Consider the following 45,694-nt stretch of genomic DNA (forward strand, 5'->3'; position numbering starts at 1 on the left):
CGATGAAGCTTTGAATTGATGAACACCAAAGATTTTCTCCGTCTCGGCGTGCCGTTAGGACGGCGACACGCCTGGCGACGGATTTTGTTTCCAAATTCATCCTCGGCGGCGGCGCGACCGGGAGCGCGGAATTTATTCCGCTTCAACGCGCAAAGTTGTGAGGCGCTGGGAAACAATTGTACCGGCTGGTGTTCGTGAGTTGAAGCGGCGTGAACGCCGCGCGCCGTTTACCGCACTCGAGGAGGTTGTTGAACTTGGCGCGCCCGGCGTGAGTCGAACACGCGACCATCTGCTTAGAAGGTATCCCAAAGCGCTATTTTTATTAGCTTTTACGCGGTTTTTCTAAGAAAGTCAACGGGTGCGTTGCAGTGCAGGGGTCGTGCGGAGGCGAAGCGTTGGACTACTTTTGGACTACACTTCCCATTTGATTGCCTTCGAGTGCAGACACGTCTCCCAATGGCCTCGCACGACACTGCTTTTCCACTCTGCAACATCATTTCTGGATTGTTTAACTCGGCGTTCCGGTCAAGAGGTCAAGTCCGTCATGTGCCGCTGCACCGTTCAATTGAACAGCAAATTGGTTCCGCGGATTCGCGTTCTTCGCCACTCGGATCGTCCGCGTCGGCGTTATTCTCGGACACTTGCGCCGATTGCTGATCACGGTTTTGTGCTTGCCTCTGGTCAGGCGGGGAATGGAACCCACGCAGATCCGTCATAAGCAGATCTCGCGGCGACACGTGAAAAAATCGGGCCAGCTTCGCCACTTGGTGCGGGTTAGGGTCTGTGCCGCCTAATAGCGTGCGTTGAACTCTTAATTCTATCCCGCAAGCTTCACCCAGAGGCGTCGGTGCCATTCCGGATGAGTTGATGAGGTGTTCGAGATTCGTCTTGAAGAATGGGGTCACCGTGATTTCGGGCCGAGCCGGGTCGGCCAGTTCAGCAAGGCTGATCCCAAGTGCTCGTGCGACCTCCGTGAGTAGATTGCGGTCAATGCGGCGCGACCTTGCTTGAGCGTAAGCGACCGCGGACATTGGCGAGATGCCCGCCATTCGCGCAATTTCCGCCGGATACAAGCCTCGTTCCCAACCGATGCTTTGGAGATTCCTGCTGATGACGAGTGGATTGAGCACCGGCGCCGGCGGGTACATGGCAGTTATATCCTCCATCACTAACTGCCGGACTGAGAATCTTTCGCCCTCGGTCCGAACGATGCGATGCGCCTGCAACGCTGAAATGTCTCCCGTCGCGAGCACCTCGTGCATGATCTTGCTGTCCATCCGGCAAAACCGAACAAAGTACGTGCTGCTCGCGATTCCGTGGTGGGCGATGATGGAGTTGAGATTGGCTTTAACGAGAGATGGATTTGGAACAACGTTCTCTCGTCTCGGATCCAGTATTTGAACCTCGGTCACATCCAACGCTTTAGCCAGCTTCGAAAGGGTGTCCTGCTTCGGGACCGCCTCCTTCTTGAGAGTTTTGTAACACTGCGGAGAGGCAATACCTGCCTTGAGCGCAAGCCCGTTGGCCGTCAAATTCCGTTCGAACATCATGCCCGCCAAATTCTGAGCGATTGTTTCTGCAACGGCGGCTGGATCATGCTGCACAATCATGTCGTCAAAAGTTTTTTCGCACTTCACGGGAGATGGTTGGTTCTCGGCCTCCGGCTGGGAAGGCGCATCATGATGAGGACTGGTTTCCGAGGTGTCCGCCGGGCGGGTCAGGTCGCTTGTCAACAATTGTTGAGGGGCGATACCAAAATAGCCGCAAATGGCCGGCACAAAGCACGCCTGCAAATCGCCGAATTTGCAGACCCGCGCAATAGTGGATCGAGGAATGCCAGTAGCGACAGCAATGTCGCTGTGATAAACGCCCTTTTGCGTTATCAGATGCTTCAGGTTGTTCTTCACCATCATTGGAGTCGGCTTTTCGACTGCGTGCGACGGAGTCTGTGTGTATATCGCCGGCTGCTCCTGCCCCAAACGTGGCAATTGTGTTAACGCCTCATAGTCCCGACTATCCAACTTCGATTCGATCCAGAGAATTGCGTCCAGCGCCCTGGCCGCCGGCTCTGCGTCCGAAGTCAGAATCTTTGCAATCATTGCTTTTGCCTGCGCAGCGGCGGCCTCCAAACTTTTGCCGGGGATGGCTCCCGGATACAATTGCCGGCCGGATGCTGGAAATCCTCCGACAAGCCCAGCGCTTCAACCTGGTTCGATTTGAGCTGGCCGAACCATTTGAACAGTCGCAAATCGAGGTTCTCAAAACGCTGCCGCGCGTGATCCAGTTCAACGAAATCGCTGAGTGGACGAAGACGGCGGAGTTGCACAAAAGCCCGCAGACCGCGCAAGCCGAAGCCGAGGAAGTCGGCGGCGAAGGGGAGGAATCTGAATCATGACCCGCGCTATCAAGCTCACCCGCATCCACGCCATCAACTGGTATGGCTACAACGACACCCTGTCGGTCGAAGGCAATCTATTGCTGGCGGGCGTGACCGGATCAGGAAAGTCCGTTCTCATGGATCTGGTGATGGCGGTGCTCGTGGGCACGGATGCCGCCCACCGGCATTTTAACCGGTCCGCAACCGGTGGCCAGGGCGACCGCACACTCAAGGGCTATTGTCTGCTCGACACCAAGCGCGAAGAAAACGGCGTGCCGCAATACCTCCGTCCGGCTGCTATCACTTACGTGGCGCTCGAATTCACATGGCCACCTCGAAATTCGGAAGAGACGCGCATTGAAACGTGGGGACTGCGCATCGAGTTCCGCAACACGGCGGAGAATCAGGGCCACATCAAGCCGTTCGTATGTTACGGACCGTTGGCAAAGGCGGATTTTCTGGATGCGGACCGTCGCCCCTTGGAAATGGCCGCGTTCCGCCACCTCATCGAAAAGGGACGCGACGGCCGGCTGTTTGAAACGCAGGACCAATACTTGCGCGACATGGCCAACGAACAGCACCTGAATTTCAACCGGGCCGTGCTGACTTCCCTGCTTCCGCAGGCGATGTCCTTCACGAACCTCAAGAGCTTCGATGAGTTTTGCCGGCGGTTCATCCTGCCGGACGACAAGCTCAACGTCGCGGATGTGGTTGCCAGCTATCGAAATTTCAAGGCATACGAAGATGACCTTCGCGAGTTGTTCGACCAACAGACGCGCCTTGAAACGATTCGTGACCATCACCGCGGCCACGCCGACGCCACGCGCGACCGTGTTGTTGCGCGGTGGCTGGCTGCACAATTGGCTCACGAATACGCCGCGGATTGCGTGCGCGAGCAGGAAGAAAAGTTGGTGAAGGAGAAAGCGGCGTTTGCGAAGGAGGAGGCGCGCATCGGGGAACTCGACAATCTGATCCAGGAGCGTCGCAGTCAGATTACGCGGGAGTTGGCCGCATTGAAGGAAATGCCGGGCGGGGCGCTTTACTTGGAACTTCAAGAGCAGAAGAAGCGGTTGGTTGGAGAAATCACTCGCCTGCAGGGCATCGGTAGCACCGTGGATTCAGCACTGCGCAATCGCGTTCAGAAAGCTCGCCAGTGGTTGAAGGACGTGGTCGCAGCGCCGCTTGCCGAACCCGTGGCGACCGCAGAGATGGAAGCGGCCATCAAAAAACTCGAAGCCTGCGCGGCAGACCAAACCGAAGTTGCCCTTGCTGCTGTCGCCAGTGAAGCCGAGCAGTTGAAAGCTGCGCTGAGCCGGGCCGTGCGGCCTACAGTTCAACAGTTGAACGAGCTTCGCGATCGGAAGGGTCGTTTGCGGGAAGAAATCACGCTGTTGGAGAGCGGGCAACTTCCCTTCCCGACCACCGTGCTCAACGCTCTCAACGAAGATTTGCCACGGGAGGGACGAACGCCGGCGGCGCAGCCGCTGTGCAAATTGTGTGAAGTCACGGATGAAGAATGGCGACCCGCCATCGAAGTTGCGTTCACTCGCAAGTTCTCTGTCGTCGTCGGTGAAGTGAATTACGCTGCCGCGCTCAAGATCTACCAGGCATTGAAAGCCGACTCCCCTCAGGAATCGCTCGTGAATCCGGTGAAGGCACTGCGCCTGGAGCGCTCGGTGAAACCCGGCTCGCTCGCAGAGAAGGTGCACATGGAGCATCCCGTCGCGCGCGCCATTGTCAGCCATCTCTTCGGTGATTTGATGTGCGTGCAGCACAGTGAAGATCTGGCCAAGCATGACTTCGCGATTCTCAAGGACGGCTTCATGGCCCGCGGCGCGTTCGTCGAGCGACGGCGGCATTACGACGGAATGCCGTTCGTGGGATTGCGCGGATTGGAAAAGCAACTCGGTCTCAAGAAATCGCAATGGAAGGAGCTTGACGCAAAGGAGCGCCAACTCGCCCCGATTGTCGCGGCGGTGCAGAACATTTGCGAGCGCGCGGCAGAGTTCATCCCGAGCCACACTTCATTGATGGGCGACCTGCGCGAGGCGCAACGGCTACCGAAACTGGAGGATGAGTTGAAGCAAACACTCGCCAAACTGAACTCAATGGACCGTGGGAGTTTCGAGGAAAAGGAACGCCTACTGGAAACGTTTGGAAGGGAATTGGAAGGTTGGGAGAAAGAGTGGCGGGGATTGCTGCAGAGCCAGAAGAAGGGTGAAATTGATCGACTGACCACCAATCTCAAGGAAGCGGAGGAGAAAGAATCCGCCGCCGCTCGTGTATTTGAACGGGTCAGACAGGAGAGCGGCGACCTTTCTATTCATGCCGCCCGTCTCAGCGACTGGCGCAAAGAAGTAACGACTGCCATCCCGGCACTGGACGCAGCCGCCCGAGAGTTCGAGCGGTTGGAACGCGAAGCCGACAAGCAGGCCGAGGTCGGCTGGGAGAAATTGAAAGCTGCGCGGCACGAACTGGCTCTGGCCTATCGCAAGTTTCAGGATCTCTCTCCTGAAAACCCCTCGAACGAGCCGTGGGCCAAATTGCTCACACAAATTGCCGAGGCGAACATTCCCGACTACAAAGCCAAGGCCGAGGCGGAGCGCAAGCGGTGGGAACATCTTTTCCGCAGCAATGTTCTCCAGCGGATGGATCAGGCGTTGCGACAGGTCAACAATGCCATTGTGCTGCTCAACGACCACTTGAAGCAACCCATCGGCAATGACCGTTACCAGATTGAGCGCAAACAGAATCCCGATTTTCGTCTCTACCGGCAACTCATTGATCTCAACGCTCAATTCCAGGACGATGGCCTTTTCTATCAGGCCGTGCAGGGCCAGCTTGAAGATGCGCTGAAACATTTTCTGGATGTGCTCACCGATGCGCAGAAAAGCGCCGAAGCCGACCGGCTTCTGGATTATCGGCAATACTTTGACTACGACCTCCTCGTCTGGGACGCACGCGACCCGCAGGCCAAGCCGGTGAGCGTGGACAAGCAGAGCGGCAAGATGAGCGGAGGCGAGAACCAGTCGCCGTACTTCGTCGCGATCCTCGCCAGTTATCTGCGCTCCTACAAACGGCACGAACGACGATGGAACGATCCGTCGCTTGCCCTCGTGCCCATTGATGAAGCGTTCTCCAAGATGGATACCGGACGTATCAAGGACTGCATCGAGGCGATCAAGGACCTGGACCTTCAGGGCGTCTTCTCCATGAGCACGGGCAACGTCCCGACGGCGTTCAGCTTGTGCAACGAACTCATCGTGGTTTCGCGCCACGAAGAGCGCCGTGGCAATCGCACGCACATTCGCAACGTCCCTGTGACCATCCTTCGGGATTCCGAGGAAGGACGGGAGTGGATGCGTGAACACGCGTGACGGAAATGAAATCCGCCTCTCCAATCCTCCGCGCACTCGCCAGGCTCTACGCCGAGTCCAGGGCCGGACGCACTGGCGCGGGTCAGCGCGACTTCCTGGTGGATTTCAAGAAGCTGCTGGCTGCTGCCGGATGCGAAGATGGCGATGATCGGGAAACCGCCATCCGCCAACTTCGTGAATTGCATGGCAAGCTGCTGCGCCTTGAAGGTCCACGCCGGGACGCAGACATCATTCATCAGGTCCGACTCCCGCTCGCCAATGAAGCCAACCTATTTGCACTGCTGGGCGATCCTCCGCCCGCAGAACGCCGCCTCCGGCTGGCTCAACAGTTTGCCGAGGCAGTTCATGCCGACGTTCCCGACCGCTGGCGCGAGTCGTGGCGAAAATGCTGCGCGGAATTCCAGCAAGCGGCGATTCAAGGGGCAGCCATTACTCCATTCTCTCGCGACGATTTGGCCGTCAATTCTGAACTGCTGGCACTCGTTCCCAAGTTGCTAGCCTGGCACGCCAAGGGAGAGGAGTCGCTATTGCGGTTTGCCAGTTGTGTGCTGACAAGTAACTCCAAACGACTCGGCGAACTCGCGGCGGAAGATGACACCGGCAACCGTCGTGGCAAACTCGGCGCGATTCTCGAACGCGTGACCGATGGCGAGATTCGTTCTCTTGAAGACGTTGGCATCCTGCAAGCGCCGCGCTTTGCGCTCGTCCATGGACCGATTCGTCTGTTGCTGGACGGTGAATGGCTGAACTTGGGTTCGCTCCAAGGCCCATGCCGCCTGTCCGAAACCGACATCACCCGCGCGGAACGAGTTGAAACTCCCGCCCGCCGCTGCCTGACTGTGGAAAACGAAACCAGTTTTCACGAGTTGGCAAAGCTCCGTTCCGGCGAATTGCTCATTTGCACGAGCTATCCAGGTTCTGCGACGCTCGCATTGCTGAACAAGCTGCCGGATGCATTGGAGTTTTGGCATTTTGGTGACAGTGACCCGGAAGGTTTTGACATTCTCCGTGACCTTCGAGAACGCACCCGCCGACCGTTTCGATCTCTTCACATGAACTGGCGACCTGCGACGGACTCTCCCACTCTGGATGCCGCTGAAGAACGGCTCGTCAATAAATTGCTGAAGTCGGAAGCCATGCAATCCGAACGCGAGGTTCTGAAAACCATGTTGAACGCGCACAAACTAGGCAGCTTCGAACAGGAATCCCTCGGACGGCCGACTCAGCGGGAATGGCCATTCTATTCTTGAGTCGGGATGTTGAGCGCTCCGAGCCTGCAACCGCTGGATTGAAATGCTTCTTGAAATACTTCAACGCCTACCCGATATAGTATTCCATGAGCACAGCGGTCAGAGAACGGCCGACAAAGGTGGCGCGAGTGAAGCGCAGCCTGGAAAAAGAGCGCGACAAGCTCTTTGCCAGGCTTCAGGAAATCAACCAAGCCATTCAGGAGGCCGACACCGAAACCGCGAAGTCCGGGAAGTTGACCCTCGCCAAACTGAGGGCAGCGCTGGGCTGGAGTCGCAATCAACTCGCCCATGTGATGAACGCTTCTGACCGTGCCATCGTGAATTGGGAACAAGGCGACCCCATCAGCCCCGTTTACGCGGCCAAGCTGCGGGAGATTCAGAGTGTTTACAACGAACTCAAGCAATTGATGAAGCCCGAAGAAATCGGCCCGTGGCTGCTGACCGAGATGGAGGAATTTGAAGGCCGCACTCCAGCGGACCTGATCAGCAAAGGCGAGACCGGCCGCCTTTGGGCATCGCTGTTTTACCTCCGTTCTGGTTTGCCGGATTGAATCCATCGGCAAACGTCAATCTGCACGAATCAATTGCCCGGCACGGGAGCGATTCACGGACCAGATCGTCTTCGTTAGTTCAGTCGGAGTTGGCTTTCAAACCCGGCGATGCGTGAGAAGGCGCGCCTGCAAATGTAGTGGTAACTCTGCGGAGGGTGGAATCCGTTGCGTTCCTTTCTGAGCTTTGCTAGTCGAACCGGGGCGGGGAGCCGCCAATAACGGTTAATTAAGATCGCGAACGCTGTTTTCTTTCCTTTGTAGTAGACGTCAAATTCGCGTTTTGATAATCCACTTCCTCCATTGAATTTGCGCCATATCGAGCTTGGCGCGCCAGAAACGACTTCGCCGACCTCAAACGCCCCTTCAAGTGCCATCACTGGAGAAGACACATAGACGAAAACCAAGTCTCCCTTTCCAATGCGCGGTCGCAGCCGCCGGAGTTCGACGTTCTTCGTTCCGGCAAAAATCATCTCCGCGAATCGAGGACGAATGGAGATCAGGAGAGCGTGGTTTGGCATGGTTTTTGGCTACAGTTGTTTTCCCATCCGGTAGATTGCGGTGAATTGTTCAGGCGTGATTTTTCTCGGTGACATGATCGGCGGGGCGACACCGAGGCGCTCCAATTCCTCGAGCGACACTGGTCGAGCAAATCGCTCCGTCATTGCAAATCGAAACGCCAGAAGGTGTTCGTTGAGGTTACCCCCGGCGGCGTTCAAAACATCTCGCCACTGATAAACGCCAAGACGACTGAATTTCTTGAACACTTCTTTGGGCCTGCCGACAAAAACCTCCTCGATTCTAGAACAGGCCTTGACGGTCATCGAGCCGCGCCCTTCCGGTCCCTTGCTCACATACCACAGCACGCGACCGGGATGCTGAAGATGAGTATTCCGTCTTGAGCAGTAATAAGCGCCCTCAATACCAAGGTGTAATTCGTCCCTGAGTCCGAAGAGCAGTTCGCTTCCCAGATCCGCGTCGAAGAAATGCTGCGCCCATTGTGCCTGGATGGGCACCACAAACGAGTCCAGAGGTGCGTCTGCGACCTTTGCCGGCCAAAGCACCCTTTCGATATCCGCTGCTCCGAGTGCGGATTCTTCGCGCAGATAGCCGTCGATGCCTGCACGGATTGTCGCAAGCACGTCATCGGGTAACGTGAAATTGCCGACCGACTGCTTGAGCGCCTCCGCTGGCAGGGATTGCCCCACTCCAACCTTCCACCAACCTTGGGACGACGGGACGAAACCCATTTCCTCCAAGGCGAGCTTCACCTCAGTTGCCAAATCCGCGTCAACAATCCTTAACAATGGGACTGAGCGCGATGCGTTTTCGATTAATGACCGCAGCAAATGCCGCGCGACTGTTGGAGCCAATGAGTGATTAGTCAGGCGAAAAAGGGTGATATTGATGGCTGAGTCGGGCGTGCGGCTCTTGACCAAGAGTGCCACGGGCTCTTTCTCGCCCGTCATCGCAAGTTTGCACTCGTGTTCTTGCGGCTTGGCGAGAAAGTGTCGAATAGCTTTTGCGAAATCGCCTGCCTTCTCACCGTTTGGTCGGAGGAAGGCTTCGACCACGATTTCTACCTGTTCCGCGCGGAGGAGATTCGCGGTCAGTCTCGATCCTTCAAGCCGGGCAGGTCGGTACTCCGCCTCGCGGCGCAGACTGTCGAGTTCGTTGATCAAATCCGTGGGATGAAGGACACGGAGGCCGTAACTGTCAAAAAGTGAATCGCACCGCTCGACGAGCTTTGTGTCGCGGGTCACGAAAAAAGGAACATCCGCAGCAATACTGTGTGCGACCTGCCTGAGATCGGAATCATCCCGCAGGCATGCCGCGTCTGGAAAATCCGACTCAAGTTCCGCAATCAGGCCTTGCACTCGTGCATCTTCAGTTTTCAGAATTCGATGTCTCGACACCAGACTCCGACTCCTTTGCCTTTGTTCCTCGGATGGCGCGCGGCGAATCTCGTTGTAAATCTCTGGCGTGAGGCAGAGTTCGATGCTCTCCTGCAGCCAGTCCGCAAGCAATGCCTTGGAATCCTCGCTTTCCAGCGTATTCCGCTCGTGAAGATCGTAGAATACGTTCGCGTCAATCACCACTCGCAGTTTCGCCTCTGCGACACTGGAAGCCGCCCCAAAGGAAAACAAATCGGGATGATTGTGGTCCAGCCACCAGTATTCGAGTTCCGCTCCGTCACTGCCCCGCCCCCGTTTTGCTGCCACCGCGACGAAACCGAACTTTGGCCATGCAGCATTCGCTTCATAATCGCGGCGGCAATAGAGGCCAACGCCCCTCAACTGTTTGGTTTCGGATTTCAGCTTCTCAACCAACGCCCGAGCGGCGCCTTTGCCACGGAAATCCGCGCGTACGCAAAAATGGACTATGGCAGCACGTTCTCGTGCGATTCGATATAGGAGATAACCAACGCACTCGCCGCCGCCTGTGAGCGCGAGCAGAATTTGCCCCTCCGTGGCTCGCTCTTGGAAAGCTCCCTTGGGAAACATGCCAAGATTCTTGCCATCGGCCCGGTGTAGCGCCATCACCGATGCAAGGTGCGGCGAATCAGTGTTGATTGCTTCGATCTTAATCATTTCCGTCCGAGCCGTAACGGTCAGCATACTACCGAACTGCCCACCGAGGACAAGGGCCGATGGCCCAGCCTTCCGCAATCAGAGCGGCGCATGTCGCTCGACAGACGAGCGTCAGGTCCTTGAAGCCAACCACGAGAACGACAAAGGATTGTCCGTATGGGAACGTCCTGCTACCGTCACCCGCAGACTGCGGAAAAATGACGATGGAAACCCGACTTCCCATTGGCGTGCGAATTCAGCTTCCGGGGCACTTCGATGCTCCGGTGATTCTGGAGGACGCACGGCCATTGCCCAACGGCTACGAATGTCGCGTTCGACTGGCAGACGGGACGCTTGAGGAAGCTGTCATTTCCAAAGAGGAAGCCGCCGCGCTCAGTGCCGACGATCACGCGGGAACCGCAAAAGCGACGCTGGCCGACCCAGAGAAACTTCGCCTGTTGATTGAGTCCGCGCGCATCCGGCTCGCCTTCGCGCACGATCGGCAGTTCGCAGTCAGCCTGTCCGGGATCCGCACGCTGCCGCACCAGATCGAGGCGGTTTATCAGAAGATGTTGCCGCAACCGCGCCTTCGATTTCTGCTCGCGGACGATCCCGGCGCTGGTAAGACGATCATGGCCGGGCTGCTCATCAAGGAACTGAAGCTCCGCGAAGCCATCGAGCGCGTGCTCATTCTTTGTCCAGCGCCGCTAACGATTCAGTGGCAGGACGAAATGCTCCGCTGGTTCGGTGAGACGTTCGACATCATTTTCGCTGCGGTTGACCAGCAGCAACTCACGAATCCCTGGCAGCGATCCTCGCAAATCGTCGCCTCGCTGGACTACGCGAAACAGGATTCTGTTCGTGAGCGCATCTGGCAGCAACATTGGGATCTCGTCATTATTGACGAAGCTCACAAGTGCTCCGCGCGCACCAGGCCCGGCGGCGCGGGCCGCGAACCTTCGACTGACCCGACGAAACGCTACGAACTCGCCGCCAAGCTCACCTCGCAGGCTGACCACGTCTTGCTGCTCACAGCGACGCCTCATCATGGCGATGAAGACAAGTTCGCGCATTTTCTTCGCCTCATTGACCCCGACCTTTTCCCCGAACCGCACCGGCTTGGCAAGCAGGCGGAGCAAATCCGCAAGGAAGTATTCCGCCTTGGCAAAGATTGTCCGTGGGCGTTGCGCCGCCTGAAGGAAGACTTGCGTGACATGAACGGCCAGCGGCTCTTTCCTGACCGCCACGCCATCACCGTTAGTTTTAACCTCAACGAGGAGGAGTTCGCGCTTTACAAAGCCGTCACCGCCTACATCAACGAATTCATGTCGCAGCAAAGCGGCCAGCGTCGTTCGTCCGCCGCGCTTGCTCGCACCGTGCTGCAACGCCGTCTCGCCAGTTCTGCTTGCGCCATCCACGAATCAATGAAGCGCCGGTTGCTCAAACAGGAGAATCTTCTGAAAGAACTTGAAGGTCTTTCACCAAAGGACCGCGCCAAGCGACTCTCCGCCATTCAAGGTCGGCTACCCGACGCGGAGCAGGAAGAAGACGACCTCGACGACGAGGCGCGCGACCAATTGGTGGACGACTACACCGCCGCAGTCGAACTCGACCAACTCCGCCGGGAAATCATCGAGCTTAAGGAACTCGTCGAGCAAGCCCGCCGCGTCCGGGAAGGCGCGGGCGACTCCAAGCTCGCTGCACTCAAGAAATGTCTTGGCGAGGCGCAGTTCGCCGAACTCAAGGACGGTCGCGGCAAGCTTCTGATTTTCACTGAGCATCGTGATACGCTCAATTATTTGAAGGAGAATCTGGCAAAGTGGAACTACACCACCTGCGAAATCCACGGCGGCATGAACCCGCACGAACGCAAACACGCGCAGGAACTTTTCCGCACTTCCTCACAAATCTGCACCGCCACCGAAGCGGCAGGCGAAGGCATCAACCTTCAGTTCTGTCATCTGATGATCAACTATGACATGCCGTGGAATCCGACGCGCTTGGAGCAACGGCTCGGGCGCATCCACCGCATCGGTCAGGAACGCGACGTTTACGCTTACAACTTCGTCGCCACCGATTCCGTGGATGGCCAACCGATTATCGAGGGCCGAATTCTTCATCGGTTGCTGGAAAAACTCGACCAGATGCACGAAGCCCTCGAAGGCCGCGTGTTCGATGTCATCGGTGAAGTGCTTTCGCTCAACGACGTAAATCTGCCGGAAATGATGCGGGAGGCCGCCTACGACCCTCGCCGATTGGATGAATACATTGACCAGATTGACCGCATAGACCCCGGCAAACTGAAGTCTTACGAGGAAGCCACTGGCATCGCCCTCGCACGCGGCCATGTGGACTTCACCGGCTTTCAAAAACAAAACCTCGAAATCGAGGAACGCCGTCTCATGCCGCGTTACGTCGAGGCGCATTTCATTGCCGCTGCGAAAGAAATCGGGCTTCGCACTGAACCGCGTGCCGATGGCCTGTGGCGCATTGAACACGTTCTGGCAGACCTTCGCTCCGACCGGCTCGATGCTGTGCGCAAGCTCGGCAAACCGGACGTCTCCTATCGCAAAGTTGCGTTCGACAAGGCCCGCTTGGAAGAGGATGCGCACATTGACGCCGTCCTGCTCGGTCCCGGTCACGCACTGTACGCGACCGTTGACGAGAAACTTAACGAGCGCCTCACTGCGCTGGTCGGAAATGTTGCGTGCTACGAAGACCCGCTCTCGCCAACCGCCTACGTGCTGCATTTTTTTGAAATCGCCATCAGAGGCAAGGATACCAAGGGCAAAGACGTGCCACTTTATGGCGAACTCGTTGCCGTGCGCGAGGAAGCTGGAGCGTTCGAGGTCGTGCCCAGCGACATCTTGCTCAACCTCCCGCCGCATCCCAAGCCGCCCAGGGAAATCGAGCCGGTAAATTCCCAGCCCGCTGCCGATTTCCTCAAGACGACCTACCAACTCGAATGTCGCGCCCGTTGTCAGGAGGAACGTCAGCAATTCGCCCGCATCATCCGCGAGTACCTCGACAAGTCGTTCGACGCGCGCATCAAGAAAGCGCAGGAGCGCGCGATGCTGCTCGCCGCCGAAGTGGGTTCCAAACCGGAATACAAACTCCCTGCCGAAGAGGCCCGCAAACAGGTGGATGAATTGCAACGGACGCGCACGGAACGGCTCGATGGTTTGAATCGTCTGGAAATCGCCCGCACCGGACCCGTTCGCCACGTCGCGACCGCTCTCGTATTACCCCCGACCGCCGGAGACACGGCAGACCTCGGTTCGCTCTTTGGCGACCGCGATCCGAAGACCGAACTCGCCGCCGAGGAGTTCGTCATCAACCACCTGGTCACGAAGGAAGGCTTTCGCCGGGAGGATTGCCAGCGCGTCGGCAACGCCCGCTTCGCCGGCAACAAGCGCGAGGGCTTCGACATTCGTGCTGTGAAGTTGCTCGACGAGGCGACCGGCGCAATGGAAGTGCGCCGCATCGAAGTCAAAGGCCGCAAACGCGGCGGTAACATCGTGCTGACGACCAATGAGTGGTTCAAGGCGCAGCAACTCGGCGAGCACTACTGGCTTTGTGTCGTGTGGGACCCGCTCGGCCAATCGCCCGAACTGGTCGCCATCCAGAATCCTGTGCAGAAACTCGACCACGCGAAGCGGGAAATCATCGCGTCACGGTATTATGAGATTCCGGCGGACGCCTTGAGGCGCTAAAAAATCTTCAGCGATGAGCGACCCCATCATTTTCATCAGCAGCGTTCAGAAAGAACTGGCCGCCGAGCGGCGCGCCGTCAAAGACTACGTTGAGGGCGACGCTTTGTTGCGCCGTTTCTTTCAGGTCTTTCTGTTTGAAGACCTGCCGGCATCGGATCGTCGTGCCGATGACGTGTATCTGGACGCGGTGGATCGCTGCGTCGTTTATGTCGGACTGTTCGGGAGCGAGTATGGGAATGAAGACGCCGAGGGATTCTCTCCTACGGAACGCGAGTTCAATAAGGCCACCGCTCTGGGCAAAACCCGCTTCATCTTCGTGAAAGGAGCGAACGATCGCGACCGCCACCCCAAGATGCGCGCCCTCATCGGCAAGGCCGGCGCGCAATTGATCCGCCGCCGCTTCACCGGAATTCCCGACCTCACCGCCGCGCTCTACGCCAGTCTGGTGGAACAGCTCGAAAACAGTGGCGTCATCCAAGACCGGCCTTTTGAGGAACGGCCCTGCCCCGGCGCCACGCTCGACGACATTGACGCGGAAGCGGTCGCCGGCTTTGTACGCCGCGCGCGCCACGAGCGCCAGTTTCCGTTGCCGGAGGGCGTGCCTGTGGCCGATGTGCTCGCCCACCTGAATCTGCTTCACGTCCAACAGCCCACCAACGCTGCCCTGCTGATCTTCGGACGCGAGCCTCAACGCTTCGTTCCCGCCGCCGAAATCCGCTGCATGCACTTTCACGGCACGGAAATTCAGCGGCCCGTGCCCTCCTACCAGATCTTCAAAGGCCGCCTCTTCGACCAGGTGGATCGCGCTGCCGACTTCGTGCTCGGTGTGCTTAACCGCAGTGTCGGTACTCGGGCCTTGAGCACTCAGGCGCCCGTCGCCTACGAAATCCCGCCCGACGTCATCCGCGAAGCCATCGTCAACGCCGTGGCCCACCGCGACTACACATCGGCCGCAGCCGTGCAGGTGTCGGTCTTCGCCGATCGTGTCGAGGTCTGGAATCCCGGCGTGCTCCCGCCGCCGCTCACGCCCGAGCGCCTGCGGCGTCCCCACAGTTCCATCGCGCGCAACCCGCGGATCGCCGAGGCCCTCTTCCTCGCCCGTTACATTGAGAAATTCGGCACGGGCACGCTGATGATGATCCGCGAAACCGCCGCCCACGCGCTGCCCGAGCCTGATTTCGAGCAGCGCGGCGGCGAATTTGTGACAACCGTCTGGCGCGACTGGCTGACCGATGCGGTAATGGCGGGGCTAGAACTGAACCAACGGCAGCAGAACGCAGTGGGTTTTGTGAAGCAGCATGGCCGGATCACGAACGCCGAATACCAAAAGCTCGTGGGCGTATCCGATAGCACAGCGTTGAGGGACATTGGCATTCTCGAAGCAAAGGGCGTGTTTGAGCGAATAGGAACCACTGGCCGCAGGACCTATTACGCTTTGCGGAAGAAACCCGTCAAAAACCCTTCAAACCCGTCATGAACACTTCACCGCCAGAACCCTTCACAAACCCTTCAAACCCTTCATGGGCACGGGCAGGCAAGACATTTACTGCTCGGAAATGCGCCGCAAACACGCCCGATGTGCCACCCGGCGGAATGAGACATTTATGGGACATCGGTCTCCCTCGAATCCCCAGAGGCAAGTCAGCGCTGACATGCCTGTCGCCCCTGCTCGTGTTTCGCGCGGGCAGACTATGTAGTGCGGCGCATACAAGGGTGTCGCGGCAAAAGCTCGAGCAAGCTAAGCGCGAAATCATCGCGTCGCGTTACTACGAGATTCCGGCTGATGCCTTGTCTGCCCCTGGAGGAACAAAATAGGAGAAAATCACTGATGGCACAGAAGGGACTTTTCAAAACGGAGTTTGAAGATGGCGGCTGCCCAGCAAATCCGGAGCTTCTATTTCATGATCTCAAGGCGCGTGCGGAAGAGATTCGCCACTTGTGGTCTCACCAGGCCGATTTACTTCGCGCTTACACGAAGGAGCATCTTCACACCCCCGACATAGCGTTGGAACTGCCGACGGGTGCGGGCAAAACATTGGTCGCACTGCTCATCGCAGAATTTCGGAGGCGAAAATTTGATGACCGGGTCGCATACCTGTGCCCGACCCGTCAACTCGCCAACCAAGTTGGCGGGCAGGCGAAGCGATACGGCATAAAAGCACACGTTCTCGTCGGTAAACAAAGGGATTACAATGCTGAAGAGTTCGATGATTACCAAAGAGGCAGCGCCATCGCGGTAACGACCTACAGCGGATTGTTCAATACCAATCCACGCATCAAGGATCCCAGCACCATTGTCCTCGATGACGCGCATTCCTCTGAGAACTACATAAGCAGTATGTGGTCGGTTGAGCTGACACGGAAAGACCACGACGTGTTATTCAAGGCCATCGTTGACATCTTCGCCCCCCTCCTTCCGGCTTCATTCGCGACCAGATTGCGATCTGAAGAACCACCTGCGCTTTGGACGCGAGACATCGATATGGTTCCGGGGAAGCACCTTCGCGACCGGCTCCGCGCGTTGCGAGATCTGATCACTACACATTTGCCGGCGGACGACGATGCCTCTTATTCGTGGCAAATGATAGCAGACCATCTACCAGCCTGCAATTTGTTCATCAACTGGGGTGCGATATTGTTGCGTCCCATCATTCCGCCGGCTCAAACCCACGCTCCCTTCGCCAGCGCAAAGCAGCGTGTTTACATGTCAGCCACGCTTGGTGCCGGTGGAGAGCTTGAGAGGATAACCGGTGTCCGGCAGATTCAAAGACTTCCGATCCCCGCAGGTTGGGATAAGCGTGGGTCGGGCAGAAGACTCTTTTTGATGCCTGAATTATCGTGTGATGAAACCGAAGCCCTCCAAACAGCGGTCGATTCGGTTCAATCGGTCAAGCGCGCTCTGACTCTTGTTCCAAACGAAGCCGTACGACGCACAACCGTTACGATGTTTGAAGAGAGTGGCGTTCGGGTTTTAGGCCGTGAACACATCGAAGATTCGCTCGATTCGTTCACAAAGAGCGAAAACACAGTGCTTGTGTTGGCAAACAGATATGATGGGATTGACCTTCCAGATGAAAGCTGCCGTTTGCTGATCCGGATGGGATTACCAGTCGGGACGAATCTTCAGGAGTCTTTTCTGCTCACCCGACTTGCAGCGAGTTCGTTGTTACGGGATCGGATGCTCACACGCTTCACCCAAGGCGTTGGGCGATGTACTCGCTCGGATCGTGATTACTCAGCCGTGCTTTTGCTCGACAGAAATCTCATAGACTTCGTGCTGCGCTCGGAGAACAGAAAAATTCTGCATCCTGAACTTCAGGCTGAACTTCAATTCGGCATGGAGAATTCGGACGGCAAATCTCGGCCGGATTTTGTCGCCTTGCTGGAGGCGCTTATCGAACAAGGCGAAGACTGGTCACATGCGGAGCGCGCTATCCTGAATTTGAGAAGCAAAAAGACTAAAGAGGAGGACCAAGTCGCCAAGAGATTAAAGAACGTGGCCGCCGACGAAGTTGATTTTGTTTATGCACTTTGGACGGGAAATCTCGAAAAGGCGCTGGAGAAATCCAGATCCGTCTCAGACAATCTCGGCGGCAACGAAACCAAAGGTTACCGTGGTTGGTGGTACTACCTCGCTGCCGACGTTGCCACACAAGGACATGAATCCAACAAGGCCGCGAGTTCGCTTCAAATTGCCAAAGACTATTACGCGAAGGCGGCAAATTGCTCGCTCTCGATTAGTTGGTTCGCTGAACTCGCCCGCCTTACGATAGCGGGGTCACCCATTGCTGACGCAGATGAATTGACACCGCTTGCGGTGGAAACGACGCGCCGACATTTGATCGAACTCGGTCTGACTGGCCAGAGATTCGACCAGCAAATGAAGTTGTTATTGGAAGAAATCATGTCAAAGGATCACGACACGTTTCAGCGGGGATTGAAAAGTCTTGGCGATCTCTTGGGCTTTGACAGTGATGCTCCTGATTCCACTGCTGACCCCGACTGCGTTTGGTCAATTGGAGACAAGCTTCACATCGCTCATGAGGTCAAAGTGGAACACTCGCCCGGAGACGAAATCGGTGCCAATGACGTGCGCCAGGCAGCAAGTCACGTCAATTGGGTCAAGGCGCACCGTCCGTGTTCCGCAGACTGCGAAGTTGTGTGTATCATCGAATCGCCACGCCAAACTGTCGAAGCTGGCGCCATTCCTCATGCTGGCAACCTGTTTCACGCCAGCCCAACAATGGTCAAACAGTTGGCAGAGGAAAGCGTGTCAGTATTACGGTCAGTCAGAGCGTCGTCGCCGACGATGCAAGATGAAACCATGCTCGAAGCCATTCGGCAAGAAATGGCCAAGCACGGCCTCTTGCCACGCGACATCATACAGAAGTTCGCGCGGCAACTCGTGAGCAAAATGCCAGTCCAACCTCGAAAGAAGACTTGAACACACACCTTCTCTCTGACGGTACCAGTTAGGAATTTATGGCGGCCAAAAAGAAAAAAGACCAGGGGCAGAAAATAATCGCCAACATGGGGCTTTTCTGGAAGCGCGATTGGGTTCGTTGGAAAGGTGATCGCGGCATCGGTCGTGCGCGTCTTGCGGGTAAGCGGCGGTATGCCAAGACGCAGGGTGAGGTGGATTTTTGGACGCAGACCGGCATTTACTCTCTCTACGCTGATTATCGTTTGGTTTATGTCGGGCAGGCAGGCTTGTCTGACAAAAGCTGTCTCGGCAACCGGCTCAAAGCGCATCTTTCGGACGATCTCGCCGGACGTTGGGATATGTTTTCTTGGTTTGGCCTTCAGAAAGTCAGGACCACCGACAACAAGGTCGGCACACGCAAACAGGTCAATGTTTCCTCGCGCAGTCACCTTGCCAATGTTTTGGAGGGAATCATCATTGAGGTCGCCGAACCACCTATGAACAGCCAAAAAGGCCGGTTCGGCAAACGGGTCGAAAGATATATCCAAGTGGACGACAGCGTTGAACTCGCAGCCGAGATTCAAAAGGAAATTATCGGCAAGGTTGAAGAATTGGATGAGCAACTCAAAACAACCAGAAAGCAGCTAAAGGAAGCAGTCAGGCAAGCGTCGTCCACGATGCAACATAAAATCAGCAACACCAGAAAACGTCTTACAAAAGCCATCAAAAAAGTTTCCAAATGACTTACGACGACCGCCGTTTAATCGAAGACTACCTGCCGATTCAGGCCATCAGTGCCGAGGCGTCGCGCGAGAAGTCTCCACGCAAGGGACACATCTCCACGCTGCATTTGTGGTGGGCGCGGCGACCGCTCGTCGCCTGCCGGGCGGCGGTGTACGGCGCACTCGTGCCGGCATCACAGTTTGTGCCTGCCTGCGCCGACAAGGCAGGCAGGCCGAATGGTGGGTCGGATGCGCAGAAGAAAAGTTTGGGACGAGCGAACGCGGCCAAGTTCATCGAGCGGTTGTGCCAGTATCCCGGCTCGCCAGATGTCATCAAGGAAGCACAAGAGCACATCCTCAAGGCACACGCGGAACGGTTGAGCCGCGAGACGGGCAAGCCGGTCACGGTGGAAGACATTGTGGCGGGACGCGCGCCCCTGCCTGCGCCGCGCCCGGGGAAGTTCTTCATTTATGTAATCAAGTGTTCCGATGATTCGTTTTACATCGGCCAGACTGACAATGTTCCGCGCCGGTTTGAGGAACACAACCAAGGCAAAGTTGAATGGACTTCTTCTCGTCGGCCATTGCAGGTTATTCACTACGAGGAATTCGATTCACGCGAGGAGGCGGTGACGAGGGAAAAGGAATTGAAAACCGGATTCGGTCGGCAATGGCTCAAGAGAGAATATGCAGCGGGCAGGCTTGCGGCGCGGCAGGCAGGGCGTCCGAAAGTGCTCGATATGTTTGCGGGCGGCGGGGCGATTCCGCTCGAAGCGTTGCGGCTCGGCTGCGAATCGTATGCGCTCGACCTCAATCCGGTCGCGCACATCATCCAGCTTTGCACACTGGTTTATCCGCAGAAATTCGGTAAGCCCGATCCGAACGCGAAAGGTTCGGCGAAGGATGGCACTTGGGCCGGACTCGCGGCGGAAGTCGAGCATTGGGGCAACTGGGTGCTGAAAAAAGTGAAGGCAGAGATTGGCGACCTGTATCCGCCGATTCCCGACCCGCAAGCGAGCGGCGAAGAACTTGGCAGCGACCCGCAGGGGACGATGGGTTTTGCGGAAGACCCGCAGCAGAAGCTCAAAGCGAAGCGCGGTTTCCTGACTCCCGTAGCGTATCTGTGGACGCGGACCGTGCAATGCAAGAATCCCGCGTGCAACGCGACCGTGCCGCTGGTGAAACAAACCTGGCTTTCCAAAAAGAAAGATCACTTCGTAGCCATGCGTCTGGTCGCGCCCAAAGGCGAAAAGCGCGTGCGGTTTGAAATCGTCCAAGGGCGCAGTGAAGCCGGTTTGGGCTTCGACCCTACGGCCTTTTCAAAGGAGGGGAATGCGACCTGTCCGTTTTGTGGGGCAGTTGCGGATTCGGACTATGTGCAAGAGCAAGGAATACGAAAGAGAGTCGGGTCTCAACTTCTCGCGTTTGTCTGCCGAAGTGCGAACAAATCAGGATCGGTGTTTGTTGGCGAACTGGACGCGCCAAGAGGATTGCTGCCTACAGCCGCCAACATTGAAAAACGCATCGAAGAAACTACGAGCAGAGCGAATATCTCGATTCCAGCCGAAGAAATCAGCCCGCTGCGGCCTTCGCCGAATGCGCGTGGCATGACCGCCCCAACACGGCACGGGCTTACCACCTTGGGAGACTTATTTAACCGAAGACAACTGCTCTCTCTTCTCACGCAATGTGGTGCTGTTAGGTGCGCCCATGCTGAAATGCGAACCACTGGCTACGACGAGGAGCGGAGCAAAGCAGTGGCAACTTTTCTTGGAATTGTTGTTGACCGTATGGCCGATCGCGGAAGTTCGCTTTGCAGGTGGGACCCCGGATACACAAAAACACAATCCACCTTTGGCCGCCCAGCACTACCATTCGTGTGGGACTATTCCGAAACCAATCCGTTCGGTGATGCCTCGGGAGATATGTCCCAAGCCATAGACTGGGTGCGAGCGGTCATTGACGAAACCGCGATACTTCATAGCTACGCGAGAGTTGAGCGCGGCTCTGCGCATCAGTTGAGTAGCGCCGACGCCAACTTTGACGCTGTGATTTCTGACCCTCCTTACTACGACAACGTTCCTTACGCCGATATTTCAGACTTTTTTTACGTTTGGCTCAAGCGGTCGATTGGCTTTCTCCACCCTGAGCACTTCGGCACTGAGCTAACTCCGAAGAAGGCGGAAATCACTGCGCTGTCATCACGATTCGGCGGGGACATGGCTGCAGCCAGTTCCAACTATGAACAAATGATGTTTCTCTCGCTCACCGAGGCAAATCGCGTACTGAAGGCGAATGGTGAGTTGGTCATCGTCTATGCCCACAAGACGACTTTAGGTTGGGCGACTCTGGTTGATGCCTTGAGGCGTTCGGGTTTTACCGTGGTTGAAGCGTGGCCGCTCGATACGGAATTCGGCGGGAGGTTGATGGCAATGGATTCGGCTGCGTTAGCTTCCAGCATTTTCCTTATTGCCCGAAAACGCGACGGTGCAAAGACCGGTTCATACGAAGATGAAATTCGCCCGGAGTTGGAGCAAATCGTGCGCGAGCGCGTAGAAACGCTCTGGCGCATGGGCATCACCGGCGCGGATTTAATCATCGCCGCCGTCGGTGCGGGTCTGCGCGCGTTCACGCGCTTTGCCCGCGTCGAGTATGCCAACGGCGAGGAAGTACCAGCGGAAAAATTTCTCGGCGAAGTGGAAAGCGTGGTGCTGGAGACATTGTTGGAAAAGATTTTCGGTGTGGCCAGCAGCCGCGTGGCGGCGGTGGACGGGCCAAGCCGGTTTTACGTCTTGTGGCGCTACGCGTATCGCACGGCGGAACTGGACGCGGGCGAGGCCATCGTCTTCACCTACGGCCAGCCGGTGGAATTGGAAGGCGCGGATGGACTGGCGAACGGCACACTATCGCTGGTGGAAAAGAAAAAGGGCAAGTATCGCCTGCGCGATTACACCGAACGCGGCCCGCTGGAAAAACTTGGTCTGCCGAACGACGAGGGCAAGCCCGCACCGCTGCTTGACTCACTGCATCGGCTGCTCTGGCTGATGGAAAACGAACCACGCAAGCTGCCCACCTTCCTGGACGAGGCCCGCCCCGACCGCGAACGACTTCGACTCGTAGCCCAAGCATTGGCCGGCGCGGGATTGTCCGGCGGCAGCGAGGACCAGACTGGGGTCGTGAATACGACAGCCGCAGAGCAGGCCGCGCTCGGCAAGCTGCTCGCAAATTGGCGTGCGCTCGTGCCCGAAACCTTGTTCACTGCTGCCGGGAAATCTTGATTGGCATGAGCGTTCACTCATTAAAGCCTTGGACCGAGTTGGTGAAACTCCACCCCGACGTGGAGGCGGGCAATCTGCCCGAAGCGGTGTTTGCCATTGATCTCGGTGCGATTGCGGAGCGCGACCCGGTTGTGCCGGTCGTGAACCGTGAGCCGCAGGCATTCTTCCGCGCAACCTACCTCACGGTGGATTTGCGGAAGCTGCTGGAGGAAGTGCTCGCGTCGCTGGCAGGCAAGCCGGATTTCAATCGCGTGCTCAAATTGCGCACTCCGTTTGGCGGCGGCAAATCGCACACGCTGGCAGCGCTGCTCCACGCGGCCCGGGATCGCGCGGCGCTGAATGTTCTGCCGGAAGCGGCAGGCCTGCCCGACCCCGGAAAAATGGACGTGGCGGTATTCGACGGCGAGAAGTTTGACGCGCGCGACGGCAAAACGCTGCCGGATGGACGGAAGATTCAAACGATGTGGGGCTGGATCGCATGGCAAATTGGCGCGGATAAATTCAAGTTGGTCGAAAACCACGACAAGGACCGCGTCTCTCCCGGTGGAGATGTCATTAGACAAATGCTCGCGGGCAGTCCGAAACTGATTCTGCTGGACGAGGTATTGAAATACATGGAGCGGGCTTCAGCCGTCGCAGTGCTCGACTCGACATTGCAGCGACAGGCGAAGGATTTTTTCCAGAATCTCACGGTCGAGGTCGCGGGAAGCAAAAACGCAGCGATGGTTTATTCGCTGCAATGGAGCGCGCGTGAATCACTCGGCAACGTGGCGCTCTTGCAGGAGATAGACAAGCTGGCGTCGCGCGTGGACCAGTTGCGCGAACCGGTCACGGGTGATGAAGTGCTCCACGTTCTTCATCGCCGCTTGCTCGGCGGGCCGCCTCCTGCCGCTGCCGCCCAGGAAGTTTCGGAGAGTTACAGCAAGGTGGTGACGGGAATGCGCCAGGCTCACGCGGAGACGCTGTCCGACCGCCAACACGCCGAACAGGAAGGGCTGGCGTTGCTCAACCGTATGAAGGCTGCTTACCCGTTTCATCCCGCGTTGATTGACGTGATGCGCGAGCGATGGGCGGCGGTGGACCAATTTCAGCGCACGCGCGGCGCATTGAAGTTTTTGTCCTCATGCCTCCACGCGCTGAAGCAAGATGGAGGAGCGCGAGCACTGTTAGGACCGGCGGAGATTCCGCTCAAGAACGTTGAGGTGCGCGTCAAGATGTTGAAGGAACTCGGCGTGCAGAACGATTACGATGCCGTCATTTCCGCCGACATCGAAGGGCCGAGCGCACGGGCTAAACGGATTGACGAGCGATTGGCGCGGGAAACGCCCGCGTTGGCGAACGTAAAGCCGGCGACGCGGCTGGCAACGGCGATTTTAGTTTATTCTTTCGGTGGATTGCGGCGAGCGGGCGCTGGCACGGAGGAAACTCTGCCATCGGGAGTCACCGAGACCGAGTTGCTTTCATCATGCGTCGGGCCGGACCTGGACAGCATCACGGCCAGCGCTGTGTTGTCGGAATTGCGCTCGGCCTGTCTTTATCTGCACTTCGATGGCGTTCGCTACTGTTTCAAGAAAGACCCGAACGTCACCAAGCTAATTGAGGACGCGGAACAGGAAGTCACCCGTGAAGACACCGCCAATCCAAAAGCCGGGCCGGTGCGCTCGGCCATCAAGGAATTGCTCGAAAAGCGGCTGGCGGGAAAACAGGCCATCGTGTGGCCGGAAGCCAGTGGCGAAATCCCCAATGACGAACCGCGTTTTCTGGTCGCGTATCTGCCGTTGGAGTTCGCGGCCGAAACCAGGGCCGAACAGGAGAAACGAGGGCTGGCGTTGCTGACCCAATATGGAGACAAGCCGCGCCGATACCGCAACGGCATCGGGCTTGCCATTCCTGAGAAGAAACAAGTCGAGGCTCTCCGGCGCGCCATGCGCTACCTTCTCGCGATTGACCGCGTGGAGGGTCAAAAGGCGAAGCACCGATTGAGCAAAGATCAGTTGGACCAGTTGCGCGAGCGGCGGCGCACGGAAGAGGCGGCAGCGGAGTCGGCGCTGCGGAATCTCTATACATCAATCTGGCTGTTGCGGATGGAGTCGGGCGCGCCCGCGCTCGACAAAGTGGAAATCGGCGGACGCCCGCTACAAGCAACAGGCGTTCACGAACGCATCATGGAATTACTGATGAATGTCGGGACGCCGAAAGTTCACGCAACGGTTACGGCCGCGAAGTTGATGCAGCGCGTGAAGCTCGGCGAATCGGTTGCGACGGGCGAAGCCCCACGGCTGCTGATCAAGGCTGGTGACGTGTTGAATGCGTTTTTCGAGTTTCTCGAACCACCGCGCATCTTGTCTGCTGACGTGCTGAAGAAGGCCATCGTCAAAGGCGTCGGTGATGCTCAGTTCGCATGGTTCAGCGGCGCAACACCGCAGATCGGCCCTGACAACCGCGTGCAGGTCAGCCGTGAGAAAATCGTTTTTGGTCGAACCATCGTCGAGGACGAAGTTGATTTCGAGACCGGCTGGTTGATTGCGCCGGTCGCATTGCCTCAAGTGGCCCCCGCGTCGGCGCAACCGGGACAAATGCAGGAACAACCGGGCGCAGCCACGGCAAGTCCGTCGTCCGCGACGAGTGCCGGAGGAACGCCAGGCACCGGGCAACCTGCTCAAACCGCTGCTGTGCGAATGAACGTTTCGCTGCGGTTTACCGCTACACGAAATCAGATTTTCAAGGCGTTCCCTGCCATCGCGAATCTAGCCGACAAGTCAGACGGCGGCGAAATCACGGTTCAGGTCGAAGGGACAAGCGCAAAAGGCTTCGACACCGCATGGCTGCGGAACGCCGTCGAGGAGCCGCTCGACGAGGCAGACGTAAAACGGTCGGACGATTCACAGTGAACGCGCAGAATCTGTCATGGCCGTGATCCCCTCTTTCGACGAGACTCATCTTGAAGCTATTTGCGAGGTGCTCGGCCAGACAGACGGCGGCCTTACGGGTTCAGAAATAGGACGCTACCTGAGCCAGTGCAACATTCCCGATCCGTTGCCGAGCTACACAAAGCGGCATCGCCTCTACGAAGCACTGAGAGCGAAGCAGCGCCAGGATGGTTGTGCCAACAATGTGTTCACGTTTATCAGGAAGGTGATGAATCCGGTGCTCTACCACGCGAACGCGGATTACTACACTGGTTTTCGCTCACGCTTCAACACGCCGTTTGCCTTTTGCGGATACCAGGTCAACGAGCGCGGGGAGATTGTGCCTGTCACCGCCGCCCGCACGCAGACGGAGGCCGAGCAACGCGCGGACCGGCTCCAAAGCGAGTTACGGCGCCGGCAGGTTCATCCCGACGTCTTGAAATTCTGCCGGGCCGAGTTGCTTCAAGAAAACTACTTTCACGCCGTGCTGGAAGCGACAAAGAGCGTCTCCGAAAAGATACGAGCAAAGTCGGGGCTTACCGGTGATGCCGGAGAGTTGGCCATGAAAGCGTTTTCAATCGGCCAGGCCGGAATGCCATTCCTTGCCTTCAACTCCTTGAGGACAGACACGGAAAAGAGCGAGCAGTCTGGTTTGATGAATTTATTCGTCGGGATGTTTGGCGCATTTCGCAACGTGACGGCCCACGGTCCGAAGATTTCATGGAACATGACGGAGCAGGATGCTTTGGATTTGTTGACACTGGTGTCATTGCTCCATCGGCGGCTGGATGCCGCCGTCCCAACAGGGAGGAAGTCGTGAAACCTGAAGTCAAATTGGTGAAACTCACTTTTTGCGGTCCCAGCGATGTCGCGAAAGAAATTACAATTGCGCAGCACGTCGTCACCGACTGGAATACCCAACACGGAGAGGCCAGCGGCTTTTGGGTCAAGCACCAGCACTGGTCCACTGACAGCCACCCCGACTTGAGCGACCGACCCCAAGGAGTGATCAACCGGCAGGTGATTGATGAATCAGACATCATCGTGGCCATTTTCTGGTCTCGCTTTGGCACGCCCACAGGTGTCGCTAATTCGGGTACCGAAGAAGAGATACGACGCAGCATGAAGCTCAGGCGCAAAGTCATGGTCTATTTCTCCGACTTGGAGCCTATCCCCGCAAATGCCGACAATGGGCAATTGGAGCGCCTGTGGAGCTTTCGCCGGGAGCTTCAGTCAGACGGCTTTTGCTGGAGATTCTCGTCCCGCGACCAGTTCCGCCGAGAATTCACTCGGCATCTGGCGCATGCGTTGAACGAGTTCAAGCCTCGGGAGACACGGCGACACGTTACCACTCCGAGCCAGAATATCACCGGCGACAACAACATCCAGGTTGGTCGCGACCTCAACGTCTTTAACAAACCCCCTGTTGTGAAGAACGTCATTGAACGACGCGATGGCAGCATCTCGTCCGAGGAGACCCGGAAAATCCAGTTGTGGATCGAAGAGTTGGCTGAAGGGACTGTTGGCATGAGCCGAAAGCAAGCTTTCGGAATGTGGTGGTCTCGATTCAAAAATCGGTTCGGCCTGGAAAAATATGAAGCGTTGCTTTCGGCTGATATGGGCGACGCGGCACAATGGTTTCGGGAACAGCGCGCAATTCAAACGCGAGGTCTCAAAACCAAGGCACCAGACGAGTGGCGACGCAAGCGAATTGGCGCAATCAAGGCGGCGATGAACGAGATGGGTGTTACGAATGAGACTTATTATCCGATGCTGGCCCGGCGGCTCCGAATGAAGAAACTTTTCACTTCGCTCAACGACCTCACCAAACGCGACCTTGACCGGGCGTATAATCTGGTGCTTCGCGACGCACGCGAAACCTGACTTGGCCGCGACCAACGCAAGGTTTGCTTTGCTTCACGAGCTCCCGGTCGGCCCTGTCTCGACCACGTCCGTTCCGCTTGTCAAACCGCGCGCTCGTCACGAGCTTGCATGGCACAGGGCCGCAGCAGCGGCCGGCTTCCGTCCGGCGCATGTCGTCGTCGCTCTGGCCTTGGGGTGTTCCCCATTTCGGTGTGCCCTCTTCGCCTTCATCCGCCGCTTTGAGCCGGAGGCGCGGGACAGGCTACCTCCAGCACGCGGAGAGGGGAGTCGCCGCAGAGAGGAACAACTTGCTTAAATAGGCTGCCTTGACCGCGTGCTCAAGTTTTGGTATTTGGACAACATGAGCCGAGCATTGAATTCGAGAATGGTGGAGGACATCTCGCGCCGGCTGGCGGAGTTGCTGGCCCTGCCCATGAGCCGGGTCAAGGTGAAGCTCGAACCGTTTGTTCCAGGCGACGAGAACAACCGGGCGGATCTGCTGGTGTCGGCGGGGAACTTTCACTTTGCCGTGGAGTGGAAGGCATCCGGCCAGGCATCGGCGGTGGCCATGGCGGTCCGATCCATCCGCCGGTTTGTCGAAGCGTCCCGCAAGAAACTCATCCCGCTCGTGGCCACGCCCTTCATCGGCGAGGTCGGGCAGAAACTGTGCGAGGAAGCAGACGTGTGCTGGTTGGACTTGTCCGGCAATGCTCATCTGGTTGGGGCGGGCCTGCGGGTGAACATCGAAGGGAAGCCGAACCAGTTCAAGCGCCCGGGCCGACCGCGCAGTGTGTTCGCGCCGAAGAGCGCGCGGATTGCGCGTTGGTTGTTGATCGAGCCTGAGCGTGCGTTCAGCCAGCGGGAACTGGCGAAGGCGAGCGGCCTGGATGAAGGCTTCACCAGCCGGATTGTCCGGCAACTGGAAGCAGAGCGCCTCGTGGCGCGCGGCGCGGACGGCGCGGTGAGGGTCGCCGATTATGACGCGCTGCTGAACGCATGGCGCGAGACTTACGATTTCTCAAAGCATCACGTTGTGCGGGGGCACGTGGCGGCGCGGTCCAGTGAGGACGTGCTGCGACAACTGGCCGGGCAATTGAAACGCGACAAGATCGAGCACGCGGCCACGGGGCTGGCGGGGGCGTGGTTGCTGAACCCATTTGCCGGCTATCGGCTCGCGGTTCTTTATGTGGCGAAGATGCCGTCCGCCGAAGCGAGGCAGGAGATGGGTTTTCATGAGCAGCCAAAAGGCGAGAACGTCTGGCTGGTCGTCCCGAATGACGAAGGCGTGTTCCACGGCGCGGCGGATCGTGAAGGCATCCGCTGTGTTCATCCCGTGCAGGTGTATCTGGATTTGAAAAACCATCCCGAACGGTCGGAGGAAGCGGCCGCGCAGTTGCGCCAGAAGATTCTGAGAAAGGGCGGCCATGCCTGAGAAACCAAGAACCGCCGCCGGTTACGCGCCTGATCAGGTCGCGCGGGTGAAATCCACGTGCCTGTATTTCGCCACCAAGCTGGGCGATTTGATGGATGAACTGGTGGTCGTGGGCGGCCTCGTGCCGTCGCTGCTGATTGATCAGGAGCATCTGCCGGCGAACGTGCCAGCCCACGTGGGCACGCTCGACCTTGACCTGGGGCTGGCGTTCGCGCTGGTGGGAGAGCAGCGCTACCAAGCCGTGGTGAAACGTTTGCGCGCGGCGGGATTCGAGATGGACGAGAACGAGGAGGGCCAGCCCACACGCCAACGCTGGCGCATCAGCGATCCGCCGGTGACAGTGGATTTTTTGATCGAGCCGGAGAAGAGCGCCGAAGCACAGGCGGGACGTTTGTTCCCGCTCACGAAAGATTGGGCGGCCATCATCGCGCCCGGTTTGCATCTGGCGTTCACGAACAACCAAACCGTGACGCTGGACGGACGAACCATCGCCGGGGAGACCGCCCGGAGGGACATCCGCGTCTGTGGAGCGGGGGCGTTCGTGGTGCTCAAGGCGCTGGCCTTCCACATTCGCGGTGAGAACAAGGACGCTTACGATTTGTTTTATCTACTTCGGAATTATGGGCGCGGCGTCGCGGACGTGGCCGCGCAACTCCGTCCGTTGCTTGCGGACGCCAGCGCGAAGAAGGCGCTGGCATACTTGCGGGAGGATTTCCGGGAATCTGAGAGCATCGGGCCGAGACGCGTTGCCGAATTCCAGTTCGGACGACCGGAGGTGGACACCCAGGCGGACGCCCTCGGTTTCGTGCGCCAACTCCTGGCGGACTGCAAGGGTTGAGGCATGAGCTACCGATCATCAGCATCGTTCGGCAAGCGGCAGGAATACGTCGCGGTCGCCGAACTGTTGCGACGAAGCTTTGATGTTTACATGAAAAGAATATGAACCCCACCACCAAACCGAAGTCCATCGCGGACAAAGAGGCTGAAGCCCGGAAGGACAGCGTCCTGCTTCGGCACGCGTATCTCTACGATTCCGCCAAGGGGCGACTGCTGCCCAAAGACCACCGCAAGGTTCGCCCCGAAATTCTGGAGCTCTTCGGGGAGTTGGTGGAAGTGGCGGCGAAATAGCCATGACATCCAAATTACTTCCAAACGGGCTTTCCGGGAGGACGAACCGCTGCCTGCTGAACGCCGGCATTCCCATCAAGAAAAAGGCTGTCATCCGTGCTCTCAAAACCGGGAAACTCTACCCCTACTGTTGGCCGCCAAACTACGGCAAGAAAACGCATAGGGAAGTCTGTCACTGGGCTGGTGTTGACCCCGGGACTTTGCCTCAAGTTTGGCCCGATCATGATACGTCCCCTTATCCAGACATCGGCATTTCTTACCGAGCTTGGCGATGTCTTCGCCGATCCGGTGTTCCCGCTAACAAAAAGTCGGTCCGCCAAGCCCTGCGAACTGGGCTGCTTTCGCCGGGCCAACGCCCCAGCAATTTTGGTCCACAAACCCACGCCGAACTTTGCCGTTGGACTGGCGTTGATCCCGCTACCCTGATTCCCGCGCTGCTGAAACCCACGCCATCCGGCGTTCGAAAACGAAGTGCGAGTTGAACCATTTGGGAAAGGACATGGGGATTCTCGTTGCACGCATTGCGAGCCGGAACGCCGCGCACGTTGCCGATTATGCCGTGACCAACGCGCGGTTCTGCTCTGGTGCACGGGCCTGCCGGTCGGCCCTGTCTTCCTCTCGACCACGCCCGTTCCGCTCTGCAAACCGCGCGCTCGTCTCGAGGGCGCATCCGCGATACGCCGCAAAAGCGGCTGGCCTCCGTCTGCGGCTCGGCGGCGGGCGTTGCGCTCCGGCTTCATTCCAGTAGACGCTCCTCTCCGCCACCGCTCCACTTTTCCTGCTCGCCGACCACAAACCAAGGACAGAGTCGGAACGCTGCTTACCGGCAACGAGCCTCTCTTCACGAAGTTCAGAATTGGCTGTCGCGGCTTGTTGTTGTCACAAAGATTAGGCAGTTTTTGTGACAGGTACCAATGAAAACAGCCGCTCAACCAATTGATGTTTCGACACTCCGGTCTTTGCAAACAGACCGCAGGACCAGATTCGCCGTCAAATCTTCAGCCCCAGCTCCTTAAACTTCATCAACGCCTCGGCGTTGCCGCGTGCGTCGTCCACGGGATTGTGGGTGTGGCGCGTGACTCGATACTTCTTCCACTCGGTCGCCTTGTGCGCGTCCTTTACCAGGCCGGCGTAAAGGTCGCCGATACGTCGGCCGGAAAATCCGAACGGGTTGCGGCCGAGAAAACGATGGAAGTAGTAATTGATGAACTGCCAGTCGAACGCCACATTGTCCGAAACAAAAATCGCGCGACCCTTGGAGTGCTGGTCCAGCCATGCCGCGAATGCTTCCATGACAGTTTTCGGATCGTCGAATGTCATGTGTTCTTCGCGGGAGAAACCGCTGACAGCGAGGGCCTCGGGAACGAAGCGATCTGAAATCGGGCGCGTTCGGCCATAAAACGATTTGTCCAGCTTGTCATCGAACAGGACCGCACCGAAGCACACCATGGAAAACTCCGCGGGAATCGGGCCGTCGGATTCGACATCTACGATCACAAAGCTCATGGACTTCGATCTGTTTTGGAATTCAGGCGGACGCGCAACAGCAGGTCGTTAAGCGCGGCGCGTGTCTGTTCGCTCGGCAATTCGGGCAAACGGCTGCACGAGGGAATTATTTGTCCCGCGCACTTCGACCAGGGACACGACCTGTGTCCCAGAAAAAACGTTGTCGGGCTGGTGCGACATTTGTCGTTGCAGGATAGGCGAAGTGAACGCCCCGTAGCCAGTCGAGAGAACGGTTTTCCGGCCTTCGCCAAACGGATTGAGCCTGAAAAATCCACCAAACTCAAAACTGAAACCACGGGTTGGCGCGCATCTCCGCGAAACATTCCTCCAGACTCATTTGATGGCCGAGCACCAGCCATTGATCGTTGTGGCGGCGCGCCCAAAGACTCCACGCGTCGTCTCGAAAGTAGCCGAGCCGGGCGAAGGCGGTGTCGAAGAATAGCGACAGCGCGTTCGGGCCGGGGCAGGCGTAACGCGCGATGAACTGCAAGTACGGCCCGTGCCATTTCGTGAAGAAATCCACGGTGTAATTGAATCGCTGGTCCTTCGGCGGTGGTTTGATGAAGGGCTTGTAAAAATCGTTCGCGAATTCATCGGCCCTGGCTTTCAGCGATTCCTTCCGCCATTTCGACAATTTGCACTTCGGCGGAATACCGGTCCGCATCCAGACCCATTCACCGGGCATACGCTTGTCCTTTCTCTGTTCCAAATAAAAAAGTCTGTTTGGCGGCGCTGCTCATTTCCGACGGTTCAGTACAATTCAAAAAGCGAATCGCCGCCCAGGTGCTTGACGAACTTGCGGATGACAGACGGCAATCTCTGCGGTGGCCCACCGATGTCAATCCAGTCATCCACGGCGCCGCGAAAGCAGAAACGCTCGGCCAGAAACAGCCGTTGCTCCCGGTCCACCAGCACGAACCTCATCATCGCAGTATGAGTGGCGTGTTGGATGGCGGATTGCCTGACGGTCTCCTTCGCGACCCACGGCGCGGCGATGTTTTCCAGCGTCGAAAGGTTGTCCGCCGCTTCGTAAATGATCATCGCGTTCTTTTTCACCTCCACTTCATAGCGCCACTCGTCGGCGTGACGGCGGAGTGCCGCCTTCACGGCATCCAGTTCCTCGTCCGTAATGAGCCGGGGCATCGCGCGCCGAAGAAAAACCTGGCCGTGGATATTCTCGTAAATCTCAAAATCGGGAGGCACTGCTTCTGCCAACGTGCCGTCGGGCCGGGTGGAGAAGTGATACTTCGGTTTGCCGTTCTTTCCCGCCATGACGTGCAGGTAATAGGTCTTCCCGTTTCGCGCAGTGTGCCGGATGCTCATAAATGATCACAAAAGTTTGCTTCTGTTCGTCTAGCGCAGTTTTCCGCCGTTGATTTGGAATGCAAGTGAACACTGCTTGGTAAGCCAGCGCGATGGTTTGTTACACCCGGATGCGCGGCTGCTTGCGGTTGCGCGACTGCACTGTCGTTGCATCAACCGATTCGGATATTTGAATTCAAGATTTGCCACCCCCACAAAGTATAAGTGGACTGTAACCACGCTCCTGTGATATTCGTCTCCCACGTTCGATGAAAACTTGCATGAACATACCAGCCACGATTTGGCCGACGATGCCGGTCGCGAAAGCGACACGTCATAGCCGGTTAAACCCGGGTTGTGCGTTTAGCCAGAGGCTATCCCTCGCACCCATTGGGCAACGGCCCGAAGGTAATTTGGATAGTCCCGGTGTAAGCAGGTTCTGAAGAACGAAAGGCGAATTTCTCTCTCACCCTGCTTACCGCAACGTAAGCAGGGTTTTTTGTTCCCTGAAACTGACGGTGAAATGGCAGCAACGAAAGGCAACGATCTGTGAACGATAACAAAGTGACGTCTTGATGATGTCTGACAGTGCCAAACGAATTGAAGCGCAGGAATGCCGAGGCGTTCCACCGGTGGGGTCTGCCCATCGCGAGCGAAGGCGCGCGCCAAGATGGTTTGAAACGCTTTTACATTTTAAGGGCTTCGGAGGAGGTGTGCCCCCAAACACCGAAACAGCCGCCGTGAATCCGCGGGCTGGGATCAAGTAGATCACCAGGAGGTGTTTGTTCTTTGTTGAAATGGCATGGGCCGGGAGCATGAACGCTCCCGGCCCTCTCAATTTCCGCGGTTGTGATTTAACAGCAGAATGCCTCCCCGCCACGGAGGAAGTCCGGGTGCGATTCCCGGCAGCCGCACCAACCCTTTTCACAGGCTGCGCGTCAGCACGCGGCCGAGTCTCCAAAACTCAGCCCACTCCGGGCAGCACGGAGGCAGCCTGCCAATTTCATGGGGTCGTGGCAGACAAGTAATGCACCTGCACTGCAAGCAGGTTGATGTGGGCGCGCTACCCACCGACTCCACCATTTCACTGCGGGGAGAATGAGATTCAGGCGAGCCTCATAAGCTCAGCCTCCGTGGGCGCAACTCCCACCCCCGCTACCAATTTCAGGGAAGTGATTCGGCTGCCGGCCTGTAAATCCGGTGTCATCAAACAAGCTGGAAGCGACGAACTGGAGCGTTACCAGCACTTCCCACCATTTCTGGATCCGTAGCTCAATCAGCAGAGCGCCCCGTTGTCTGCGGGAAGGTTGAGGGTGCGACTCCCTTCGGATCCGCCAATTTTCTCGGAGCGTAGCTCAGTCTTTAGAGCGCCCGGCTTGGGACCGGGAGGCCGCAGGTGAGAATCCTGCCGTTCCGACCATTTCATTGCTCAGTGGGATAACGAGTAGTCCACCCGCCTGTTAAGCGGGATAGTGCTGGTGCGAATCCAGCCTGAGCAGCCAATTTCAAATTGCTCGCGTAGCTCAATCACCAGAGCGCGGCGCTTCTAACGCCGGAGATGAAGGTGGGAGTCCTTCGGCGAGTGCCATTTTCTTCAGGGTGTAATGTCAGCAGCAGACGGCCTCGTTCGGAACGAGGAGGACGCAGGTGCAACTCCTGCCACCCTGACCATTTCTGGAAGGCAGGCAGATATAAGCTGGCTGCACCTGTCTCGAAAACAGGATCCGTTCAATCGGAGGTCGGAGCGTTACCGACGCCTTCCGCCATTTTGCTGTGGATCGCAAGACAAGACCGGCGGCTCTCCTGCACATGATTCAACAGTCATGCGGGATGCGGTTTGCACCATAAACAAGTGAACCGCTTTTCACTAACTTCCCGAGGCAGTGACAAATTAACGGCGACTGCTTGTTAGCCGACCATTCTGAGAGGAAACGATATGAATGCTGAACACATTGAATCGAAATTCACCGCCATGGGCGCGCGCTTTCGGACGCGCATTATCCCGCCGAGCAGGCGCTCCGGCAGCTACGCTGTGGACATTCGCAGCGACCGACGCGGCGAATTCTTTGAACTCCGCGTTCCGCAGGATCTCAACGACAAGCTCGACGTTACTGTTCTGCAAGCCCGTCCCCGCCGACGTCACCTCCTGCTCATGGTGCGGCGCACACAACCGGAGCAGCAACCCGACCGCTTCCTGTGCGGCCACGACGAGCGCGATTGGTTTGTGGCAGCAGTGCCGGGCCGTGTGTCCACTGTGAACGACGCGATGGAATCCCTGAAACCCGCCGAGGTACAGGCGGCCCAAGCCCAATCCGGATTGCCTCCACGCGAATGCAACCGGCGAAAGAATCGGGCCTTCCGCCGTCAGGGCGAGTGGTTCTTCGTGCCGGCCACAGGATTGCGGCCTGCCCCAAAACTCGTTCTGCGGAATGAACCTATTCGTCGCGGGCGCGGCAAGCCCCACGTCGTCGAGGAGTTGTATCGCGAGGGCGGCACGCAAGTCTATGTGTGCTTTCGCCATCCCAATGGCGTGACCGAAGCCGAGTATCGCGAACTATTGCGCACCGATCCTGCGCGGACCAAATGGGGCTGGCGGCGCATGCAGCGGGATGCGGCGGTATATGCGCGCGGCGCAATTCGTCACCCGGACCACCGCACCATCTGGCTGCCCTTCTGGCATCGCGTCCTGATGAATACCGAGACTCGCTCCCGCACGATGCAGCAAGTGGCGTTTCTGGATTAACACCAATCGCCATCCGTCCTGTAGCTCAATAGCAGAGCGCCCGGTTGATAACCGGAAGACCGCGGAGCATTACCACGCGGGACGACCACTTTTTATCTCAATCTTAACGAAAGGACTCACATGAAAATCGCCAAGGCACTCAAACTGAAAAACCAACTGGCCGGCGAGGTCGGCCAGTTGAAGGAATTGCTCGCCAAGCAGAATTCCCGTTCCACCAAGCAAAAGTTCGACTACGACAACCGCGAAGTTTTGACGCGCTTGCGCGCCAAGCTCGACGAGTTGGTCAAGGTCAAGGCCGCCGTGGCGGCTGCCAACGCGGAAATCTACGAAAAAATTTTCCGCCTGGCCGAATTGAAGGGCCTCGTCACCACGTTGACCGGCCTCGATACCAAGGCCGGCGTGTTCCACGAGGGCCGCGGTTTTGGTGAGGCTGCTTACGAAGTCGAGTACGTCGCCCAGCTTGGCAAGGTGGACGTGGACAAGGTGGTTACCGAGTTGAACGCTGAAATCCAGTCGCTGCAAGACGCACTGGACGAGTTCAACTTCACCCGCAGCGTGAATCTCTGACTCCGCTGGCGGTTTGATTCAGGTGCGCGGTGGTGGCGGAAAGCCGTCGGCGAGACTGCTGTCAAAACCAGGATGCTGCAAACATCCCTGATTGGACTGATAATCCAATGACCCGCTGATGTTGATGCCGAGTTGTCAAACTGCATCGGTTAGCCGGTTCAAGCCTCAAGCCGCAGCCCGCAAGGCTCAAGCTTCTTAGACAGCGATTCGCGGTGGTCAACCCAAGCTGCCGCGCACCGTGGTTTTCACTGGATGGTGTAGTCAGTCTGCACGCTGGTCTGAAAAGCCGGAGGTGTCGGCGCAATCCCGACTCCAGTGGCCAACTTCCAAAAACCCAACCCGCTTTGGCGGGCCCAAAAGGAACCATGAACACACTGACTGAAACTCAGGTGCGCCTTTTCGCCTCGTCCAAAAGCTGGATCGAAGGCGAAGCGGTGCGCCAGCTCTATGCCACCGCAAAGCTTGATGGCGTCCGCCACGCGGTTGGCTTCCCCGATTTGCATCCGGGCAAAGGCACGCCCGTCGGCGCAGCCTTCGTGACCGAAGGCGTGATCTATCCGCACCTCATCGGCGGCGACATCGGCTGCGGAATGGCGTTGTTCAAGACGGATCTCGTTCGGCGCGATGTGAAACTCGATCGCTGGGCCAAGTTGCAGTTCAACCTCGAACACCAGTGGGATCAGTTCGTCAGCGATTTCCTCGCTGAACACGATCTTGAATCCACGGGGTTCGATTCGGCGCTCGGCACCATCGGGGGCGGCAATCACTTCGCCGAGTTGCAGGCCGTCGAGAAGGTTCTCGACGCCGACGAGTTCAAGAAACTCGACCTCGGCAAGCAACAGCTTGTCGTGCTCGTTCACAGCGGCTCGCGATGCTTGGGAGAATCCATCCTGCGCGCTCATGTGGATCAGCACTTTGGCGAAGGCGTGGAAGCGGATTCGTTTGCTGCGGAGGAATATCTCCGTGGACACGACATCGCCGTGCGCTGGGCCAAGGCCAACCGCGAACTCATCGCGCGCCGCTTCGTTGCGACGCTCGGTGCGGAAGCGGAATGCCTCTGGGATGGTTGCCACAACAGCATCACGCCCTCACCCCCAGCCCCTCTCCCATCGGATGGGAGAGGGTGGCCGTCAGGCCGGGTGAGGGAATGGATTCACCGCAAAGGCGCAGTTGCAGCCGACGATGACTTCGTTGTCATCCCTGGTTCACGCGGCTCGTTGAGCTATCTCGTGAAGCCGATTGGTGATGGCGAAAGCCACGCCTGGTCGTTGGCACACGGTGCAGGTCGCAAGTGGGCGCGGAGCGATGCTCGCCAGCGCATGCGCGAACGCTTCAGCGTTGCTGAACTCGCCCAGACCGGCCTCGGCGGCCGTGTGGTCTGCGAAGATCGCGACCTGCTCTACGAGGAAGCACCAGCCGCCTACAAAAACATTGAGGCAGTGGTTCAAGACCTCGTTGATGCCGGACTCGTGGCCGTCATCGCGACGTTGCGACCGCTCCTCACCTACAAGACGCGCAAGCCTCGACGCTAGCCCGTCCACATCGCCACGGAGGAAATGAGTCCACGGAGTAAACGTCTGCCGAGAGCAGCGACTCTGTGTTCTCATCCTCTGCGGCAACCATTTTCTGTCCGTGAATGCAAAGCAGATCGAGCAGCCGGTCTTTCAAGCCGGGCCTAATCGGTGCGAGTCCGATCACGGATGCCATTTTGCTCTCAAGGTGTAATTAGTTCTGCACGCCGGTTTGCGAAGCCGGAAGCTCGTGGTGCAAATCCACGTGAGAGCACCATTTTCAAAGCCCCTGTGCCTTCAGCAGCAACAGGGCGAGTTTCGTAAACTCGTATTCGTCGGTGCGAGTCCGACCAGGGGATCCAGCCTTCGCTCTCCGAGCTTCGGCTCGGCGGGCCATTTCATCAGGGTCGTGATGTAACAGTTAGCATCTCCGCCTGTGACGCGGACTGTGCGTGTGCGAATCCCGTCGCCCTGACCATTTCATTTTCGATGGGCCGCTCGTTGTGGATTATCGCACGCAAAACGAAACCGAACGCGGATGTAGTTCAACTGCGATAGAACGCCCGGACGAGTTCGGGAAATGCAGGTTCGAGACCTGCCTTCCGGTTTCTAAGCCACAGCACTTTTTGTCCATCGAGTCTTTCCGACGGGCCGTTGAGTTTGGATTATCGGTGAAGCGGGAAACCGCGAGCGCGTTCAAACCGCGCACCATCGGGCAACCGATGGATTCCCATCTCGCCTCTTGTCCGTCGTTCCTTTTGGGATGGGCCGCTGTGCTTCGGTTATCGAACTGGTAGCTCAACTGCGTCAGAGCATCTCGTGAAAACGAGAAAATGCGGGTTCGATTCCCGTCCAGAAGCATCGAGGCCGCCTCTTGTTCATCCTTCAGCATTCGACGGGTCTCTGGATCGGGTTATCGCCCGTAACGCTCGTGGTTGCCGAAGATTCTAATTACCGCTCCAGCGGTAGTCATATCCAAGAGGCGGGTCGTAGTGGAGGGCTAGCCCGGAACGATTGTCATCCCAGTAAATTCTGATATAGCTGACGTGACCATCAACAAAGCTGACCATGTTCATTGCGTTATCGAACCTTGCATTCTCGTGGGAGAGCGGACGTTTCGGTTGATGCCATGACCAGGGAATGTAAGCAGACCCTTCCGCAACTAAAACGGTTTTGGCTGGCTCGCGAATGGAACTCAACGTCAGCCCTGAAATTCCGGGGCCGGCGTTCGCCATCGCATTTGCCCCATTGAACGCATAACTGCTGTTATCAGAAATCGACTGCTCCCACAGGCCGTGTGGCACGTAACGGGCAATCGACATCACCTCGTCGTAGTAAAAGCGGTCAGATGGACAGGCAAAAATCTTAACGTTGTGTCCGACGTAGCTTTTCATCAGCCGTTTGTAGGCAACCAAGCTGAACGTCGTATCGTTCGGAGTCGAGTGGCTGGGTGTAGCATCGCCAGAATCATCGGCATACATCTGCAGGCCAAGGTTGATCTGCCTCAAATTATTCGCGCAGGCAATGCGCTTCGCTTTGGCTTTGGCAGTGCCTATGCCAGAGAGGAGCAAACCAGCCAAGAGGCTGATAATCCCAACGACCACCAGCAACTCAATCAGCGTGAAAGCACGGATTGGTATATCTTGTGCGCGCATCGAACGTGGCCCGCTATTGATCGGAGCGTTTTAGGTCACCTAACTTGCGCCCATCGCGGACCAGCGCGAATTGTGTCGCACGGCCCAACGCGTCCCGGACGAACGTCAATTCTGTCAGCGAGTTGTGGTCGTGACTCGCGAATTTGTCCACGGATTTAGGATAAGCAACGAAAGCAGGATTGCCGTCGATGTTGACGGCCAGCCCGTTGGCTCGCTTCTTGATCTCGATCTTGTGGTCGATCATTTCAAATTGCCCGACGTAATTGTCGAGATCAGCCGCGACGCTTTCACTGGACTTCGATCCCTTCGTTATTTTCGAAGACACCAGAACAGCGCTGGTGCCGCAAAGGAGAATGACGACAGTGGTGGCGATGGTCTTTTGCAGAGTGGTCATGACGATGGCTTTGGTTGTGGTTGCAGTTGCAGTGGTGGCAATTGTGTTTCCGAGAGCGGCGGCGGTGGTGATTGCGGCGCTCAATCCAACCGGTGCGGCTTGGGCAGCATTGGCTGAAATCATCACCACGAGGCTGCTCGCGCCAATGGTGACGCCGCGTCTTGTGAAGAATTCGCGCAAGCGATCCACGGCGCGGCTGACGCGCTTTTGGGCGGCATCTTCGCTGGCGCCGAAGAATTGGCCGACTTCGCGCAGGGATTTGTTCTCGAAATAGCGAAGAAGGAGGGCTGCGCGATCACTTTCTTCGAGAGAGTGCATCCCTTCGTCGAGCAGCGGTTCGATCTCATTCCAGGCGGTGGTGTTGGCGTCCATGTCATTCATTTCCAAGGCGGTTTGCTCGCGCACTTGGCGGCGAATCTCGCCGCGCACCAAATTCACGGAAATTCGATGCGTCACCTTGTAAAGCCAGGCCGCAAGGATCGTGTCTGTCGAGAGGTGATTGGCCTGACACGCAAGTTCGAGGAAAACGCATTGGGCGACTTCCTCCGCGAGTTGTGGTGAGCGAACCTGACGCAGAGCCGCGCCATACACAATGTTGACGTGCCGCCGAACGATTTCGGCGAAAGCATCGTCAGTCCTCTCTCGTGCGTAGGAATCGAGCAATTCCAAGTCGCTGCGGCTCATATTCAATTGTATATCACCGCCAACCTTCGGAATCCGCCAAATTTTGTTTGGAAATGAGTTGGGGGCGCAATTCCTCCCGTCGACGGTCTGGGCGACGGCGTAAAGCGGGGGAAACCGTGCTTCGCCAATTGGTCCAGCTCAATTCGTTCTCGAAGGCTGTCCAACGTGTCGCGTTCGGCTGCTGTCATCGTGGGCAACCATACATCGTAGTCACCTTCGCATCACGACACTGTTCTTTCTGCGGGCCGAAGAACATGGGTTATCACTGCAAATGATAGCCGTAAGGCATTCCCACGTTCACCAACTTGTCCGCAGTGCAATCAAACACATCGTGCCGGGAGTTGGCGGCGCACATAACGAAAGGGAGGCCAGCATGGCTATTAACTACGCAAAGCTCTTCAACCGACGCGTCACGCCGCAGTCGCTGCCGATTCCGGGTTCGACGCAGGTCGCAAACTCGGCTGGCGGCTACTCCTGGCCGGTGGATGACTGGACGCGGTTCGACCGCTTCCTGATCCTCGGCGCGGAAGGGGGCACGTATTACATCGGCGAACGCGAACTGGTGAAGCAGAACCACGACGCACTCGTCCGCTGCATCAAGGCCGACGGTGTTCGCGCCGTGAACCGCATCGTTGAAATCAGCGACAGCGGCCGCGCGCCGAAGAATGATCCGGCCATCTTCGCCCTGGCGTTGGTGGCCGCTCACGGCAATGCCGAAGCCAAGGCGCTGGCCTTCCAGAACCTCGGCAAGGTCTGCCGCATCGGCACGCACCTGTTCCACTTCGCCGAGTATGTGAATGCTCTGCGTGGTTGGGGGCGCGGTCTGCGCAACGCTGTGGGTCGTTGGTATGTCAGCCGCGAAGCTGACGCACTGGCAGTTCAGGCCGTGAAGTATCAGCAGCGCGATGGCTGGTCGCACAGCGACCTGCTCCGCCTCGCCCACCCGAAGGCGCCAAGCCGTGAACACGAAGCGGTTTTCCGCTGGATGCTCACCGGCGCGGACTTGCTCGGCGAGCGCGAGGTCAACCGCAAGGTTCGCGGTGAAAACCGCATGGCGAAGTATGCCGCAGTTGGCGAACTGCCGAAGTTCATCGAAGCCTTCGAGCAGGCGAAGAAGGCAACGAGCAAGGACGAGATCGTCAAGCTGATCACCGAGCATGATCTGCCGCGCGAAGCAATCCCGACGCAGTGGCTCAACGAAGTCGCAGTGTGGGAAGCGTTGCTCCAACGCATGCCGACGACGGCGATGATTCGCAACCTCGGCAAGATGACCAGCATCGGTCTCGTGCAACCGTTCAGCGATGCGGCCAAGTTGATTGTCCGCAAGCTGGGCGACGAGGCGGTGCTCAAGCGCGCCCGCATCCACCCGTTGGCGGTGTTGATCGCCGAAAAGGTGTATGCGCAGGGCAAGGGTGAGAAAGGTTCGCTCACCTGGAAGCCCGTGGCGAAGATCGTAGATGCGCTGGACGAAGCGTTCTACGCCACGTTCCAAAACGTCGAGCCGTGCGGCAAGCCGGTGCTCCTGGCACTTGACGTCAGCGGTTCGATGGGTGGCGGCTCGGTGGCAGGTTCGTGCCTGACCCCGCGCGAAGCCAGTGCGGCGATGGCGTTGGTGACGGCAGCTACCGAAGCGGAATACCACATCATGGGATTCTCGAATCGGTTCATCCCGCTGAACATCTCGCCGCGCATGCGCCTGGACGACGTGGTGAAGCGCATCAGCGACCTGCCGTTCGAGGCGACGGACTGTGCCCAGCCGATGATCTGGGCTGGCGAAAATGAGCAAAACGTGTCGGCGTTCATCACCTACACGGACAGCGAAACGTGGGCGGGCAAGATTCATCCCACGCAGGCGCTGCGTCAGTATCGCAGCGAGTTCGTCAGTGATGCGAAGGCGGTCGTTGTGGGCATGACCTCCAACGGCTTCACCGTCGCCGACCCGAACGACCGCGGCATGCTCGACGTGGTGGGCTTCGACACGACGGCACCCGCCGTGATCGTGGACTTTGTCCGCAATTAGCGGACGGTTCAAGGACGCCAAGAGGCGAACAACGCGGACGGAGGCGAAAGCCTCCGTCCGCACTTCAATTTCACATCCCGTTGGCCGAACAGCCCAGGCAGTGGTCTGCAAAACCACGTATGCGAGTGCGATTCTCGCACGGGATTCCAATTTTTCGGGCATAGGTGTTGAGAGACACACGCCGGTCTTCCAAACCGGAGTAGAGGGCGCGCTACCCTCATGCCCGTCCATTTCCCAAGTGAATCGGGTGTGTCGGCAGAGACCCCGCAAGGTCGAAGGTGCTTGCGCACCGCCACCAAGCCGGAGACCCGATTCGGTGCGCTTGGGAGTCTTTTTTCCGCGACGCGAAAACCCGGTGCCGGTCAGCACTTCACAGATCTGACTGCGGTGGTTCAACTCCGCCTTCGTGTCGCCTTCGGGTTGCAAACTTTGACAGTGAAGTCCCGGCTCTTAACCGGCGAGAACTCGGTGCGAATCCGAGGCAACCCACCATTTCCGCATCCGTGGTGAAATTATGATCATCCTCCGCTTCGAACGGAGAGTTTGCAGGTGGGAGTCCTGCCGGATGCACCAATTTACGGGCATGTGGTTTAACCCGAATAGCAGAGGGTCCAGACTCAGAATCTGGCAGCCTTGGGGGTGCAATTCCCTTCAAGCCCACCATCTCACGGCGACTGGCTTCAGCGGGAATAGCAGACCCCGGCGACTTAAAATCGCCGAGCCTTCCGGGTGCAAGTCCCGGGTCGCCGACCGGCGTGTGGTTAAACGGGAACAGCAGACCGGTTCGACTCAAGATCGAACAGTCTTGGGAGTGCAAGTCTCCCCACGCCGACCATTCTGGAATGTCAACTGGCCAAGCAAGCCGGGCCTGTTTGCTAAACAGTGCGTGCCTTCGGGCAAGTGGTGCAAGTCCACGGCATTCCGCCATTCATGCGCGCGTAGCTCAAAGAGAGCCGGCGGCTTTATACCCCGCATCGCACTAGATCAGTGCCGGGATCCGGAGCGTTACCGGACGCGCGTACCATTTTGCACGGCTTCCCGCTTTTTTCCTCGCTTGCCCAGTATGGTGGGCAAATCATTGGAGGCGCATGATTACTTACAAAGCTGAGATCATCGAGAAAATCGAGAACCGTCCTGGCACCTGGAATAGCATTCGAGTCGGCGTATTTCGATGTGAAGCCGAAAGTAAAGAGCAGGTGGGGCATTACGTGCGAAATTATCCCAATCTCTTCCGCACCTTTTGTCATTTCAGGAAAAACGACAAAGACTATGCCTTGTACGCCTCGGACTATACCGCGTCTCGGATCATGGAACTTCCATCGTGCAGGGACATAGGAGGCGAAGATCCTCATGGTGCTGGTTTTTGCCCTGTCGATTTTTTTGTTCCCCGTTATATCGAACGTGAATCGATCGGTCTGGATGACAAGAAGCATCGATATAGAGTAAATGAGCCCTCTGCGGACGATTTGATCGCTTGCACAACTAAGTTTACCCCGCTCGATGAGAAAACCGGCAAACGAATCACCGTCGAGAAACCATCGTATCCAGTCGCTCCATTGATGTATTACCCGTTTGGTTTCGTGGCGGGTTGCATTTGGGGCGACGATAGTTCGTGGAAGATTCAATATCTCGATATGTCCAAAGCTGAAACGGGCGTCCTGAAGCGCGACGATCGGTTTGGATACATAGCGTTGCCCGATTCCATCCCCTTAAGTCAGGCAATTGATGTTGCGGATTATCAATGCAACGAGGGTGAGGAATGGGCGAATCAAATTACCATTGCGATTCAAAAACGATTCGATTTGCGGACAGGAAAACCCGTGGATGAACTGGCTTAGTTTCCCGTTCTGATAAGTTCTCATCCCCATAGCTCAAAACACAGAGCGGTCGCGTCCTAAGCGCCAGGTTGTCGGTGAAAGTCCGGCTGGGGACACCAGTTTCGCGGGTGTGGTTCAACAGCTAGAACGCGGCCTTGCCAAGGCCAAGACGACGGTGCGACTCCGTTCACCCGCTCCAATATCTGGGGGCGTAGCTCATCAGCAGAGCGCTCGTTTGACATGCGAGAGGCAAAGAGGGCAGCACTCTTCGCTCCCACCATTTCGAGGGCATAGCTCAGTCACCAGAGCGGATGCGTCACATGCATCAGGTCGAAGGCGCGAATCCTTCTGCCCTCACCATTTCTGTCCCTGTGGTGTAGTCCAGTCAACATGCCTGCCTCTCATGCAGGAGATCACCGGAGCAAAGCCGGTCAGGGACGCCAATTTCAACGGCGCGTGGTTCACGGGGAACAGCAGACCCACCTGACTCAGAATCAGGCAGCCTTGGACGTGCAAGTCGTCTCGCGCCGACCATTTTCAACGCCCTCAAAGCATTGTCAGCGATGCATTCGCTCGGTAAGCGAATCAACTCGGTGCAATTCCGAGTGAGGGCTCCATTTCGCAGCCGAGCCAGCGCTCAGGTGAGTTTCATAAGCTCGCCGTGTCCGGGGCAGCACCGGAGACTGCGACCATTTCCGCCTCCACGCAGCAGCCTGCGGATTTCTTTTGTAAAGAAATCCTGTCGGGGCAGCATCCGCCGTCGCTCGATGAGCTATGGCGGGACAGGCCGACTGGAGGATCCAATTTCACATTTTCGGGCGAGTGGTTCAGAGGGAATAGAAGACCCCGCAGATCGAGAGTCTGCGAGCCTTGGAGGTGCAAGTCCTCTCTCGCCCACCAGTTTCACGGAGTCGAAGCCACAGCAGACCGGCACCGGACTTTTAATCCGGTATGGTGAGGTTGCAACTACCTCCGGCTCCACCAATTCATTGCCGGGTCGTCTAATCAGTAGGACATCGCCCTTTGAAGGCGACTGTGGTGGTGCGAATCCATCCCCGGCAGCCAATCAATGCCCGTTAGCTCAAAATCAGAGCGGCAGTCTTACAAACCGCGGACGCTGGAGAGTTACCAGCACGGGCTACCAATTGCCGCTGAGTGTGGAAGTCTGCACACCTGTCTCTGAAACAGGGAGAGCTGGAGCATTACCAGCAGCGGCAGCCAATTCCATTTCAATGAAGAACAAACACCTCACGCGCGGAGCAGTCACGGTGTGCAAACATTTTATGAGCGACATACTGAACAAGACAATTGTGCTGGTGCTCAACCGCAACTGGCAGGCGATCAACATTCGTTCGCCGCAGGAGGCGTTCTGCATGATGGCCACCAACGTGGCCACGGCGCTCGATATCGAGAGCGAGAGCCACATCCGTCCCGTGACGTGGGACGAATGGCTCACGCTGCCCGTGCGCGTGCAGGACTACGCCGTGCGTACCGCACATCGTGCGATCCGCGTGCCGACAGTCATCGTGGCGGTGAACTTTGCCAAGGTGCCGAAGAAGCGTCCGAAGCTCTGTTCCAAGACGATTCGTGAGCGCGACGGCAATCGCTGCCAATACACGGGCAAGTTGCTGAAGCCGGACGAAGGCAGCCTGGACCACGTCCTGCCGCGCTCGCGCGGGGGCAAGGACGAGTGGGAAAACCTCGTGTGGTCGAGCAAGGAAGTGAACGCCTGCAAGGGCAACCGTCTGCCGCACGAGGCTAGGTTGAAGCTGCTCACCGCCCCGCGCGCGCCGAAGGAACTGCCGGTGACGGCGCTCCTCCGCAACCCCCACGGCGTCGCCGAGTGGAAGTTGTTTCTGAGCGAATGAAGCAAACCGAAGCCCGGAACGGACGAAAGAAAAGCCC

General features: G+C 57.7%; 29 protein-coding genes and 25 tRNA genes. 46 read left to right on the forward strand and 8 right to left on the reverse strand.

All coding sequences use genetic code 11. From position 1 onward, the window contains the following. Nucleotides 1–542 precede the first annotated feature (542 nt). Nucleotides 543–2,099 (reverse strand): helix-turn-helix transcriptional regulator, encoded by a 1,557-nt coding sequence (locus tag HY298_09115; protein MBI3850434.1) that lies wholly within the window; start codon nt 2,097–2,099, stop codon nt 543–545. Nucleotides 2,100–2,170: 71 nt separating this feature from the next. On the opposite strand from HY298_09115, the gene HY298_09120 reads away from it, so the two are divergent. From HY298_09120 to HY298_09135, 4 genes are all read left to right on the forward strand, one after another. Continuing rightward, nucleotides 2,171–2,395, forward strand: a complete 225-nt coding sequence (locus tag HY298_09120) for a hypothetical protein (protein ID MBI3850435.1) — start codon at nt 2,171–2,173, stop codon at nt 2,393–2,395. Next, complete coding sequence (locus HY298_09125; protein MBI3850436.1) at nt 2,392–5,754, forward strand: hypothetical protein; 3,363 nt, start codon at nt 2,392–2,394, stop codon at nt 5,752–5,754. Before HY298_09120 ends, HY298_09125 begins: the two co-directional genes overlap by 4 nt. A gap of 5 nt (nt 5,755–5,759) precedes the next feature. Then, nucleotides 5,760–7,004, forward strand: coding sequence for a DUF2399 domain-containing protein (locus tag HY298_09130; protein MBI3850437.1), 1,245 nt, complete (start codon nt 5,760–5,762; stop codon nt 7,002–7,004). 86 nt (nt 7,005–7,090) lie between these two features. Beyond that, complete coding sequence (locus tag HY298_09135; GenBank protein MBI3850438.1) at nt 7,091–7,555, forward strand: hypothetical protein; 465 nt, start codon at nt 7,091–7,093, stop codon at nt 7,553–7,555. A gap of 74 nt (nt 7,556–7,629) precedes the next feature. Here the strand turns inward: HY298_09135 and HY298_09140 are convergent, their stop codons facing one another. Beyond that, the gene (locus HY298_09140) at nt 7,630–8,073 is read right to left on the reverse strand and encodes a hypothetical protein (protein ID MBI3850439.1); all 444 of its coding nucleotides are present in this window, start codon (nt 8,071–8,073) and stop codon (nt 7,630–7,632) included. A 9-nt stretch (nt 8,074–8,082) separates the two neighbouring features. Further along, complete coding sequence (locus HY298_09145; protein ID MBI3850440.1) at nt 8,083–10,143, reverse strand: GNAT family N-acetyltransferase; 2,061 nt, start codon at nt 10,141–10,143, stop codon at nt 8,083–8,085. A 203-nt stretch (nt 10,144–10,346) separates the two neighbouring features. Between HY298_09145 and HY298_09150 the strand changes: the two genes are divergently transcribed. The 11 genes from HY298_09150 to HY298_09200 all read left to right on the forward strand — a co-directional run bounded on the left by HY298_09150 (nt 10,347) and on the right by HY298_09200 (nt 29,590). Continuing rightward, nucleotides 10,347–13,835, forward strand: coding sequence for a DUF3883 domain-containing protein (locus tag HY298_09150; GenBank protein MBI3850441.1), 3,489 nt, complete (start codon nt 10,347–10,349; stop codon nt 13,833–13,835). A 13-nt stretch (nt 13,836–13,848) separates the two neighbouring features. Beyond that, entirely contained in the window at nt 13,849–15,312 is a 1,464-nt protein-coding gene (locus HY298_09155) for a DUF4062 domain-containing protein (GenBank protein MBI3850442.1), read from the forward strand. Between the two features lie 351 nt (nt 15,313–15,663). Further along, complete coding sequence (locus HY298_09160) at nt 15,664–18,279, forward strand: DEAD/DEAH box helicase (protein MBI3850443.1); 2,616 nt, start codon at nt 15,664–15,666, stop codon at nt 18,277–18,279. Between the two features lie 38 nt (nt 18,280–18,317). Continuing rightward, nucleotides 18,318–19,001, forward strand: a complete 684-nt coding sequence (locus HY298_09165) for a hypothetical protein (protein MBI3850444.1) — start codon at nt 18,318–18,320, stop codon at nt 18,999–19,001. After that, entirely contained in the window at nt 18,998–22,258 is a 3,261-nt protein-coding gene (locus tag HY298_09170; protein MBI3850445.1) for a DUF1156 domain-containing protein, read from the forward strand. Before HY298_09165 ends, HY298_09170 begins: the two co-directional genes overlap by 4 nt. 5 nt (nt 22,259–22,263) lie before the next feature. After that, entirely contained in the window at nt 22,264–25,149 is a 2,886-nt protein-coding gene (locus tag HY298_09175) for a DUF499 domain-containing protein (GenBank protein ID MBI3850446.1), read from the forward strand. A gap of 16 nt (nt 25,150–25,165) precedes the next feature. Next, nucleotides 25,166–25,987, forward strand: coding sequence for a TIGR02391 family protein (locus HY298_09180; GenBank protein MBI3850447.1), 822 nt, complete (start codon nt 25,166–25,168; stop codon nt 25,985–25,987). Next, nucleotides 25,984–27,051, forward strand: a complete 1,068-nt coding sequence (locus tag HY298_09185) for a hypothetical protein (GenBank protein MBI3850448.1) — start codon at nt 25,984–25,986, stop codon at nt 27,049–27,051. The genes HY298_09180 and HY298_09185 overlap by 4 nt, the downstream gene beginning before the upstream one ends. Before the next feature lie 340 nt (nt 27,052–27,391). After that, nucleotides 27,392–28,462, forward strand: coding sequence for a hypothetical protein (locus HY298_09190; GenBank protein ID MBI3850449.1), 1,071 nt, complete (start codon nt 27,392–27,394; stop codon nt 28,460–28,462). Continuing rightward, nucleotides 28,455–29,300, forward strand: coding sequence for a hypothetical protein (locus HY298_09195; GenBank protein MBI3850450.1), 846 nt, complete (start codon nt 28,455–28,457; stop codon nt 29,298–29,300). Before HY298_09190 ends, HY298_09195 begins: the two co-directional genes overlap by 8 nt. A gap of 101 nt (nt 29,301–29,401) precedes the next feature. Beyond that, nucleotides 29,402–29,590: a hypothetical protein gene (locus HY298_09200; protein ID MBI3850451.1), complete on the forward strand. Its 189-nt coding sequence runs from the start codon at nt 29,402–29,404 to the stop codon at nt 29,588–29,590. A 990-nt stretch (nt 29,591–30,580) separates the two neighbouring features. Here the strand turns inward: HY298_09200 and HY298_09205 are convergent. The 3 genes from HY298_09205 to HY298_09215 all read right to left on the reverse strand — a co-directional run bounded on the left by HY298_09205 (nt 30,581) and on the right by HY298_09215 (nt 32,419). After that, nucleotides 30,581–31,096, reverse strand: coding sequence for a 3'-5' exoribonuclease (locus tag HY298_09205; GenBank protein MBI3850452.1), 516 nt, complete (start codon nt 31,094–31,096; stop codon nt 30,581–30,583). Between the two features lie 280 nt (nt 31,097–31,376). Further along, complete coding sequence (locus HY298_09210; protein MBI3850453.1) at nt 31,377–31,781, reverse strand: hypothetical protein; 405 nt, start codon at nt 31,779–31,781, stop codon at nt 31,377–31,379. 65 nt (nt 31,782–31,846) lie between these two features. Next, a complete protein-coding gene (locus tag HY298_09215) occupies nt 31,847–32,419 on the reverse strand; it encodes a hypothetical protein (protein MBI3850454.1) in 573 nt (190 codons plus the stop codon). Nucleotides 32,420–33,241: 822 nt separating this feature from the next. Between HY298_09215 and HY298_09220 the strand changes: the two genes are divergently transcribed. The 16 genes from HY298_09220 (at nt 33,242) to HY298_09295 (ending at nt 38,077) form a co-directional block, all read left to right on the forward strand. Next, nucleotides 33,242–33,315 (forward strand) — tRNA-Gly (locus HY298_09220). A 90-nt stretch (nt 33,316–33,405) separates the two neighbouring features. Next, nucleotides 33,406–33,480, forward strand: a tRNA-Ala gene (locus HY298_09225). Nucleotides 33,481–33,659: 179 nt separating this feature from the next. Beyond that, nucleotides 33,660–33,735 (forward strand) — tRNA-Asp (locus HY298_09230). Between the two features lie 7 nt (nt 33,736–33,742). Next, nucleotides 33,743–33,818 (forward strand) — tRNA-Pro (locus HY298_09235). A 6-nt stretch (nt 33,819–33,824) separates the two neighbouring features. Beyond that, a tRNA-Asn gene (locus tag HY298_09240) sits at nt 33,825–33,900 on the forward strand. A gap of 10 nt (nt 33,901–33,910) precedes the next feature. Continuing rightward, a tRNA-Arg gene (locus HY298_09245) sits at nt 33,911–33,986 on the forward strand. A gap of 7 nt (nt 33,987–33,993) precedes the next feature. Next, a tRNA-Pro gene (locus HY298_09250) sits at nt 33,994–34,069 on the forward strand. Nucleotides 34,070–34,334: 265 nt separating this feature from the next. Then, nucleotides 34,335–35,141 (forward strand): hypothetical protein, encoded by an 807-nt coding sequence (locus tag HY298_09255; protein ID MBI3850455.1) that lies wholly within the window; start codon nt 34,335–34,337, stop codon nt 35,139–35,141. A 14-nt stretch (nt 35,142–35,155) separates the two neighbouring features. Continuing rightward, a tRNA-Ile gene (locus HY298_09260) sits at nt 35,156–35,229 on the forward strand. Between the two features lie 32 nt (nt 35,230–35,261). After that, nucleotides 35,262–35,708 (forward strand): hypothetical protein, encoded by a 447-nt coding sequence (locus tag HY298_09265; protein ID MBI3850456.1) that lies wholly within the window; start codon nt 35,262–35,264, stop codon nt 35,706–35,708. A gap of 246 nt (nt 35,709–35,954) precedes the next feature. After that, nucleotides 35,955–36,030 (forward strand) — tRNA-Phe (locus HY298_09270). Between the two features lie 43 nt (nt 36,031–36,073). Next, nucleotides 36,074–37,240, forward strand: a complete 1,167-nt coding sequence (locus HY298_09275) for an RNA ligase RtcB family protein (protein ID MBI3850457.1) — start codon at nt 36,074–36,076, stop codon at nt 37,238–37,240. Between the two features lie 178 nt (nt 37,241–37,418). Continuing rightward, nucleotides 37,419–37,496 (forward strand) — tRNA-Arg (locus HY298_09280). A gap of 125 nt (nt 37,497–37,621) precedes the next feature. Next, a tRNA-His gene (locus HY298_09285) sits at nt 37,622–37,697 on the forward strand. Nucleotides 37,698–37,753: 56 nt separating this feature from the next. Beyond that, nucleotides 37,754–37,826, forward strand: a tRNA-Val gene (locus HY298_09290). Nucleotides 37,827–38,011: 185 nt separating this feature from the next. Continuing rightward, nucleotides 38,012–38,077 (forward strand) — tRNA-OTHER (locus HY298_09295). 89 nt (nt 38,078–38,166) lie between these two features. On the opposite strand, the gene HY298_09300 is transcribed toward HY298_09295, so the two are convergent. Beyond that, on the reverse strand, nt 38,167–38,874 hold the full coding sequence (locus tag HY298_09300) for a type II secretion system protein (GenBank protein ID MBI3850458.1): 708 nt from the start codon (nt 38,872–38,874) through the stop codon (nt 38,167–38,169). 13 nt (nt 38,875–38,887) lie between these two features. Beyond that, nucleotides 38,888–39,952 (reverse strand): sigma-70 family RNA polymerase sigma factor, encoded by a 1,065-nt coding sequence (locus tag HY298_09305; GenBank protein MBI3850459.1) that lies wholly within the window; start codon nt 39,950–39,952, stop codon nt 38,888–38,890. 373 nt (nt 39,953–40,325) lie between these two features. Here HY298_09305 and HY298_09310 point away from each other — a divergent pair, with 373 nt between their 5' ends. The 15 genes from HY298_09310 (at nt 40,326) to HY298_09380 (ending at nt 45,657) form a co-directional block, all read left to right on the forward strand. Beyond that, nucleotides 40,326–41,972, forward strand: coding sequence for a TROVE domain-containing protein (locus HY298_09310; GenBank protein MBI3850460.1), 1,647 nt, complete (start codon nt 40,326–40,328; stop codon nt 41,970–41,972). A 74-nt stretch (nt 41,973–42,046) separates the two neighbouring features. Further along, nucleotides 42,047–42,121 (forward strand) — tRNA-Cys (locus HY298_09315). A gap of 348 nt (nt 42,122–42,469) precedes the next feature. Next, nucleotides 42,470–42,545 (forward strand) — tRNA-Arg (locus HY298_09320). Nucleotides 42,546–42,551: 6 nt separating this feature from the next. Beyond that, a tRNA-Leu gene (locus tag HY298_09325) sits at nt 42,552–42,635 on the forward strand. Between the two features lie 88 nt (nt 42,636–42,723). Further along, a tRNA-Leu gene (locus HY298_09330) sits at nt 42,724–42,807 on the forward strand. 253 nt (nt 42,808–43,060) lie between these two features. Continuing rightward, on the forward strand, nt 43,061–43,810 hold the full coding sequence (locus tag HY298_09335) for a hypothetical protein (protein MBI3850461.1): 750 nt from the start codon (nt 43,061–43,063) through the stop codon (nt 43,808–43,810). 103 nt (nt 43,811–43,913) lie between these two features. Then, nucleotides 43,914–43,988 (forward strand) — tRNA-Gly (locus HY298_09340). Between the two features lie 6 nt (nt 43,989–43,994). Continuing rightward, nucleotides 43,995–44,069 (forward strand) — tRNA-Val (locus HY298_09345). 4 nt (nt 44,070–44,073) lie between these two features. Beyond that, nucleotides 44,074–44,149, forward strand: a tRNA-Val gene (locus tag HY298_09350). A 5-nt stretch (nt 44,150–44,154) separates the two neighbouring features. Beyond that, nucleotides 44,155–44,232 (forward strand) — tRNA-Glu (locus tag HY298_09355). A 7-nt stretch (nt 44,233–44,239) separates the two neighbouring features. Continuing rightward, a tRNA-Leu gene (locus HY298_09360) sits at nt 44,240–44,323 on the forward strand. Nucleotides 44,324–44,605: 282 nt separating this feature from the next. Continuing rightward, nucleotides 44,606–44,689: transfer RNA gene (locus HY298_09365), tRNA-Leu, on the forward strand. A 7-nt stretch (nt 44,690–44,696) separates the two neighbouring features. After that, nucleotides 44,697–44,773: transfer RNA gene (locus tag HY298_09370), tRNA-Lys, on the forward strand. Between the two features lie 6 nt (nt 44,774–44,779). Next, a tRNA-Gln gene (locus tag HY298_09375) sits at nt 44,780–44,854 on the forward strand. 218 nt (nt 44,855–45,072) lie between these two features. Next, entirely contained in the window at nt 45,073–45,657 is a 585-nt protein-coding gene (locus tag HY298_09380; protein MBI3850462.1) for an HNH endonuclease, read from the forward strand. The last annotated feature ends 37 nt before the right edge of the window (nt 45,658–45,694 follow it).

This window comes from Verrucomicrobiota bacterium, assembly GCA_016200005.1.
In the GTDB taxonomy this organism is placed as follows: Bacteria; Verrucomicrobiota; Verrucomicrobiia; order Limisphaerales; family PALSA-1396; genus PALSA-1396.

What these genes read in the sequence shown, in the direction of transcription:
- HY298_09200 (MBI3850451.1), top strand. Translation starts at nt 29,402, where the DNA reads ATGAACCCCACCACCAAACCGAAGTCCATCGCGGACAAAGAGGCTGAA.
- HY298_09150 (MBI3850441.1), top strand. Translation starts at nt 10,347, where the DNA reads ATGGAAACCCGACTTCCCATTGGCGTGCGAATTCAGCTTCCGGGGCAC.
- HY298_09180 (MBI3850447.1), top strand. Translation starts at nt 25,166, where the DNA reads ATGGCCGTGATCCCCTCTTTCGACGAGACTCATCTTGAAGCTATTTGC.
- HY298_09145 (MBI3850440.1), bottom strand. Translation starts at nt 10,143, where the DNA reads ATGATTAAGATCGAAGCAATCAACACTGATTCGCCGCACCTTGCATCG.
- HY298_09305 (MBI3850459.1), bottom strand. Translation starts at nt 39,952, where the DNA reads ATGAGCCGCAGCGACTTGGAATTGCTCGATTCCTACGCACGAGAGAGG.
- HY298_09265 (MBI3850456.1), top strand. Translation starts at nt 35,262, where the DNA reads ATGAAAATCGCCAAGGCACTCAAACTGAAAAACCAACTGGCCGGCGAG.
- HY298_09300 (MBI3850458.1), bottom strand. Translation starts at nt 38,874, where the DNA reads ATGCGCGCACAAGATATACCAATCCGTGCTTTCACGCTGATTGAGTTG.
- HY298_09165 (MBI3850444.1), top strand. Translation starts at nt 18,318, where the DNA reads ATGGCGGCCAAAAAGAAAAAAGACCAGGGGCAGAAAATAATCGCCAAC.
- HY298_09195 (MBI3850450.1), top strand. Translation starts at nt 28,455, where the DNA reads ATGCCTGAGAAACCAAGAACCGCCGCCGGTTACGCGCCTGATCAGGTC.
- HY298_09175 (MBI3850446.1), top strand. Translation starts at nt 22,264, where the DNA reads ATGAGCGTTCACTCATTAAAGCCTTGGACCGAGTTGGTGAAACTCCAC.
- HY298_09205 (MBI3850452.1), bottom strand. Translation starts at nt 31,096, where the DNA reads ATGAGCTTTGTGATCGTAGATGTCGAATCCGACGGCCCGATTCCCGCG.
- HY298_09380 (MBI3850462.1), top strand. Translation starts at nt 45,073, where the DNA reads ATGAGCGACATACTGAACAAGACAATTGTGCTGGTGCTCAACCGCAAC.
- HY298_09120 (MBI3850435.1), top strand. Translation starts at nt 2,171, where the DNA reads ATGCTGGAAATCCTCCGACAAGCCCAGCGCTTCAACCTGGTTCGATTT.
- HY298_09160 (MBI3850443.1), top strand. Translation starts at nt 15,664, where the DNA reads ATGGCACAGAAGGGACTTTTCAAAACGGAGTTTGAAGATGGCGGCTGC.
- HY298_09310 (MBI3850460.1), top strand. Translation starts at nt 40,326, where the DNA reads ATGGCTATTAACTACGCAAAGCTCTTCAACCGACGCGTCACGCCGCAG.
- HY298_09255 (MBI3850455.1), top strand. Translation starts at nt 34,335, where the DNA reads ATGAATGCTGAACACATTGAATCGAAATTCACCGCCATGGGCGCGCGC.
- HY298_09115 (MBI3850434.1), bottom strand. Translation starts at nt 2,099, where the DNA reads ATGATTGCAAAGATTCTGACTTCGGACGCAGAGCCGGCGGCCAGGGCG.
- HY298_09335 (MBI3850461.1), top strand. Translation starts at nt 43,061, where the DNA reads ATGATTACTTACAAAGCTGAGATCATCGAGAAAATCGAGAACCGTCCT.
- HY298_09140 (MBI3850439.1), bottom strand. Translation starts at nt 8,073, where the DNA reads ATGCCAAACCACGCTCTCCTGATCTCCATTCGTCCTCGATTCGCGGAG.
- HY298_09130 (MBI3850437.1), top strand. Translation starts at nt 5,760, where the DNA reads ATGAAATCCGCCTCTCCAATCCTCCGCGCACTCGCCAGGCTCTACGCC.
- HY298_09125 (MBI3850436.1), top strand. Translation starts at nt 2,392, where the DNA reads ATGACCCGCGCTATCAAGCTCACCCGCATCCACGCCATCAACTGGTAT.
- HY298_09135 (MBI3850438.1), top strand. Translation starts at nt 7,091, where the DNA reads ATGAGCACAGCGGTCAGAGAACGGCCGACAAAGGTGGCGCGAGTGAAG.
- HY298_09170 (MBI3850445.1), top strand. Translation starts at nt 18,998, where the DNA reads ATGACTTACGACGACCGCCGTTTAATCGAAGACTACCTGCCGATTCAG.
- HY298_09190 (MBI3850449.1), top strand. Translation starts at nt 27,392, where the DNA reads ATGAGCCGAGCATTGAATTCGAGAATGGTGGAGGACATCTCGCGCCGG.
- HY298_09275 (MBI3850457.1), top strand. Translation starts at nt 36,074, where the DNA reads ATGAACACACTGACTGAAACTCAGGTGCGCCTTTTCGCCTCGTCCAAA.
- HY298_09215 (MBI3850454.1), bottom strand. Translation starts at nt 32,419, where the DNA reads ATGAGCATCCGGCACACTGCGCGAAACGGGAAGACCTATTACCTGCAC.
- HY298_09155 (MBI3850442.1), top strand. Translation starts at nt 13,849, where the DNA reads ATGAGCGACCCCATCATTTTCATCAGCAGCGTTCAGAAAGAACTGGCC.
- HY298_09210 (MBI3850453.1), bottom strand. Translation starts at nt 31,781, where the DNA reads ATGCCCGGTGAATGGGTCTGGATGCGGACCGGTATTCCGCCGAAGTGC.